54 protein-coding genes (2 of these 54 cut by a window edge) are annotated in these 57,671 nt (G+C 41.9%); 23 read left to right on the forward strand and 31 right to left on the reverse strand.

Annotated features, from left to right (window positions below; all coding sequences use genetic code 11):
- From map to E0D70_RS08930, 5 genes are all read left to right on the forward strand, one after another.
- Positions 1-833 carry the 3' portion of a type I methionyl aminopeptidase gene (gene map / locus E0D70_RS08910; protein ID WP_133011930.1) on the forward strand. Its footprint begins 25 nt before the window's first position, so the window shows 833 of its 858 coding nt (coding positions 26-858); its start codon lies beyond the left edge, outside the window; its stop codon occupies positions 831-833.
- Positions 834-914: 81 nt separating this feature from the next.
- A complete protein-coding gene (gene glnD / locus E0D70_RS08915; protein WP_133011931.1) occupies positions 915-3,608 on the forward strand; it encodes a [protein-PII] uridylyltransferase in 2,694 nt (897 codons plus the stop codon).
- An 8-nt stretch (positions 3,609-3,616) separates the two neighbouring features.
- The gene (dapC, locus tag E0D70_RS08920) at positions 3,617-4,819 is read left to right on the forward strand and encodes a succinyldiaminopimelate transaminase (protein WP_133011932.1); all 1,203 of its coding nucleotides are present in this window, start codon (positions 3,617-3,619) and stop codon (positions 4,817-4,819) included.
- Positions 4,820-4,848: 29 nt separating this feature from the next.
- Positions 4,849-5,886 (forward strand): 2,3,4,5-tetrahydropyridine-2,6-dicarboxylate N-succinyltransferase, encoded by a 1,038-nt coding sequence (gene dapD / locus E0D70_RS08925; RefSeq protein ID WP_133011933.1) that lies wholly within the window; start codon positions 4,849-4,851, stop codon positions 5,884-5,886.
- A 59-nt stretch (positions 5,887-5,945) separates the two neighbouring features.
- Positions 5,946-6,293 carry an ArsC family reductase gene (locus E0D70_RS08930; RefSeq protein ID WP_133011934.1) on the forward strand — a complete coding sequence of 116 codons (348 nt, stop codon included), beginning with the start codon at positions 5,946-5,948 and terminating at the stop codon, positions 6,291-6,293.
- Here the strand turns inward: E0D70_RS08930 and E0D70_RS08935 are convergent.
- The gene (locus E0D70_RS08935) at positions 6,286-6,486 is read right to left on the reverse strand and encodes a hypothetical protein (RefSeq protein WP_133011935.1); all 201 of its coding nucleotides are present in this window, start codon (positions 6,484-6,486) and stop codon (positions 6,286-6,288) included. The genes E0D70_RS08930 and E0D70_RS08935 overlap by 8 nt on opposite strands.
- A gap of 76 nt (positions 6,487-6,562) precedes the next feature.
- Here E0D70_RS08935 and dapE point away from each other — a divergent pair, with 76 nt between their 5' ends.
- From dapE to panD, 4 genes are read left to right on the forward strand one after another with little or no spacing between them, the layout of a single operon-like run.
- Positions 6,563-7,714, forward strand: coding sequence for a succinyl-diaminopimelate desuccinylase (gene dapE, locus E0D70_RS08940; RefSeq protein WP_133011936.1), 1,152 nt, complete (start codon positions 6,563-6,565; stop codon positions 7,712-7,714).
- Positions 7,711-7,983, forward strand: coding sequence for a hypothetical protein (locus tag E0D70_RS08945; protein WP_133011937.1), 273 nt, complete (start codon positions 7,711-7,713; stop codon positions 7,981-7,983). The genes dapE and E0D70_RS08945 overlap by 4 nt, the downstream gene beginning before the upstream one ends.
- Before the next feature lie 3 nt (positions 7,984-7,986).
- Entirely contained in the window at positions 7,987-8,361 is a 375-nt protein-coding gene (locus tag E0D70_RS08950; RefSeq protein ID WP_133011938.1) for a hypothetical protein, read from the forward strand.
- Positions 8,362-8,415: 54 nt separating this feature from the next.
- The gene (gene panD, locus E0D70_RS08955; RefSeq protein WP_133011939.1) at positions 8,416-8,796 is read left to right on the forward strand and encodes an aspartate 1-decarboxylase; all 381 of its coding nucleotides are present in this window, start codon (positions 8,416-8,418) and stop codon (positions 8,794-8,796) included.
- Between the two features lie 107 nt (positions 8,797-8,903).
- Here the strand turns inward: panD and tpx are convergent, their stop codons facing one another.
- Both tpx and E0D70_RS17700 read right to left on the reverse strand, forming a co-directional pair.
- Positions 8,904-9,401 carry a thiol peroxidase gene (gene tpx, locus E0D70_RS08960; RefSeq protein ID WP_133011940.1) on the reverse strand — a complete coding sequence of 166 codons (498 nt, stop codon included), beginning with the start codon at positions 9,399-9,401 and terminating at the stop codon, positions 8,904-8,906.
- Positions 9,402-9,432: 31 nt separating this feature from the next.
- Complete coding sequence (locus E0D70_RS17700; protein ID WP_276312845.1) at positions 9,433-9,903, reverse strand: cold-shock protein; 471 nt, start codon at positions 9,901-9,903, stop codon at positions 9,433-9,435.
- 278 nt (positions 9,904-10,181) lie between these two features.
- Here E0D70_RS17700 and E0D70_RS08970 point away from each other — a divergent pair, with 278 nt between their 5' ends.
- A complete protein-coding gene (locus E0D70_RS08970; RefSeq protein ID WP_240537050.1) occupies positions 10,182-10,403 on the forward strand; it encodes a SlyX family protein in 222 nt (73 codons plus the stop codon).
- 25 nt (positions 10,404-10,428) lie between these two features.
- Here E0D70_RS08970 and E0D70_RS08975 read toward each other — a convergent pair whose 3' ends face one another.
- From E0D70_RS08975 to cysM, 8 genes are all read right to left on the reverse strand, one after another.
- Positions 10,429-11,214 carry a class I SAM-dependent methyltransferase gene (locus E0D70_RS08975; protein WP_133011941.1) on the reverse strand — a complete coding sequence of 262 codons (786 nt, stop codon included), beginning with the start codon at positions 11,212-11,214 and terminating at the stop codon, positions 10,429-10,431.
- Positions 11,215-11,361: 147 nt separating this feature from the next.
- Complete coding sequence (gene tsaB, locus E0D70_RS08980; protein ID WP_133011942.1) at positions 11,362-12,069, reverse strand: tRNA (adenosine(37)-N6)-threonylcarbamoyltransferase complex dimerization subunit type 1 TsaB; 708 nt, start codon at positions 12,067-12,069, stop codon at positions 11,362-11,364.
- Between the two features lie 6 nt (positions 12,070-12,075).
- Positions 12,076-12,732, reverse strand: coding sequence for an adenylate kinase (gene adk, locus E0D70_RS08985; RefSeq protein ID WP_133011943.1), 657 nt, complete (start codon positions 12,730-12,732; stop codon positions 12,076-12,078).
- 225 nt (positions 12,733-12,957) lie between these two features.
- A complete protein-coding gene (ppc, locus tag E0D70_RS08990; RefSeq protein WP_133011944.1) occupies positions 12,958-15,588 on the reverse strand; it encodes a phosphoenolpyruvate carboxylase in 2,631 nt (876 codons plus the stop codon).
- 62 nt (positions 15,589-15,650) lie between these two features.
- A complete protein-coding gene (gene mazG, locus E0D70_RS08995; protein ID WP_133011945.1) occupies positions 15,651-16,457 on the reverse strand; it encodes a nucleoside triphosphate pyrophosphohydrolase in 807 nt (268 codons plus the stop codon).
- Complete coding sequence (gene relA, locus E0D70_RS09000) at positions 16,454-18,703, reverse strand: GTP diphosphokinase (protein ID WP_133011946.1); 2,250 nt, start codon at positions 18,701-18,703, stop codon at positions 16,454-16,456. Before relA ends, mazG begins: the two co-directional genes overlap by 4 nt.
- Positions 18,704-18,719: 16 nt before the next feature.
- A complete protein-coding gene (rlmD, locus tag E0D70_RS09005; RefSeq protein WP_133011947.1) occupies positions 18,720-20,036 on the reverse strand; it encodes a 23S rRNA (uracil(1939)-C(5))-methyltransferase RlmD in 1,317 nt (438 codons plus the stop codon).
- Positions 20,037-20,138: 102 nt separating this feature from the next.
- Positions 20,139-21,035 carry a cysteine synthase CysM gene (gene cysM / locus E0D70_RS09010; protein ID WP_133011948.1) on the reverse strand — a complete coding sequence of 299 codons (897 nt, stop codon included), beginning with the start codon at positions 21,033-21,035 and terminating at the stop codon, positions 20,139-20,141.
- A 134-nt stretch (positions 21,036-21,169) separates the two neighbouring features.
- Between cysM and E0D70_RS09015 the strand changes: the two genes are divergently transcribed.
- Both E0D70_RS09015 and E0D70_RS09020 read left to right on the forward strand, forming a co-directional pair.
- Positions 21,170-21,394, forward strand: a complete 225-nt coding sequence (locus tag E0D70_RS09015) for a hypothetical protein (protein ID WP_133011949.1) — start codon at positions 21,170-21,172, stop codon at positions 21,392-21,394.
- A gap of 24 nt (positions 21,395-21,418) precedes the next feature.
- Positions 21,419-24,217, forward strand: a complete 2,799-nt coding sequence (locus E0D70_RS09020; protein ID WP_133011950.1) for a response regulator — start codon at positions 21,419-21,421, stop codon at positions 24,215-24,217.
- Here E0D70_RS09020 and acpS read toward each other — a convergent pair.
- The 8 genes from acpS to glgC form a co-directional block, all read right to left on the reverse strand.
- Positions 24,195-24,581 carry a holo-ACP synthase gene (acpS, locus tag E0D70_RS09025; RefSeq protein ID WP_133011951.1) on the reverse strand — a complete coding sequence of 129 codons (387 nt, stop codon included), beginning with the start codon at positions 24,579-24,581 and terminating at the stop codon, positions 24,195-24,197. The genes E0D70_RS09020 and acpS overlap by 23 nt on opposite strands.
- Before the next feature lie 62 nt (positions 24,582-24,643).
- The gene (gene recO / locus E0D70_RS09030; protein ID WP_133011952.1) at positions 24,644-25,384 is read right to left on the reverse strand and encodes a DNA repair protein RecO; all 741 of its coding nucleotides are present in this window, start codon (positions 25,382-25,384) and stop codon (positions 24,644-24,646) included.
- Positions 25,385-25,411: 27 nt separating this feature from the next.
- Entirely contained in the window at positions 25,412-26,314 is a 903-nt protein-coding gene (era, locus tag E0D70_RS09035; RefSeq protein WP_133011953.1) for a GTPase Era, read from the reverse strand.
- Positions 26,314-26,991 carry a ribonuclease III gene (gene rnc / locus E0D70_RS09040; protein WP_133011954.1) on the reverse strand — a complete coding sequence of 226 codons (678 nt, stop codon included), beginning with the start codon at positions 26,989-26,991 and terminating at the stop codon, positions 26,314-26,316. The genes era and rnc overlap by 1 nt, the downstream gene beginning before the upstream one ends.
- Before the next feature lie 16 nt (positions 26,992-27,007).
- Entirely contained in the window at positions 27,008-27,832 is an 825-nt protein-coding gene (lepB, locus tag E0D70_RS09045; protein WP_133011955.1) for a signal peptidase I, read from the reverse strand.
- A 53-nt stretch (positions 27,833-27,885) separates the two neighbouring features.
- A complete protein-coding gene (gene lepA, locus E0D70_RS09050; RefSeq protein ID WP_133011956.1) occupies positions 27,886-29,691 on the reverse strand; it encodes a translation elongation factor 4 in 1,806 nt (601 codons plus the stop codon).
- A 289-nt stretch (positions 29,692-29,980) separates the two neighbouring features.
- Positions 29,981-30,613 (reverse strand): riboflavin synthase subunit alpha, encoded by a 633-nt coding sequence (locus tag E0D70_RS09055; protein ID WP_133011957.1) that lies wholly within the window; start codon positions 30,611-30,613, stop codon positions 29,981-29,983.
- Between the two features lie 324 nt (positions 30,614-30,937).
- Positions 30,938-32,194: a glucose-1-phosphate adenylyltransferase gene (glgC, locus tag E0D70_RS09060; RefSeq protein ID WP_133011958.1), complete on the reverse strand. Its 1,257-nt coding sequence runs from the start codon at positions 32,192-32,194 to the stop codon at positions 30,938-30,940.
- Positions 32,195-32,283: 89 nt separating this feature from the next.
- Between glgC and glgA the strand changes: the two genes are divergently transcribed.
- Complete coding sequence (gene glgA, locus E0D70_RS09065; RefSeq protein WP_240537052.1) at positions 32,284-33,717, forward strand: glycogen synthase GlgA; 1,434 nt, start codon at positions 32,284-32,286, stop codon at positions 33,715-33,717.
- Between the two features lie 50 nt (positions 33,718-33,767).
- Here the strand turns inward: glgA and E0D70_RS09070 are convergent, their stop codons facing one another.
- Together E0D70_RS09070 and E0D70_RS09075 are read right to left on the reverse strand one after the other, a co-directional pair.
- Positions 33,768-34,610: a substrate-binding periplasmic protein gene (locus E0D70_RS09070; RefSeq protein ID WP_133011959.1), complete on the reverse strand. Its 843-nt coding sequence runs from the start codon at positions 34,608-34,610 to the stop codon at positions 33,768-33,770.
- A 126-nt stretch (positions 34,611-34,736) separates the two neighbouring features.
- On the reverse strand, positions 34,737-37,010 hold the full coding sequence (locus E0D70_RS09075; RefSeq protein ID WP_240537053.1) for a transglycosylase domain-containing protein: 2,274 nt from the start codon (positions 37,008-37,010) through the stop codon (positions 34,737-34,739).
- 366 nt (positions 37,011-37,376) lie between these two features.
- On the opposite strand from E0D70_RS09075, the gene E0D70_RS09080 reads away from it, so the two are divergent.
- The 5 genes from E0D70_RS09080 (at position 37,377) to E0D70_RS09100 (ending at position 41,424) form a co-directional block, all read left to right on the forward strand.
- The gene (locus E0D70_RS09080; RefSeq protein ID WP_133011961.1) at positions 37,377-37,736 is read left to right on the forward strand and encodes a Rieske (2Fe-2S) protein; all 360 of its coding nucleotides are present in this window, start codon (positions 37,377-37,379) and stop codon (positions 37,734-37,736) included.
- A gap of 445 nt (positions 37,737-38,181) precedes the next feature.
- Positions 38,182-38,970, forward strand: coding sequence for a molybdate ABC transporter substrate-binding protein (gene modA, locus E0D70_RS09085; protein WP_207923237.1), 789 nt, complete (start codon positions 38,182-38,184; stop codon positions 38,968-38,970).
- Positions 38,971-38,982: 12 nt separating this feature from the next.
- Positions 38,983-39,678 (forward strand): molybdate ABC transporter permease subunit, encoded by a 696-nt coding sequence (gene modB / locus E0D70_RS09090; RefSeq protein ID WP_133011962.1) that lies wholly within the window; start codon positions 38,983-38,985, stop codon positions 39,676-39,678.
- A 1-nt stretch (position 39,679) separates the two neighbouring features.
- The gene (gene modC, locus E0D70_RS09095) at positions 39,680-40,759 is read left to right on the forward strand and encodes a molybdenum ABC transporter ATP-binding protein (RefSeq protein WP_133011963.1); all 1,080 of its coding nucleotides are present in this window, start codon (positions 39,680-39,682) and stop codon (positions 40,757-40,759) included.
- A gap of 212 nt (positions 40,760-40,971) precedes the next feature.
- Positions 40,972-41,424: a MarR family winged helix-turn-helix transcriptional regulator gene (locus E0D70_RS09100; RefSeq protein WP_133011964.1), complete on the forward strand. Its 453-nt coding sequence runs from the start codon at positions 40,972-40,974 to the stop codon at positions 41,422-41,424.
- A 14-nt stretch (positions 41,425-41,438) separates the two neighbouring features.
- On the opposite strand, the gene E0D70_RS09105 is transcribed toward E0D70_RS09100, so the two are convergent.
- Positions 41,439-42,077 (reverse strand): HD domain-containing protein, encoded by a 639-nt coding sequence (locus tag E0D70_RS09105; RefSeq protein WP_133011965.1) that lies wholly within the window; start codon positions 42,075-42,077, stop codon positions 41,439-41,441.
- A gap of 152 nt (positions 42,078-42,229) precedes the next feature.
- Here E0D70_RS09105 and E0D70_RS09110 point away from each other — a divergent pair, with 152 nt between their 5' ends.
- Positions 42,230-43,168: a nucleoside recognition domain-containing protein gene (locus E0D70_RS09110; protein WP_133011966.1), complete on the forward strand. Its 939-nt coding sequence runs from the start codon at positions 42,230-42,232 to the stop codon at positions 43,166-43,168.
- On the opposite strand, the gene E0D70_RS09115 is transcribed toward E0D70_RS09110, so the two are convergent.
- Both E0D70_RS09115 and E0D70_RS09120 read right to left on the reverse strand, forming a co-directional pair.
- Entirely contained in the window at positions 43,154-43,411 is a 258-nt protein-coding gene (locus E0D70_RS09115) for an MFS transporter (RefSeq protein ID WP_133011967.1), read from the reverse strand. The two genes, E0D70_RS09110 and E0D70_RS09115, sit on opposite strands and share 15 nt — an antisense overlap.
- A 206-nt stretch (positions 43,412-43,617) precedes the next feature.
- Positions 43,618-44,232 (reverse strand): OmpW family outer membrane protein, encoded by a 615-nt coding sequence (locus tag E0D70_RS09120; protein ID WP_240537054.1) that lies wholly within the window; start codon positions 44,230-44,232, stop codon positions 43,618-43,620.
- Between the two features lie 310 nt (positions 44,233-44,542).
- Between E0D70_RS09120 and E0D70_RS09125 the strand changes: the two genes are divergently transcribed.
- On the forward strand, positions 44,543-45,424 hold the full coding sequence (locus tag E0D70_RS09125) for a carboxylate/amino acid/amine transporter (RefSeq protein WP_133011968.1): 882 nt from the start codon (positions 44,543-44,545) through the stop codon (positions 45,422-45,424).
- Positions 45,425-45,512: 88 nt separating this feature from the next.
- Here E0D70_RS09125 and E0D70_RS09130 read toward each other — a convergent pair whose 3' ends face one another.
- The 4 genes from E0D70_RS09130 to E0D70_RS09145 form a co-directional block, all read right to left on the reverse strand.
- Positions 45,513-46,247, reverse strand: a complete 735-nt coding sequence (locus tag E0D70_RS09130; RefSeq protein ID WP_133011969.1) for a YccT family protein — start codon at positions 46,245-46,247, stop codon at positions 45,513-45,515.
- Positions 46,248-46,460: 213 nt separating this feature from the next.
- A complete protein-coding gene (locus tag E0D70_RS09135) occupies positions 46,461-46,706 on the reverse strand; it encodes a hypothetical protein (RefSeq protein WP_133011970.1) in 246 nt (81 codons plus the stop codon).
- Between the two features lie 175 nt (positions 46,707-46,881).
- Positions 46,882-48,486: an isocitrate lyase gene (locus tag E0D70_RS09140; protein WP_133011971.1), complete on the reverse strand. Its 1,605-nt coding sequence runs from the start codon at positions 48,484-48,486 to the stop codon at positions 46,882-46,884.
- 119 nt (positions 48,487-48,605) lie between these two features.
- Positions 48,606-50,819: a malate synthase G gene (locus tag E0D70_RS09145; RefSeq protein WP_420813332.1), complete on the reverse strand. Its 2,214-nt coding sequence runs from the start codon at positions 50,817-50,819 to the stop codon at positions 48,606-48,608.
- A 131-nt stretch (positions 50,820-50,950) separates the two neighbouring features.
- Here E0D70_RS09145 and E0D70_RS09150 point away from each other — a divergent pair, with 131 nt between their 5' ends.
- Complete coding sequence (locus E0D70_RS09150; protein WP_133011972.1) at positions 50,951-52,474, forward strand: DUF3612 domain-containing protein; 1,524 nt, start codon at positions 50,951-50,953, stop codon at positions 52,472-52,474.
- Between the two features lie 118 nt (positions 52,475-52,592).
- Here the strand turns inward: E0D70_RS09150 and E0D70_RS09155 are convergent, their stop codons facing one another.
- Positions 52,593-53,762, reverse strand: coding sequence for an MFS transporter (locus E0D70_RS09155; protein ID WP_133011973.1), 1,170 nt, complete (start codon positions 53,760-53,762; stop codon positions 52,593-52,595).
- 398 nt (positions 53,763-54,160) lie between these two features.
- On the opposite strand from E0D70_RS09155, the gene E0D70_RS09160 reads away from it, so the two are divergent.
- Positions 54,161-55,375: a phosphoribosyltransferase family protein gene (locus E0D70_RS09160; RefSeq protein ID WP_133011974.1), complete on the forward strand. Its 1,215-nt coding sequence runs from the start codon at positions 54,161-54,163 to the stop codon at positions 55,373-55,375.
- A 60-nt stretch (positions 55,376-55,435) separates the two neighbouring features.
- Positions 55,436-55,891 (forward strand): MarR family winged helix-turn-helix transcriptional regulator, encoded by a 456-nt coding sequence (locus E0D70_RS09165; protein ID WP_133011975.1) that lies wholly within the window; start codon positions 55,436-55,438, stop codon positions 55,889-55,891.
- A gap of 80 nt (positions 55,892-55,971) precedes the next feature.
- Here E0D70_RS09165 and E0D70_RS09170 read toward each other — a convergent pair whose 3' ends face one another.
- Both E0D70_RS09170 and E0D70_RS09175 read right to left on the reverse strand, forming a co-directional pair.
- Complete coding sequence (locus E0D70_RS09170; RefSeq protein ID WP_207923238.1) at positions 55,972-56,754, reverse strand: alpha/beta fold hydrolase; 783 nt, start codon at positions 56,752-56,754, stop codon at positions 55,972-55,974.
- A gap of 475 nt (positions 56,755-57,229) precedes the next feature.
- Positions 57,230-57,671: the 3' portion of a hypothetical protein gene (locus E0D70_RS09175; RefSeq protein WP_133011976.1), read on the reverse strand. Its footprint extends 143 nt past the window's final position; 442 of the gene's 585 nt are visible here — the last part of the coding sequence; its start codon lies beyond the right edge, outside the window — the gene reads right to left on this strand; its stop codon occupies positions 57,230-57,232.

The raw sequence follows: 57,671 nt of genomic DNA on the forward strand, positions 1-57,671 counted from the left end.
TAGAAGAGTTAACTAAAAATGGCCGCAGCGAAGTCCCTAGCTGGACACCTCGACCAGCCGCCACACGTTTCACTGACATCAGCGATATTGAAGGCATGCGAATAGCTGGAAAACTAGCCGCTGACGTACTGATTATGCTGGAGGAATTCGTCGTTCCTGGCGTCACCACAGACCAACTCGATATTATTTCTCACAATTACACAGTTGATGTTCAAGGTGCTATTCCTGCGCCGTTAAATTACCACGGCTTTCCTAAGTCTTGCTGCACCTCTGTTAACGATGTTATTTGTCACGGTATTCCTAATGACAAACCACTAAAAAAAGGTGATGTAGTTAACATCGACATTACCATCATTAAAGACGGTTATTACGGTGATACTAGCCGCATGTTTTTTGCAGGAGAAGTCGCCCCACACGTAGAACGCCTATGCAAGGTTACCCAAGAAAGCTTATACCTTGCTATCGATATGGTAAAACCAGGCGTACGCCTTGGTGATATAGGCGCGGCCATTTCCGCTTATGTACACAAACACCACTACACAGTCGTCGAAGAGTATTGCGGCCATGGTGTCGGAACCACATTCCACGGAGAACCTCAGGTTGCTCACTACGGCACCCCTGGCACTGGCGTTATCTTAGAAGAAGGCATGACACTAACCATTGAGCCCATGGTTAATGCCGGCAAAAAACAGGTGAAACATACTGGCCCTGACAACTGGATAGCGAAAACGAAAGATGGTCGCTTATCCGCTCAGTATGAGCACACCCTTTTAATTACAGCAACAGGCGTTGAAATACTCACTAAACGACCTGAGGAAACACGCTTCTTCTAATAAGAAGCGTTATTTCACAGCATTTGAATGTTTTTGGGTTAATTATTAACTTCTTGATCACGCACGCTTCGAGGCACACGTATGGACTTCCCTGCTTTTCCAGATGCTCCGCCATTACTAACAGCGGATGAAAAACACGAACTAGCGCAACCATCTTGCCCGATCCAGCGATACAAAGCCGTTCTTGAAGAAAAAACTACCGCTTACGATGACCTTTTTCACGCTCTTTACCCAATAGAGAAGCTGGTTAAAGGTCTATCTGTTGTTTACGACGAAGCCCTTCAAGCTGCATGGATAGCTAAAGGACTCGATACCGAAACCTCTGTCAGCCTAGTTGCTGTCGGTGGATACGGACGTGGCGAACTACACCCAAAATCTGATATCGACCTTCTTATTCTTGTCGATGACAATGCCGCTCCAGAAAAAGACAAAATTGAAGCCTTCATCACCCTACTTTGGGATATCAATCTTGATGTTGGGCATAGTGTTCGCACCATTAGCGAATGCGTAGAAATGGCCGAAAAAGACATTACGGTTATCACCAACCTAATTGAGTCAAGAACACTATTCGGCTCTGAAGATTTATTGGCCAACGTTAAACTAAATACTGACACTGCTCACATGTGGGATGGCCACACCTTCTACAAAGCAAAACTAAAAGAGCAAAAACAACGTCACGCAAAATATCAAAATACAGCCTATAACCTAGAGCCCAACTTAAAAGAGTGCCCTGGCGGACTACGCGATATGCAAGTGATTGATTGGGTAGCCAAACGGCATTTACACACCCACAGACTAAGCGCTCTAATAGACAAATCCTTTTTATCTGAAGACGAATACATTCAACTAAAAGGAGCGGTAGGAAACCTTTGGCGTATTCGCTGGGCTCTTCACATGATCGCCGGTAGAAAAGAGGACAGACTTCTTTTTGACCATCAAAGAACGCTTACTAAAGTGTTTGGATTTGAAGATGACGATCTCAAGCGAAACGTAGAACGCTTCATGCAAGGTTATTACCAAAGCGTTGCAGCCATCCAGCAATTGAACGATCTATTACTGCAGCATTTTGAAGAATCGTTTTTATTGAACGATGCCGAAGACGCAATTGAAATCATCAATGATCGTTTCCAAATCTGCAATGGCCAATTGGAAGCCAGATCCACCTCTCTCTTCCAAGACACCCCCTCAGCCATGCTGGAAATATATGTGCTCATTGGCAATAATAAGAACATCAAAGGCATTCGAGCAAACACCATGCGACAGCTTCGAGACAGCCTAGATCTTATTGACGACACCTTTCGTAATGACAGAAAAAATACCGACTTATTTTTAGACATCATTGCCAGCCGTTATAGCCTAACTAGCATTCTACGATCGATGAAACACATTGGTCTGCTGGGACGATATTTACCAGAATTTGGTGCTATCATCGGGCAAATGCAACATGACCTTTTTCATATTTATACGGTAGATGCACACACCTTACATTTAGTCGAAAATTTACGCCGCCTTTGGTCTCCTGAATTTAAACAGCAGTTTCCCATCTCATCACAAGCCATACGACACTTACCTAAAGTCGAACTTCTTTATATAGCGGGACTGTATCACGACATAGCAAAAGGCCGTGGTGGAGACCACTCTGAACTAGGTTGCGTTGATGCTCAAGCTTTTTGCGAGCGTCACGGACTACCCAAAAAAGACACCGAACTGGTTGTTTGGCTGGTTAGAAACCATTTATTTATGTCGGTAACGGCGCAACGCAAAGACATATCAGACCCAGAAATCATCTGGGAATTTGCCAGCTACGTAAAAGACCAAGAACACCTAGATTATTTATTTATATTAACCGTAGCTGACATCAACGCCACCAACCCCACAATGTGGAATAGCTGGCGCGCCTCCTTGATGAGACAACTTTATTTAGAAACAAAACGCGCTTTACGACGCGGCTTGGACTACCCCATCGACGCCGACATGCAAAGCGACGAACACAAACAACGCGCATTAGAAGTTCTCATCGAGAGAAATGTCGATTTCACCGACGCTGAAGAAATTTGGGAAAAAATAGAAGAAGAATATTTCATTCGCTCCAATGGCGACGAAATAGCATGGAATACTGAAGCTATATTGCATCATCGACCAAGCATTAAGCCGCTTGTGGCCATTACACCACTAGGTGGCCGTAACTTCTCTGGTGCCAGCAAGGTATTTATTTACACCCTAAACAGCCGACATTTATTTGCCGTTACCGCGACTATCTTTGAACAGCTTGGTTTAACCATACTAGATGCAAAAATAAGCAACACAACAGACAATTACACGCTTGATACCTTTGTTGTTATGGACATTAACGACAATGACACCAATCTACACCTAGACAAAGAAAGGGTCACCCTGATCCAAGAAACACTAACAGAACAATTAAACAACCCCTCACAATACGAGAGTTTGGTACAACGTTACACACCACGAATACTAAAAATATTTAACTCACCATCAACCGCACACTTCGTTAGCCAACCAGAAGAAGTGTGGTCCGCTCTTGAAGTAACAGCGCCTGATCGCCCTGGTCTTTTAGCACTTATTGGGCAATTTTTTGTAACAAACAAAATAATGCTGCACAAAGCAAAAGTTGCAACGCTGGGTGAACGAATAGAAGATACTTTCTATATTACAGAAGAAGATGGTGATCTTATTACGGATCTAGATCGTATGGATGCCATTTGTATATCATTAAAAGAAAAAATTGATCATTTTTCAAAAGCCACGGATTAAGCAGCCCGATGAACCCTTTTATACATTCTTTGCACCCATATCCCTTCCAGAAGCTTGCAGAGCTACTAGAAGGGCACACTCCTAATCCGGATAAAACACTTATTCGGTTAACGATTGGAGAGCCGCAACACCAATCTCCAAGCTTTGTTCTGGAAAAACTAGCAGACAAGCTTGATGGTGTAAGCAAATACCCAAGTACGAAAGGGGAATTACCACTTCGTAACGCCATCGCAGAGTGGACAAAGCAACGCTTTCATTTAGCAACGCTCGATGCTGACACTCAGGTCCTTCCTGTCACTGGAACCCGTGAAGCACTCTTTGCTATTACACAAACCCTTGTTGGCGAAAAAGAAAAAACTCTGGTTGTTAGCCCTAATCCTTTTTATCAGATTTACGAAGGGGCCGGTATATTGGCTGGCGCGGAACTCCACTTTCTGCCTTGTAGTCCTGAAACATCGTATCGAGTCGATTATCAAAATGTAAGCGATGACATATGGCAACGCTGTGAACTGCTTTTTGTGTGTTCACCAAACAACCCTTGTGGCAGCGTTACCAGCCTAGAGGATTACGCCTACCTTATCGCAAAAGCAAAACAGTATAATTTCACCATCGTGGCAGACGAATGCTACTCAGAAATCTATTTTGACAACAAAGCACCATTAGGCCTACTAGAAGCTTGCCAACAATTAGGCAATACCTCTTACGATCACTGCCTGATATTTCAATCTCTATCAAAGCGCTCTAACCTACCAGGCTTACGTTCCGGCTTTGTCGCCGGCGATGCCAGCTTACTTAAGCCATTCTTGCTATATAGAACCTACCAAGGCTGTGCGATGCCCATACACCACCAAGAGGCTTCCATTGCCGCTTGGAATGATGAAGAGCATGTTGCTAAGAACCGTGAAATCTACACTCGTAAATTTGACCGCGTATTAGACATATTGTCACCTGTAATGAAGGTAACTAAGCCAGAAGCAGGGTTTTACCTATGGCCAGAATTGGATATGGACGACGAAGCTTTTTGTATCGCACTTTACGAACAAGCCTCTGTATTGGTTCTCCCTGGAAGCTATCTAGGCCGTGACGTAAACGGCAAAAACCCAGGTAGCAAACATGTACGTATGGCACTCGTTGCAGAAGAATCACAGTGCGTTGAAGCCGCGAAACGTATTCACGACTTTCTAACAGACAACAAATTAACAAAAAAATAACCCCTTTTAAAAACTCACTGGAGAACATAATGAGTGATCAAATTTTCGCGTTCGGTCTTGGTATCGGCACCCAAAACAAAGAAGGAAACTGGCTAGAAGTTTTTTACTCGCTACCAAGTAAAAACGTAGAAAAAAGCACCTTAGATGCCTTACTTGAAAGCACTAACTATGAAGGTGGTAATAGCACTCTTGTCTTGGATGAAGGCGATCTTAACCGCCTCCACATGAGCCTTCTAAAAGCTGGCAATATTGAGCAAGCTGAATTGGCATCCAAATTAAAAGCGTCGACTCAACCAATCGTGCTATGCGTACTAGCAACCGACGAAGCACCGACGAATCCCGCTGAAGTGTATTTAAAGCTTCAGCTAATCTCACATCGCCTAGCTACACCACACAGCACAGTACTAGATGGCATGTTTGGTTTGCTCATCAATACAGCTTGGACTAGCGAAGGGCCTATTGATGTTCGTGAGCTAGCAGACCGTCAGTTAAACGCTCGAATGCAAGGCCGCACGATTGAGGTATTCAGCGTTGATAAATTCCCTAAAATGCTCAACTTCATCGTTCCTACTGGAATTCGAGTTGGCGATGCTGCTCGCATCCGCCTGGGTGCTCATTTAGGCGAAGGCACCACCGTTATGCATGAAGGCTTTGTAAACTTCAATGCAGGTACATTGGGTGTAAGCATGGTGGAAGGTCGAATTTCTGCAGGCGTTGTAGTTGGCAATGGTTCTGATCTTGGTGGTGGCTGCTCAACCATGGGCACACTGTCAGGTGGTGGCAACATCATCATTGGCGTTGGCGAAAAATGCTTGATTGGCGCCAACTCAGGCATTGGTATTGGCCTTGGCGATCGCTGCACCGTAGAATCTGGTCTTTACATCACAGCAGGATCGAAAGTAGCCGTGCTTGATGAAAGTAATAATGTTGTGTCTGTCGTAAAAGCGCGCGACCTTTCCGGCCAATCAGATTTACTATTCCGCCGCAATTCAGAAACTGGCGCTATTGAATGTAAAACAAATAAAACAGCCATCGAACTAAACGCAGCATTACACGCTCACAATTGATCTAACAAATAGGTCATACTGTCACTATATTGATAATATGGCCTTTTTTTGGAGTAAATATGATTACCCTGTATGGCATTAAAAACTGCGACACAATGAAAAAAGCGTTTCGCTGGCTAGATGAAAATCACATTGAATACCAATTTATCGATTACAAAAAAGTCGGCGTAGATAAGGTATTAGCAGAGCAGTGGCTGGATCAATTAGGCTGGGAAAGCATCATCAATAAACGTGGAACTACGTGGCGTAAGCTTGATGACAATAAAAAAGAAACAATGAATAATGCAACGGCGCTAGAAACAATCATTGAACAACCGTCAATGATTAAGCGCCCACTACTCATTAAAGACAATGACATTCTCTTAGGTTTTAGCGCTGCACAATACCACGACAGTTTGCTTAATTAACGGTTGATGGATAAGACAATGGCAACTCTTTATTCGACTTTCTGACGATCGGTATCACACTAGGGGTATAGCCTGAATTTGATACGTCTGAGCGTATAACGGGAACAAAATAGGTTTCTTGAGAAATAGGCTCTTGCCATAAACTACAAGCACTTAACGACATTCCCAATAAAATAATGACACTTAATTTCATAACCCACCTTTATCAAATCCCCTGAATACAGACAGGATAATTTATAAAGCGGTGAAAACCAACACAAAGGTAAAAAATGACTGATTTATCCCCTACCCTAGAACTGGCTATCGATCTCATTTCCCGCCCTTCAGTAACACCAGAAGACGCAGGCTGCCAAGAGGTAATGATTCAACGCCTAGAACACCTTGGTTTTCAAATAGAAACAATGCCTTTTGGCGAAGTAAAAAACTTCTATGCAAAACATGGCACCTCTGGCCCTAATCTTTGCTTCGCAGGACACACAGATGTCGTACCAACAGGTCCAGAAGAAGAATGGAAAGTAGCACCTTTTTCTCCAGAAATCATCGATGGCGTACTTTATGGACGCGGTGCTGCGGACATGAAAGGCAGCCTTGCTGCTATGATTACAGCCGTAGAAAACTTTATCACTAAAAACCCAAATCACGATGGGCAAATTTCTTTTCTAATCACCAGTGACGAAGAAGGGCCTTTTGTTGACGGCACCACTCGCGTTGTCGACACGCTAATAGAAAGAAAAGAAACCGTAGACTGGTGCATTGTGGGCGAACCTTCTAGTACCAACACGCTAGGCGACATTATCAAAAATGGTCGTCGAGGTTCATTTAGCGGCAACTTAACAATACATGGTAAACAAGGGCACGTAGCCTACCCGCACCTAGTCCAAAACCCGATTCATCTTGCTGCGCCCGTTTTAGCTGAGCTTACGAACACACATTGGGATAGCGGTAACGATTTCTTCCCACCCACTAGCTTTCAAATTTCGAACATAAACTCAGGGACAGGCGCGACCAATGTTGTGCCTGGTAAACTTAATACGCAATTTAACTTCCGTTTTTCATCTGAACTCGACTTCGACACATTAAAGGCTCGTGTTATTGAAATACTGGATAAACATGAATTACGCTACGATGTAGAATGGACGTATAATGGCTTACCTTTTCTGACTCGCCCGGGTGAACTTGTTGAAGCAATCTCTACAGCAATACAAAGCACTGTTGGCATAACACCAGAACTATCAACCTCTGGCGGTACTTCAGATGGGCGTTTTATTGCAAAAATGGGCACACAAGTTGTTGAGCTTGGTCCTATTAACGCAACCATTCACCAGATCAACGAGTGTGTCGAAGCCGAAAGCCTTAACCAACTAAGTCGCATCTATGAAGGCATTTTAATCAACTTATTCACCAAGACTAAGCATCCATGAAAACAAAAAGTCGCCTACATAAACTTGCAATGAAACTGGGCAATAACCCGCGACTTGCATTGATTAAAATGATTCAAGGCGGCCTTCTGTTTGCATTTGGCGTTCTTATGATCATGGTGTCCAACCAGGTTCTGAGCGACTCGATTCCACAAGAACTTATTGCTCTAGTAGGTTTGATTATTGCGGGAATTGGCGTTCTCTGGACCTTGGTCGGATATTTATCGATGAGCGTATTAAGACTGTATAACATGATCAATAAAAAGGATTAAACGATGCAACCAGATATCGAAATATATGTATTATCTTGCCCAACTGATAATATTATCTCTTGGCTTAGTCAGAAGTTTACTCTACTTGAACAGACACATCCGTCATCTTTATGCACTAAAATAAAACTTGAATTTGATGGTCACACCATCCCTGTTACTATTTTAGAGCAAGCCTCAGGCAAACGCTTTACTTCAATCTGGTTTGACTCCAGCAACACCCCATGGCAAGACGACACCCTCTGCGCCAAAGACGCTTACAGCAATCTAAACTGCGAAGTGCGCTGCAACTATCAAAGCTGGGAAGAAGAGGGAGAACAAGACCTAGACCAATGGTGGAAAATTAACAGCTTCGGTGAAGGGCCATTTATTTGGACCTAACACTCTAGCACTTTCATTAACAAAACGACCACATTAGATTAAGAGAATCGATCCATGCAAATTACACTTCTTAAAGGCAAACTTCATATGGCAAGCGTCTCCCAAGCAGAGCTTTGGTATGACGGTTCATGCGCCATTGATAAAGACCTTGTAGAGCTAGCTGGCTTTCGCGAATTTGAAAAAATAGATATTTATAATGTCGACAACGGAGAACGCTTTCACACTTACGTCATTCTAGCGGAAGCAGGATCCGGCACTATTTCCATGAACGGCGCCGCCGCCAGAAAAGTTCAAGTAGGCGATCGCGTCATCATTGCAACTTACGGCCAATTCGAAGAAAGTGAAGCGGATGAGTTCAAACCTAAACTAGTCTATTTAAACAAAGACAACACGGTTGAGCGCACCACCAACACAATTCCTGTTCAAAAAGACTAACCGTTTATTTTTCAAGATAACTCTTTTCTTTAAAACAATAAAAAGCCAGTTAAGCATCGCTTGACTGGCTTTTTTTGTACTTGAGCTAGAGTCTTCTTAGAACAGAATTAACCTAAAACAGCCAAAGCGGCGTCATAGTTTGGCTCATCTGCAATTTCAGCAACTTGCTCTGTATGAAGTACTTTACCATTTTCATCCAACACAACAACCGCACGAGACAACAGACCCACAAGAGGCCCTGTTGAAAACGTCAAACCGTAGTCGTCGCCAAAAGAAGAACGGAAGCTTGAGCCAGTATCAACATGATCGATACCTTCAGCACCACAAAAACGTGCGGCAGCAAATGGTAGGTCCGCAGAAACACACAGAACATTAACACCTTTTAAAGACGCTGCAGACTCATTAAATTTACGTACTGATGTCGCACATGTAGGCGTATCAATAGAAGGAAAAATATTTAAAACTAATTTAGCGCCTTGGTAATCGCTTAATGACACCAAAGACAAATCAGTTTTCACCAATTCGAATGCAGGCGCTTGTGTTCCAACAGCTGGAAGTTCACCAACTGTTTCGATTTGATTACCTTTAAGTGTTACTGATGACATGATTTTTCCCTTAACTATCTATAAAAATATACTAGCCACGAACAATAGAAACGTTCTCAGCCTGTTTACCCTTTTCCCCTTCTGTTACATAGAAGCGAACAAGTTGGCCTTCAACTAGAAAACGGCGACCACGACCGCGAATTGCACGGTAATGAACAAATACGTCATCACCATTTTCCATTGTTAAGAAGCCAAAACCCTTAGATGAGTTAAACCACTTAACCGTACCTTGCTCGCGATCATCGTCTTCATCTTCTTCAGATTGAGAACTAGAACCGAAACCATTTTTCTGACTCACTACAGCGCCAACATAAACAGACACTAAAATAGACGCAAAATAAACCAAGTAATTAGTATCTAGAGCTTCACCTAATACAGTAGCAATTAGTAATGGAACAACTAAAGCAATTACCAAACTTACAACAAGTGCGCGTACTGAAAATAAAGGCGAACCAACAGAAGATTCCTTGTGACTCGTAACATTGTCCTGATGATCATTCATAACTGTGTCTCTTGTTAAATTAATATATTTTATGATTCGAAAAAATGCATTACCTAGGTAAAAACACTTTCGTTAAATTAGTACAAATGTAAAAAATTAAGTTTTTTACTACACTCTTACGAAATTGCCATGTGAAGCGGAAGAAGATCATAGTAAAATACTCTTTTATTCAAGAGCAAGTTCCGCGCCATTTCCTATTCTAATGTGCAAAGAATCTGCATGCAACATATAGAAAGGCTCCGAAATTAAGAGCTTAGCACATTAAGGTTACCATACTGATGCCATCGATGAATACCTTAGATACAGAGCTTCGTATAGATGAACTCGAATACAAACTTCAATTTCAAGAAGACATGATAGATAGCTTAAATCAGTCCTTAATTTTGCAGCAAAGAGACTTATTGTTAATGCAAGAAAGAATAAAAATTCTCGCTAAGCAACTAGAATCAAACCGTCAACAACAAAACATTGTTGAAGGTGAAGCACCACCTCATTACTAATATCTAAATCCAGATATAATCACGATCAATTTACGTCTAATGATTTTAGAACATAAATATCAAAACGCCCCGATTTACCTTCTAATTTATAGGTTGGCTCCGTACTATTTAAGTAGGGAGCCCCTTTAGGTCGCTTAACAACAACACGATACTCTGCGATATCCAGTGCTTTTGGCAATAAAAGATCTGCATCATCATCCTTTCCCACCAAATCACGAAAGAATGCCATTTCTTTCTTTGCAGCAGCAGAAGACTTATCTGTATGAGGGTACATAGGGTCCAAGAAAACCACATCAAAGCGTTGATCGCTCAGCGTGGTAATATCCCCTTTCATTAATGACATACGAGCAGCAATATCATTCACTTCAAAATGCAAAGAAGCCCTATACAAGCCATCTTCTAACATTGCTCTAACAAAACCCACTCGCTCACACAACCCTACATGACAACCCAGACTTGCCAAAACAAACGAATCTCGGCCAAGCCCAGCTGTTGCATCTAAGACCGATAAATTACTGCGCTTATTTAAGCCAACTGCTTTGGCAATATCTTGCCCCTTGCCGCCGCCAAAACGTCTTCGATGATCAACCGCACCTGAGGTAAAGTCCACAGAAACGGGCTTGGGAGCCCCCTTACCTGTTTTTGCTAACATCAAGTGCTCATGATATTTAATCAGTAAATAATCAAATTGATTAACAAACTTAAGCTCTGTCTTCAATGATAAATAAGGTAAGCCTAAAGACTGAGCCAAGGCTTTTGAGCTCATGTCATTAAAAGGATTATCTGAGGCAACAGCAAGAGAACTTAACAAAAGGATTTATTCCAATAAGAGTATAAATAAGACGAGCAACAAAGAGAGTACAGAAAAACACAATAAGAAGAGACAATCAAAGACGAGTGATAAAGGTTAAAAGAGACATTTTTCAATGATCAAAGTGACTCTTTTTACCCACAACAACTATCTTTTTCCGACTTTAGGCGCCTGTTTCTCCCAGGTAATTTCATCTCTCAAATATGTTGGCATTGCCTCATATGAGGAGACTGTTTTCCCTTGAGAGAATAACTCTAGCGACAATTCCGCGATACAAGCCGCTCGCGGGGCCATATCGACAAACACATGTTCAGGCTTTTTCGGCAGCAAATTAGACAAGATATCTTCATACAGCCAACCAGAGCCAACGCCTTGATACTCTTCTTCAAACTCGACAAGTGCATCCGGTTTAACCACACGCTCATCAAAAAGACTCTTTACAAGATAATGGCCTTCTACCTTATTGACATAATATCCCGCAACGTAAATTTCGCCCATTCGCGCATCAAGTGCTGACAACCAATAGTTATGCCCTGTTTTTTGGAAACCTTCTAGTGCCTGAGCAGCTAAGGTAGAAACAGGAACCACAGGGAGGTCTGCGCCATACGCTAACCCCTGAACCACTCCCGCACTAATACGAAGACCCGTAAACGAGCCTGGGCCTCGACCAAAGGCAATCGCATCAAGATCGGACAATGCTAATCCCGCCTGCTGAAGCACTTGCTCCACCATAGGCAAGATCAAATCATTATGTTGTCGCGGTGCCATGCGAAAATCCTCAAGCACCACTCCATCAATATTTAACGCGACAGAACAGGCAGGAGTTGAAGTATCTAAAGCTAATATTGCGGTCATTAATAATTAAGCCTTCAAGGAAGCCAGTAAACTTTGTTTGATCTCGTTCAAATCACCTACACCGTTTACCTTAATAAATTTAGGTGCAGTAGCGCTGTCGGCTTTTAGCCATTCTTGGTAGTAGCCAATTAGTGGCGCAGTCTGTTCGTGATAAACACCAAGACGCTTACGTACGGTTTCTTCCACATCATCGACGCGTTGCACTAATTCTTCACCAGTCACATCATCTTTTCCTTCCACTTTAGGCGGATTATAAACAAGATGATAAGTACGCCCAGAAGCTTCATGAACACGACGACCACTCATACGCTTAACAATTTCTTCATCCGCAACATCGATTTCAACAACATAATCAATGCTCACACCAGCATCTTTAAGTGCGTCAGCCTGAGGAAGTGTACGAGGAAAGCCATCAAACAAAGCACCTTTAACACAGTCTTCCTGCGTCAGACGCTCTTTGACTAAACCGATAATAATATCATCAGAAACTAATTGTCCCGCATCCATTACCGCTTTCGCTTTCAAGCCCATTTCGCTACCCGCTTTCACAGCAGCTCGAAGCATATCACCGGTAGAAATTTGTGGAATACCAAATTCTTCTGTAATAAATTGCGCTTGAGTACCCTTGCCTGCGCCGGGCGCACCTAATAATATTACTCGCATAAAAAGTCTCCAAAAGTCAGTCTATAAACTGAAAAACAAGTCCATCTGCCGTACTTAAAACACACGCAAAAAAGGCGCGGAAACACAGCGTAGAAACAGATAGCCTGCAAAGTAAAAAATAAATGGTCGCCAAGCATACCCAAGCAACCCTTTAAGATGCAAATTTACTGTCTTATTTTCGCTATTTCCGCACCTATATTGAGCATATTTTAACCGTTATTCGATTTAGCCCGTATTTTGCATACCACTTGCAATACCTGCCATGGTAATCATAAGGGCCTTATTGACCTCGTGATTCTCTGTGTTTTTTCTACTACGATACAATAATTCAGCCTGTAAATAATGCAGCGGATCTATGTATGGATTACGTACATCAATCGATTGGCGAATTGTTTTATTATCTTCAATTAGGCGATTTTGCTGCTTGAGCTCTTTGACTAAACGACTCACTTGAGCCAGTTTATTACGCAACAATCGACCTAAGCCCCGTAACTCTTCACCCACCAGACGCTTTTCATAATACTCTGAAATTTCCGGCTCAGCCTTAGCCAGAACCATATCAAGCATATCGAGATAAGCACCAAAAAATGGCCATTTTTTATGCATTTCCCTAAGCTTTTCTAGATTACCAGATTCGATGGCTTGCTCTAGTGCCGTTTCCGCACCCAACCAAGCTGGTAGCATCAATCGAATCTGCATCCAAGCAAAGATCCAAGGAATCGCTCTTAAGCTTTCTACGCCACCGTCAGAACGTCTACGCGCTGGTCTGGACCCCAATGGTAACTTGGCCAGCTCCTGTTCTGGTGTCGTCGCTCTAAAGTAAGGAACAAAGTCTTCATGACCAAGGACAATAGAACGATATTGATTCATGCCGACTTCCGACATTTCATCCATGATAGCTCGCCATTCTTCTTTTGGCTCTGCCGCAGGCATTAACGTCGCTTCCATTACTGCTGAACAATACAGCTCGAGAGAGCGTACTGCGATGTCAGGAATACCAAATTTAAAGCGAATCATTTCGCCCTGCTCAGTCACACGAATAGAGCCGTTAACGGAACCCGGTGGCTGAGACAGAATAGCAACATGAGCCGGGCCGCCGCCACGACCTACAGTACCGCCACGACCATGAAATAATGTCAGGTGGACGCCATGTTTCTGACACAAACGAGTTAATGCTTCTTGCGCTCTGTATTGACCCCACGTCGCCGCAATTTGGCCTGCGTCTTTTGCTGAATCCGAATAGCCAATCATGACTTCTTGGCGTCCATCAATATAAGACTTATACCAAGGAAGAGAGAATAACTGTTCAATAATGGGCTCTGCATTATCAAGATCCGCTAACGTTTCAAAAAGCGGAACAATACGCATAGGAAAAGCAACACCAGACTCTTTAAGCAGCAAGGCTACCGCAAGAACATCAGATGGCGCACTTGCCATAGAAATAACATAAGAACCAAAAGAACTCTTATCGCCTTTAGCAATCATTAAAAAGGTATCTAGTACTTCTTTCACTTCCTCTGAAGGCGACCAACTTGATGGTAAAAGCGGACGTTTAGAGTTTAACTCTGTCAGTAAGAAAGCTTGACGTGATGCTTCATCCCATTCGGAATAATCCCCTACGCCATAAAAACGTGTAATCGCAGATAAGGCATCTATATGACGAGAGGCATCTTGTCGAACATCTAAGCGCACCAATGTCATGCCAAACGTTGCAGTACGTCGAATTAAATCCAACAAAGAACCATTCGCGATCACTTTCATACCGCAGTCAATCAAAGACTGATAGCACAGCACAAGATCATCATATAGCTCTTTACTGTTTAACATGACCCCCTCATCAGAAGGAGTTTTACCATCTAACTGCGCTTTCGCCCAATTTTTGGTGGCCATGATTTTATTTTCTAAATTGCGCAATATGTCACGGTAAGGTTGAGCACTTTCTCCCACTCGTTCACGTAACTCTGGGCTGCACTGTGTCATAGAAAATTCTGAACGTAACACGTTCAAATCTTTAATATAAAGATCTGCAGCCATCCATCGAGCCAATAAAGTCACTTCTTTTGTGACTTTATGAGTAACATTTGGATTACCATCTCTGTCTCCACCCATCCAAGTCGCGAAGCGAATAGGAGATAGATCTAGAGGTAAATGTACCCCTTTTGAATATTGTCCAAATTGATCGTCCAATTGTCTAAAAAAGCGAGGTACCGCTTCCCACAAAGACTGTTCAATAACAGCAAAGCCCCATTTTGCCTCATCTACAGGCGTTGGGCGCTCTTCACGAATTTCGTCTGTATGCCACGCTTGGGTAATGATTTCTTGAAGGCGGCGAACATGTTTTGTTTCTTCAAGAGGAAGTATATTGTCTTTATCAAGAGACTCTAATTCGGTTGAAATATTGTCGTACTTACGAATCAATGAACGACGCACGACTTCGGTTGGATGCGCTGTTAAAACCAACTCGATAGATTGATCTTTCAGCGCGGCTAACATTTTATCTGCGGTAACGTTTTTTGCAGATAGGCGAGAAAGCAGATCACCAACCGGGTTTTGATAAACCCCCAAACTCTCATTAGTACGACGTCGGTGTACTCTATGATATTGCTCGGCAATATTGGATAGATTAAGAAACTGATTAAAAGCACGAGCAACCGGAACGATATCTTTATCATCCAGCGCTTCAAGTGCTGCTATCAAGGCTGTCGAATCCCCAGTTTGACGACCCTCTTTTGACAACAACCTAATATTTTCAACTGTCGCTAAGAAATCATCACCTAAATGATTACTCATGGCCTCCCCAAGACAGTCGCCTAATAGCCGGACATTTTCACGCAATGATGCCTGATTATCGCTCACTTAAACCTCTCCTTAACCCCTAAAAAACGTCTATAATTATTATGTTTTAGTAACCGAGATTGCTATAACCCTTCGCGCTTTGCTTGTACCCAATATTGATCCAGTTCCTCTAAGGAACAGTGTGATATTTCTTTGTTTTGCTCTGACAGCAACGCTTCAATACGAGCAAACCGACGGCGGAATTTAACATTTGTTCGATTAAGCGCAATATCTGGCGATACCTTGACATGACGAGCCAAATTACTCATAGCAAACAAGATGTCACCCATCTCCGCCTCTATATGATCTTGATCCATCTCTTTCATTGCGGATTCTAATTCGTCTAATTCTTCACGAATCTTATCGAAAACCGGCGCTGTATTATCCCAATCAAAACCCACTTTCGCCGCTTTTTTCTGCAATTTATCCGCTTGCATCATAGCAGGCATAGAAACAGGCACATCATCCAGTAAGCTTTGTTGCTTTTGATGTGCTTTTTCCTGTGCTTTGATTTTTTGCCACTGACCCGCTAACTCCTGCTCAGTAAAAGGAGAAGATTGCCCAAAGCTTGTTAAACAACCATCTGGAAAGACGTGCGGGTGTCTGCGCAACATTTTTTCAACAATCCCGCTAACAATATCATCAAAGTCAAAACGCCCTTCTTCTCGCTCTATTTGCGCATAAAAAACAATTTGAAAAAGTAGATCTCCAAGCTCTTCTTTTAAGTGCTCGTGATCGCCTCGTTCAATAGCATCGAGCACCTCATAAGTTTCTTCTAAGGTATAGGGCGCTATGGTGTTCACCGTTTGCCGTTGATCCCAAGGGCAACCTTTCTGACTATCCCTAAGGCAAGCCATCAAGGTCAGCAGTTGATCGATTGGCGGCTTCAAAAGTCTTTTTCTCTAAATACGTTTAACACATTTGGCAATTGATCTATACGATGCAATAACTTACTCAACACGCCCAACTCACCTACCTCAATCGTAAATCGAATGACCGCAGTATGGCTGTCTTGTGTAGATAAAGTATTCATCGACAATAAATTAACCTTCTCATTGGCTAATAAGCTGGTAATGTCATTAAGCAAGCCTGTCCGGTCATAAGCTTCCACCTGAATATTAACAGGATAAAGATTATCCAGCTCTTCTCCCCAGCTCACTTCCACCATACGTTCAGGCTCATCTAAGCTCATTTGGACAACATTGATACAGTCTTCCTTATGAATCGAGACTCCACGCCCTTGAGTGATGTAACCAACAATACTGTCGCCGGGAATAGGTGAGCAACATTTCGCCATTTGCGTCAGAAGTTTGCCTACTCCGAGTATATGAATATCATTATCTGATGATTTATGACGACTCTTTTTAAGACGAATAGGGCGAAGCGTTGGCGCTTTTCCATCTAGCCCATATAAATCATCAATTGCGTGAAGCACACGAGATAACTGAATATCTCCTGCGCCCAAAGCAACATAAACCTCATCCGTGGTAGAGAAATTAAACTTCGCCGAGAGCTTTAATAAATCAACTTTATTTTCTTCAATGCCTAATTTTTTAAATTGCTTATCTAGAAGGCTCTTACCGGCATCTAAATTTTTCTCACGATCTTCTTTTCGAAACCAATTTTGAATTTTTGCACGGGCTCGGTTTGTTTGCACATAACCAAAAGTAGGATGTAGCCAATCACGGCTGGGTCTTCCTTCGTTCGAAGTAAGAATCTCGACCTTATCTCCCGTTTTTAAATGGGTTACAAGAGAGATGATTTTTCCGTTCACTTTAGCGCCGCGACAACGGTGGCCTATTTCGGTATGAACACGGTAAGCAAAATCGATCGGTGTCGCATTGACAGGCAGATCGACCACATGACCATCTGGTGTAAACACATAAATACGATCTTGTTCAATGTCGCTACGGACTTGCTCTGATAGCGACTCCAGATCACCTTGAACCTCATGGAAGTCCAAAATAGTTCTCAGCCACTGTAGTTTTTCTTCATAACTAGTACTGTTTGAACTCAGATCTGTGCCTTTATATTTCCAGTGAGCACATACCCCCAACTCAGCATCCTCATGCATTTTGTGAGTACGAATCTGTATTTCAAGCGCCCTACCTTGAGGTCCAATCACGGCCGTATGTAAAGACTGATAACCATTGGTTTTAGGGTTACTAATATAGTCGTCAAATTCTTGAGGAATCGGTCGCCATAGGTTATGAACGACCCCAAGAACACCATAACATTCCATGGTTTCATCAACCAAAATACGCACAGCACGAACGTCGTAAACCTCATCAAAACCAATATTTTTGCGCTTCATTTTGCGCCAAATACTGTAGATGTGCTTGGCTCGGCCCATTAGATCTGCGTGAATATTAATATTCTCAAGACGCGCCCTGAGAATATTAATCACGTCTTCAATATACTGCTGACGATCTAAACGTTTTTCATCCAACCAAGTGGCAATGCGCTTGTAATCAGAAGGGTAAAGGTAACGGAAAGAAAGGTCCTCTAGCTCCCATTTAATGTGACCAATGCCTAGGCGATGAGCAAGCGGGGCATAAACACTTTGCACTTCTAGGGCAACAGCAACGCGCCTCGCTTCATCTTGGTGCTTAGCTTCCTTAATGGCACAGGCGCGCTCAGCAAGCTTAATCAAGACAACTCGCACATCATCTATGATAGAAACTAACATTTTTCGCAGCGATTCTAATTGATTTTCACTGCTGCCTAAGACTTCTGTGGCGGTGTCAGCGGTGAGGTTTTTTGACACCTCACCCATGCGAATAACCCCTTCGATCAACGAAGCGACTTTGCGACCAAACATATCGACAACACGAGAAAGTGGCAACTGATCTTCGCGCACGACACGATATAATGCTGCAGCTAAAAGAGAGTCTTGATCTGCTCGAAAACCTGATAATATCTCAACCATCTCAAGGCCGGCGCGGAAAGTACTCGCTTGCGGCCCCCAATAAGAATGTCGAGGGGATTGGAGTTCTGCCTGTCGAGCAAGTTCACAAGCCATGCGCAAAGGAATTTTGGCGCTTTCATCTACTTTATCAGCAAACTGCTCCATCCAACGGTTAATATCAACTGTACCATCTTCTAAAATAGGATGGTCTTTTCTGACTGTTACCATTTACTTGCCCTTCAATTTACTTCTTTTTTTGCAGCAACATCATTGTCTCTACATGAGACGTTTGAGGAAACATCTCCATCAAACTAACTCGCAATACTTTATATCCTTTCGCAACCAAATACTCAGCATCCCGCGCTAAAGTAGAAGCACTGCAAGAAACATACAATATTTGCATTGGTTTGATCTTAACTATGCTATCTAGGAACTCTAGAGCCCCCGCACGAGGTGGATCAAGTAGTACTTTTGTGACATCTATTTTTGACAAATTCACCGAATCTGACTGGGTTAAATCTGCGGCTAAGAATGTAATATTGTCTAATTGATTTAGCTGAGCATTTTTCCGGCCAGCTTCAACCATATTTTCTTGTACTTCAATCCCTACAACCTGCTTAGCTCGCTTTGCTAACGGCAAAGAGAAATTACCAACACCACAGAACAAATCTAAGACAACATCATTGTCATTAGGCTCTAGCCATGCCATCGCTTGAGCAACCATTTTCTGATTCATCATCTCGTTGACTTGAATAAAATCTTGAGGATGATAATTAAAGGTTAATCCATCCAATTCATAGTGTCGTAATGCGCCACCTTCAACCGCGGCTTTAGATTCACCTGGTTGCTGCCAATAAAGCGCAATATCTTGTTCGCCAGCCCATACTTGCCAATGCGCCTTCAGGTCATCTGAAATCACGTCAGTTAAACGAAACACCACAGATGCGCCTTTGGCGTCTTCTAACAACTCGATATGCCCTAGCTGATGGACTAATGAGCTGCCTGCCAGAGAAACTTTTAACTCTGCGTAAACCATCTGGAGCTTTTCAGTGAGAACAATACATTGATCAATTTGAATAATATTCTTAGAAGCCTTCCCTCTGAATCCCATCTGAAAGCTCTCTTTATGAGACTGAATGGAAATTCTTGCACGACGACGATATTTCGTAGGAGCATCGGCTAAATATTCAATATTCACCTTTGACGCTACATTACGTAATTGCCCTTCTAGCCAATTTTTTTTAGCTTCAAATTGTTGTGGCTCAGCAAGATGCTGAAAGCTACATCCGCCACATTTAGAAAAGTGGACACATTCGGGAGTTACTCGATAAGGGCTAGGCTGAGTAATTTGAACTAAATTAGCCTCATCGAATCGGCGTCCCTCTTTAAAAACCTGCGCTTCTACTATTTCACCAGGCAAAGCACCGTCGATGAATGTTACTTTTCCAGCAAGGCGAGCAACGCCTTTTGCTTCATTGGTTAAAGCATCCACCTGATATGATTGAACAGGTCCTAGGGAATGCGTCTTAGGCGAGCGGCGTGACGGTGTTCTTCTTCTCAATGGAGACTCTCTACTTAGAATGGGATTCAATAAATATTGCTATTCTAGCGCATCTATTTATCGATCCCTACTATTTATCACCCCATATCAAAGACAACAAATTTACGCGGGATTAAACACACCAGTTGAAAGGTAGCGATCACCTCGATCACAAACAATCGCCACAATTACCGCATTATTGACTGTTTTTGACAACTCTAGCGCGGCAAAAACCGAGCCACCCGAAGACACACCACAAAAAATACCTTCTTGTGTCGCCAAACGGCGCATTGTTGTTTCTGCATCGTCTTGACCCACATCCATCACAGTATCGACACGCGTTTCATCGAAAATAGCAGGGAGATATTCTTTCGGCCAACGGCGTATACCAGGAATACTTGAGCCTTCTTGTGGCTGTAAACCAACAATCTCAATCTCTGGATTTTGCTCTTTTAAATAATGCGACACGCCCATGATAGTACCTGTGGTCCCCATTGAGCTCACAAAGTGCGTCACTGTGCCTTGAGTTTGTTGCCAAATTTCAGGTCCAGTGCTCACATAATGCGCATTAGGATTGTCTTGGTTGCCAAATTGATTAAGTACCTTCCCAAGACCTTGAGCCTGCATTTCCATAGCCAGATCACGAGCACGCTCTATGCCCTCTTCTTTGGTTACTAAATGCAGTTCTGCACCATAAGCCGTCATTGCTGACTTACGCTCTTGGCTCATGTTATCTGCCATAATAAGGTGCATTTTGTAGCCTTTAATGGCTGCAGTCATCGCCAATGCAATCCCCGTATTGCCACTGGTAGCCTCAATCAGACTATCTCCTGGCTGGATTTCACCGCGCAACTCTGCTTGCACTATCATGTTTAACGCAGGACGATCTTTTACCGAGCCTGCGGGATTCTGCCCTTCTAGCTTCAGCAAAATCGTGTTGCTGGCATTAGGATTGATACGCTGTAAGCGCACTAATGGGGTTTGTCCTATAATGGACTCTATCGTTGGATATTGGCTCATAAAAACTTCATTGACATTAATAACGTAGGAAATCAAACTTAACATTTAGGTATATTTAAAAACACTATAACTAAAGAATAAAATAAGAATTCGTTATAAACTTAGTTGAGAATTCACGTTTTGGAGAAAATGCTATGCGCAGCACCTTATATATAGGCACCTTAGTCTCCCTAATATTCATCGGTGGATGCGATATGTTCGCAAGCCCTGCGGCCGACATACCAGACAATGAGCTAAGAAGTAAATGGCGCGAATGCAAGTACATTAAAAATCCATCCAAAACCAAAGTGTTGGCTTGCGAGAACTACCAACGCGAGTGTGATCGACGTAAAAACAAGGGTAATTTGGCTTGTTACTAAAACAAACCTTAGGTGCGATATAAAGTGAAGCACCTCAGATTTCCAACCAACATCCCACCTAGCCATCGGCTTTTTTGGATGTTGTTTGCCCCTATATTTATCATTTCATTATTATCCTGTGTATTTATATTTGCTTATAGAGTGAATGACTTAAACACACAAATGGATAAAAAAGCCCTTAGCATTACCAACCAGCTCGCCGTTACCAGTGAATACGCCATCATAATTTCAAACAAAAAACTGATGACGCAACTTCTAGAAAATGCGTTAAGTTACGACAACATCCACAATATCACTATTTTCAACAGCGATAAAAAAATCATTTCAGAAATTGGTCCTTCCGCATATATACCAATACCACAGCTTCCCTCCGTTGCTTACATAAAAAAATCAAATGACTTTCTTGCTAATGTACGACCGATTTACCATACCCCACCCCCTATAGACAGTACATTCACGACGCAACCCGATACCTTTAACTCACAAACTCAGCGTCATATTATTGGTTGGATCAAAGTAGAGACAAGTACCTATCAATTAGATATTGCAAAATACCAGCTGTTCTTTTTACTTGTTTTTCTGTTGGCTATTTTTAACGCATTAATCGCATTAATTGCTTGGCGTGTTGCAATATCTTTCACTCAACCAATAGAAAAACTTTCATTGGCACTCAAAAAACTCACAAAAAGCCAGTATCCTTCAGCCAAATCCATCAAGCTACCAACCCACTATTCAGAGATACAAAAAAACGTATTAGAGCTGGCTGAACGACTCGAAAACCACCAAGAAGAACTCACCGCTGGTATCGAACAATCCACTGAAGACATGCGCAGAAATATGGATAGCATGGAAGAAAAAAGCGCTCAGCTATACATTGCAAACAAAGAAGTAATGGAATCCAGTCGACTTAAATCTCAATTTCTCGCGAACATTAGTCATGAAGTCAGAACGCCACTTAATGCCATCTTGGGCTATACAAAAATCCTCCAAAAGAACATCAAAGACAGCCAGAACAAAATCTATGTGGATACCATAGAACAATCCACTAACAATCTATTGGCCATTATTGGTGATATTTTAGATTTCTCAAAAATTGAAGCGGGAAAACTTAGCCTTGATCACAGCCAAGTCAACATTAGGGAGCTAGTCGATGATGTTTATCAAACCCTAAGCGCAAACCTATTAACCTCCGACAAACAGATAGACCTAGTAACAGACTTCTCTCCTGACGTGCCACAAATTATGGTGGGTGATAGCATCCGTATTCGCCAAGTACTCACCAACCTAATTAGCAATGCGCTGAAGTTTACCAATAAAGGATCGATCAATACCAAAGTCATATTATCCAATCAAATCGAGGATCAGATCACCCTATCTTTTCAAGTAATTGATACTGGCATCGGTATTCCTGAGGATAAAATAAGCAAATTATTTAAACCCTTCTCACAAGTTGATACCAGCACAACTCGTAGAGTTGCTGGCACAGGACTAGGGCTTGTAATTACTAAAAAACTAGTAGAGCAAATGGGCGGTAATATCGGCATTAGCAGCACAGCAGATATAGGCTCAACCTTTTACTTTACCTTAAAATTAAAACGCTCAACCAAGCCCCAGCCCATACAAGAAAATCTTGGAAAACACATTCTATTTTTAGAGCCTAGCAGCACTTATCGAAACTATCTAAGTCACTACTTTCATGAAATTGGCGTAGAAAACGCCCCCTGTTCAGGGGTAGAACAAGTCATTTCAAAACTTAATAAACACCATCTCAATGTGGATGCTATTCTCATTAATGTCATTCCAAACGACCAGAGTACCAATGAAGCTCAAGAGTTAGCGTCATATGCCATTAAGCAATTCAACATCCCGTGTATTTTGATGATTCAACCACCTGGACAAATAAACCATTACCCAGCACTTAAAGCATTTGCCAACGAAGTACTGCTCAAACCGATCTGCCATAAGCACTTATTCAATGCTCTTAAAAATATCCAACCACCCAATACGTTAGTTCCGATTGAGCAGATAAGCGATACCTTAGCCATTGAGAAACAAGCGGTAGCGCTCACTAAATTAACGGGATTAAAAATACTTGCGGTAGACGACACGCCCGTTAATTTACAGCTATTAACTCATTGGTTAACGCCTAACGGACTGGATGTTTTCTTAGCTTATAGCGGTAAAAAAGCCATTGAGATGGCACAAGAAGAACAGTTTGACCTCATCCTAATGGACATTCAAATGCCCGAAATGGATGGCTTGGAAACCACACAACATTTACGCGAACTTGAAGCCTATAAAGACATACCGATAGTGGCATTAACCGCTCACGCGCTTGGCTCAGAACAAGATAAAATACTAGCATCTGGCATGAATGCTTACTTAACAAAGCCAGTTGATGAAAATATTCTTCTCAACACCATCGAAACCTGGTGCCTAAAGAAAGAAGGTATTAAAGAGCACCTAGATGCCCAGATTCTCAGCGCATTTGACTTAAAAAAAGCACTTTATATCGTAGATCAAAAAAGCGACATTGCTAAAGAAATGTTTGACATGCTAGCCGACTCGTTAGAAAACGAAAAGAAACTCCTTCGACACCATTTTGAGAACCAAGATATCGAAAAAATGATTCATATCGTACATCGAATCAACGGCGCATCGAAATACACAGGCACTACGGAATTAACGCGCCATGCAGGCTTTTTAGAAACACACCTGAAGGAATTAGGAATGGAAGATACTGACGGCGTTTTAGAAGACTTCTTAGAAAGTATTGATGCGCTACTCAATATTCGCAACCTTATTGCTTGGCCTCAAGAATAACAAACGCTTGAGCATAGGCCTTTTCATCTGTCAGACTTAAATGCCATGAGATTGGCATATTAAAACGAGATTCAATTTTTTCATCAACACTAAGTATTGGTTGACCTGACGGTAGGTTACTAATTTGAAAATGTTGAAAGCTAATGCCATTCCCTATACCTGTCCCTAGAGCTTTCACCGCCGCTTCTTTGGCCGCAAACCGCTTAGCAACAAAAGAATTGCGCTTCTGCTCATTCGTTATTTTCGCCCATTGTTCTTTTTCATTTGATGTAAGAATACGATCAATAAAACGCTCACCCAGCTTGGCAATAGAATCAGAAATTCGGGCCACATCAACTAAATCCGTACCAATACCAATAATCAAAATAGCTCCTCAGAATAAATAATCTTTATCATTTTCAAACAATAACCACTAAAGACGACAAACTAAAATACGCTTCGAAAAATAGGCACTCCGTTCAACCGTTCACCTTGAAATTCTTGCTTAGGAAGTAATCGTCTGGCACTGACAGGCTTACCATTTAACAAGCCATCTAACCAAGAGCGATGCAACGTTTTAGCCAAACTCAACACATGCTTATTGGTCCACGCCCCTGCGTAGTAATCAAGTGCCACTTTCCCTTCGACATACAGCAGAGGTGCCTGTTTAGGCAACTCACCAAAATAAGGCCTTAGACCAAATTTCTGATGAAATTGATACACTTGCTTTGCATCTAGCGGCTCTCCACGACTCGTTGACGCCATGTTTATAGAAACACCTAGCTCTGCAAACAACCCTACTTCGAAGCGCCTTAAGATAGGGGCAATAGCGACACCTGCATGCAAACTACTAATTAGCCATTGATAAAGTTCATAGACCTCAGGAAGCGGTAAATTAAGCGGCAATAAGCGCTCTAAAATCTCATGAATATACAAAGCGGCATAAAGAGGTACTCCATCTAGATAAAAGCCAGCTTGAACAGACTCCATACTTTTAATGGTTTTCAGCTCACCACGGCCCACACACTCAATTTCAAAACACAAAAAAGGCCCAGGTATTACCCGAGCCTCTTTTTTAGGTAAGCGCCACACTCCTCGCAATAATCCTTGCTCAAGTGTTAGCAAATCCACAAGGATTTTGCCATCTTGAAAAGGACGAGTATGAATGACATAGGCACTAACACGCATGCTGTTTAGCCTTTTTTGATAACCAAATTACTCTTCTTGATAGCCTAAACTAGCCAATGCACGTTCATCGTCAGACCAGCCAGAACGCACTTTGATCCAAAGATTCAACATAACTTTATGCTGAAATAAATTCTCCATATCAATACGCGCTTCTTTACCTATCAATTTTATTTTATCACCACGCTCACCAATAATGATGCGCTTTTGGCCATTTCGCTCAACCAAAATCAGCGCGCTTATATGAATAGCCGTCTCTTCATACACAAATTCTTCAATCTGCACAGCCACTTCATAAGGAACTTCTTGGCCCAATTGACGGGTGATTTTTTCACGCACAATTTCAGCGGCTAAAAATCGAGAACTACGGTTAGTAATTTGGTCTTCAGGATAGAACGCGGTGCCTTCAGGAAGATAACTTTCTACTAAACGCTCAAGACGATCTAAATTTTTATTACGTAATGCAGAAATTGGCACTATTTGCGCAAAATTCATTCGCTCTGACAAATTCGCTAAACGCGGCAAGATGTCATCTTTATTTTCAATTTGGTCAACCTTGTTGGCCACTAAAACAACAGGACAACGAGCGTGTTTTACTTTTTGTAAAACCGACTCATCTTCTTCTGTCCAGCGATCAGCGTCCACAACAAATAAAATCACATCCACATCTTTCAAAGCGGCTGATGCGGTTTTATTCATAAAGCGGTTAATCGCTTTTGTTTCACCTATATGTAACCCAGGCGTATCAACATAAATAGCTTGAAGATGCCCTTCTGTTTTTACGCCTAAAATTTGATCACGCGTTGTCTGAGGCTTACGAGAAGTAATCGAAAGCTTTTGTCCTAAAATATGGTTCAACAATGTTGATTTACCAACATTTGGGCGTCCTACTATAGCAACATAGCCACAGTGAGTTATTTCAACATCAGACATTATTTCTTTTCCAATTGTTTAAGGGCTTTAGCCGCCGCATTTTGTTCTGCAATTCGACGACTATTACCTTTGCCTTCGATTGGCTTATCAGATAATTCTATCTGACAATGCACAAAGAAGGTTTGATCATGTGGCTCGCCAACAATTTGCACAACATCATAGATAGGAAGTGCGTGTTTTCTAGCCTGAAGAAACTCTTGTAAACGTGTTTTTGCATCTTTAGTCACAATTTTTAATGACGTAGCATCTAAACGTTCTTTATACCAAGCTAATATGTGTTCACGACAAACATCCATGCCGGCATCCAAATACATACCACCAATGATGCCTTCAACCGCGTCTTCTAAAATAGAGTCTCGACGAAATCCACCGCTTTTCAACTCACCGGCACCCAGTTTAAGGTAATCACCTAACTGAAACTCACGTGCCAATTCAGCTAAGGTATCGCCCTTTACTAAAGACGCCCTAAGTCGGCTTAACTCTCCCTCTTTTGCTTTAGGGAACCGATGGAACAAGTCTTCCGCGATCACATAATTAAGAATAGAATCGCCTAGAAATTCTAGACGTTCATTATTTTTACCCGCAAAACTGCGGTGTGTTAGCGCTAATTCAAGCAGTCCAAGGTCAGCGAAAAAGTAACCTATACGCCGACACAACTTCTGATACAGTGCACTCAAAATTTCTCCAAAATACTTATTCAATCAAACCATTATATTTAAAACTTGGAATACTCAAAAACTTATTCCAATGAAGCCATACATAAAAAGCACGACCTTTTAGATTTGCTTCTGGTACAAAGCCCCATACTCGGCTGTCTGCACTATTATCTCGATTATCACCCATAACAAAATAATGACCTTTCGGCACAATCCAATCACCCTCAAGAGGGTTCGGATAATAATTGTTATAAATTTCGTGCTTTTTACCACCTAAATCTTCATTAAAAACACGAACAGGCTCTTGATTTGGATTTAAAGATGTTGGTAGTTCTGCCAGTAAATCCTTACTAACCTGTTTGCCGTTAATGGTTAAGATTTTATTATGATAGCTCACCACATCACCTGGTAGGCCAACCAAACGCTTAATATAGTTTAGACTAGGATCACGAGGGTATTTAAATACCACTACATCACCACGTTTCGGCTCTGTCGTTTCGATGATTTTTGTATTAAGCACGGGCAAACGAATGCCGTAGTCAAACTTATTCACCAAAATGAAATCGCCAATTTTTAACGTTGGCAGCATAGAGCCAGATGGAATCTGAAACGGCTCAACAACAAAAGAACGCAAAAAGAAGATAACCGCAATAATGACAAAATAGGATTTAACCTCAGCCACATACTTTGGTGTATTCGCCAATAATTGCGCATCATTTTTGTTCAAAGCAGTACGTACTTCTGGTGGCATTTCGGCCAATATTGCCTTACGTTTTGGCAAAAACACAATACGGTCAAACAGCCAAAAGGCGCCAGTTACTAAAAAAGCAATGGTTAATATTAACTCGAAATCAAAACCCATACATCTGTCTCCATAAAAGCGTGCATAACACGCCAAGTCTAATGTCGTGACAATTAGCTATCGATTTGTAATACAGCAAGAAACGCAGACTGTGGCACTTCGACATTACCAACCTGTTTCATGCGTTTTTTACCGTCTTTCTGTTTCTGTAACAATTTTTTCTTACGACTTACATCACCGCCATAACACTTAGCAATTACGTTTTTACGCAATGCTTTGACCGTAGTACGAGAAATAACTTTCGCACCAACAGCCCCTTGTATTGCCACATCAAACATTTGACGAGGAATCAGTTCTTTCATTTTTTCACACAGAGCGCGGCCTTTATATTGGACGTTATCTTTATGCATAATGAGAGCTAATGCATCAACGCGCTCACCATTAATAAGGACATCCAAACGAACCAATGGCGCCGGGCTAAAATGGGAAAAACTATAATCTAGAGAAGCAAAACCACGACTGCAAGATTTCAATTTATCAAAGAAATCCATTACCACTTCATTCATTGGCAATTCATAGCGCAATTGAACTTGCTTACCTACATATAACATGTCTTTTTGAATGCCACGTTTTTCAATACATAAGGTAATCACGTTGCCCAAAAACTCTTGAGGAACAAGAATATTCGCTTCGACAATCGGCTCGCGCATTTCCTTAATAGTACCTGGATCAGGCATTTTGGAAGGACTATCCACATGGAGTACTTCACCATTATTCAATTCAACTTCAAACACCACTGTCGGTGCCGTTGTAATCAAATCTAGATCGTACTCACGCTCTAAACGCTCTTGGATAATTTCCATGTGCAGCATACCGAGGAAGCCACAACGAAACCCAAAACCCAACGCATCGGAGCTTTCAGGTTCAAAAAATAATGATGCATCGTTTAGCGTTAATTTATCCAACGCGACTCGAAAATCCTCATAATCATCAGAACTAACGGGGAACAATCCTGCATAAACTTGCGGTTTTACTTTTTTGAAACCTGCAAGTTGAGGAACATTGGGGGTTGTTGAATGCGTTATCGTGTCACCCACTGGTGCACCATGAATATCTTTAATGCCTGCTACGACATAACCTACTTCACCGGCTTTTAGCACCCCTGTTTCTTTACGCTTAGGAGTAAAAATACCTGCCATATCAACAAGGTGAGCTTGTTTGGTAGATTTAATGAAAATTTTGTCTTTTTTACGCAGAGTCCCTTCTTTAATACGAACAAGGGAAACAACACCGAGGTAATTATCGAACCAAGAGTCAATAATCAACGCTTGAAGAGGCGCGTCAACATCTCCCTCTGGTGGTGGAATAGTGGCGACAAGACGCTCAAGAACGTCATCGATACCAACACCTGTTTTAGCGGAACACGTCACCGCATCAACCGCATCAATGCCAATAATCTCTTCTATTTCTTCACAAACCCGTTCTGGCTCGGCTTGAGGCAAATCAATTTTATTAAGCACAGGCATAACTTCAAGGCCTTGCTCTATCGCGGTATAACAGTTAGCAACCGACTGAGCTTCTACACCTTGTGCCGCATCAACCACCAATAAAGCCCCTTCACACGCGGCTAAAGAGCGTGACACTTCATACGAAAAGTCAACGTGTCCCGGTGTATCGATAAAGTTAAGCTGGTAGGTTTTGCCATCTTTCGCATGATAGTCCAAGGTAACACTCTGAGCCTTGATCGTGATGCCACGTTCACGCTCTATATCCATAGAATCAAGAACTTGAGCTGACATTTCACGTTCACTCAAGCCTTCACAGGTTTGAATAAAGCGATCTGCCAAGGTCGATTTACCATGGTCGATATGGGCGATAATACTAAAATTTCGTATGTGCTTGAGATTATTTGAAGACACTATTTACTCACACTTTAAAAGCGACATTTGGTTGGATAACGGTTCATAATCGACGGTTCCAGCAGTTTTTTTTACTGGTCATAACCAGCTATGCTCGCAACAGGCTCGCTAAAAGCCCATACCGAATGATTTATCAACAGATTCTCAGAATAGAAATTGGCGAGCATTCTACCGAAAATCAACCAACTACTCCATTTATTTAAAAGTATGACTACTTTCTGTTACCGCGATAAAACAACCCATATTAGATAGTCTAACGCGTATATTAAATTCCCCATGAGTTACATGACTAAGGCAACACCACACCACGTTCCTTTAAAATTCGCTCAACCGTATCAACGGTTGCTTGAGTATGTGTATCAACTTCCAAATTCACTTTATCACCCACGGACAGTTGACCAAACGTCGTCAAGCGCAATGTTTCTGGAATCAACGACACTTCGATCCAATCGTCTCCTACATTGCTAATGGTTAAACTAGAGCCATTTAAACCAACATAACCCTTATCAAACAAATAACGTCTTGCATCGACTTCTTGCTGACGATCCGTTGTAAAACGAATGTGAACACTTTCAGCAACCTGCTCTATACGGGATACTGTCACTGACGTCATTATATGGCCTGACATAAGATGACCACCTATTTCATCACCCACTTTTGCAGCACGCTCAAAATTAACAGAATCGCCTGCACCCAATAAGCCAATATTGGTTAATGCCAATGTAGTATCAATAACATCAAACGTCAGTACATCATGAGCCAATGCAGATACCGTGAGACAGACCCCATTGATTGCAACACTGGCACCTAGCTGTTGATTCTGCATAGAGCCAACAGGAAAGAGAATGTTGAGACGTTTATTACGACCTACCGTTTCAGATGACTTAACCGATGCCACACCTTGGACAATGCCAGTAAACATGAAAATTCCTTTATCAAATCTAAAAGTTTTTATACTCAAAATAGCAATAAGTGGATAACTTGTGAGCATATGAAGAAGAAATGAACACCTTAGCTCAAAGTGGCGCCATTACTAGGTTAACGAAAGTTATCACACAGTCACTAATAGGGTTATCCACAGCATGCGGGGATAACCTAGAACTCTTTAGAAAATGCGACCAAAAAACGAATTTTCAAGGTCTAAAGCGCAGGTGATCACTTAATTGTTCTTATTTAACCATTCATTTGACAAAAAAAAGCCGCTTCAAAGGCGGCTTAAATTAAGCTCATCAAGTAAAATGAAACGCTATCCTTTAGATAATGCTTCAATCATATCCTGAGTGACTAAAGTGATTCCGTCAGAATTACGATAAAAACGTGAAGCATCTGCTACCGCATCTTCACCGATAACCGTTCCTTCAGGAATTTGACAGTCGGAATCAACCACGACACGATTGAGGCGACAATGACGGCCGATATCACAACGTGGCAAAATAACCGATTTATTCACATGTGAATAAGAATTTACTCGCACATTATTAAATAGAATAGATTGTTCGACAGTAGAACCTGACACAATACAACCAGCTGATACAACTGAGTTTAACGCCGTACCAATACGCTCTTCATAATTGTAATTAAACTTCGCCGCAGGGCGCTGATATTGGGCTGTACGAATAGGCCAATCTTCATCATAAAGATCCAGCTCAGGGACCAATTTAGTCAAATCCATATTGGATTCCCAATAAGCAGTCAAGGTTCCTACATCACGCCAATAAGGCTTGTTTGGATAGCTTACATTCTGCACAACACTATTTGAAAAATGATGCGCTTTAATCTTGCTATGCCCAACAAAGAGAGGAATAAGATCCTTCCCAAAATCATGGCTTGATGCGGAATCAATTGCATCAGACCTTAAATGCTTGCAAAGAAACTTGGTGCTGAAAATGTAGATCCCCATACTAGCAAGAGAAACGTTTGGATTACCTGGCATGGTGGGCGGTGCCGAAGGCTTCTCTTCAAAAGCAATAATATTGTCCTGTTCATCAATATGCATAATGCCAAATTGATCCGCTTCATGAATAGGCACTTCGATGCAGGCAACAGTGACGTCCGCACCGCTCTCAATATGCTCTTTAAGCATGATGCTATAATCTTGTTTGTAAACATGATCCCCAGCTAACACAAGAACATATTCACTTTCTAAACCGTCGATCATCGTTAAATTTTGATACACCGCATCCGCAGTACCTTGATACCAATTACCGCCTGTTTGTTGCTGAGCCGGCCAAAGTTCAATAAATTCATTAAAATCAGAACGTAAGAAGTTCCAGCCTCGTTGGATATGCTGGTTTAAAGTATGAGAACGATACTGAGTCAAGACAGCAATACGACGCATGCCTGAGTTGATACAATTAGAGAGAGGAAAGTCGACAATTTTATACTTCCCAGCAATGGGGACAGCAGGTTTGGAACGGTTGTCCGTTAACTGCTTCAATCTTGAGCCCCTTCCGCCAGCCAAGATGATTGACAGGGTTTTCATACAAGCGGTATTTAAATCCATAATTTACCCTTATTAGTTATCTGCTAACGCTACACCGAATTATTTTTAGGTATACTATCCTTACCATGCTGAATCAATAAGATAACAAGATGATGAGAATCCTTTTTGCCGCATCCGAAATATACCCGCTAATCAAAACAGGTGGACTTGCTGACGTGGCTGGTGCTTTGCCCGCCGCTCTGAGAGCAAAAGGACATGATGTAAAACTTATCATGCCTGCCTACAAAGGAATATTAGAAAAAGTCGAACCTATTCATAACAGCACCAACTTGGGAGATCCATTTGGTGTTGGCGACTTAATCCTGCTCGAAACACGTACCACAGAAGACGACATTCCTATTTTCTTAGTGCAATGTCAAACACTGTTTGAACGTGATGGTGGACCTTATGTAGACCAAAATGGTGTCGACTACCCCGATAACCATATACGATTTGGGGCTTTTTCTTGGGCTATTGCAATGCTCGCTCAACACGGGAACTTACTAGGCTGGCAAGCCGATGTACTCCACCTTAATGATTGGCAAACTGGCTTTGCAGCAGCCTATCTTGAGAGCTGGAAAATGAATCACATCCCTATTGTCACTACCGTACATAATTTACGTTATAACGGCAGTTTTGATATGAATCAATTTCCTGACATGAGATTGTCAGGAGAATTGCTTGATATTCATGGCATTGAGTTCTATGGCCGCTTTTCTGGATTAAAGGCGGGGTTGGTATATGCAGACTCAATTACGACAGTAAGCCCAACTTACGCCAAAGAAATTCTTACCAGTGAGTATGGTGACGGGCTAGATGGCACACTAAGAGCCATGAGATATAAACTCCACGGCATCTTAAATGGTGTAGATTATGAGTTATGGTCGCCTGAAAAAGATCCATTAATCAAACAAAACTATTCCATCGATTCTATCGAGAAAAAACTTGATAATAAACTCGCACTGCTAAAAGAAAACGGTTTGTCAGAAGATCCGACCAAACTTGTTTTTGGCGTTGTTAGTCGCTTAACCGAACAAAAAGGTTTGGACCTGATTCTAAGTGCCATTCCAAGCATGTTAGAAAAAGGCGTTAGGCTAATTGTATTAGGCTCCGGAGATAAAGCGTTAGAAGAGGCTTATAACGAACTCCAACGTCAATACCCACATCAAGTGGCCATCAGAATCGGGTACGATGAAGCTTACTCCCATCGCTTACAAGCAGGCATTGACTCCCTACTCATTCCATCTCGATTTGAGCCCTGTGGTTTAACTCAACTTTACGCTCTTAAATATGGCACTTTGCCGCTAGTAAGAAGAACAGGTGGCTTAGCAGATACCGTATTTGAGCAAGGCGATTTGCATAATGGTTTTGTTTTTGATCACGCTGACGCGAACTCTCTTTACGAGGCAATGGAGCGCTGCTTAGCTTGCTTTGATGATATTAATGCATGGCAACAGAAACAGAAAAATGCAATGAGTTATGATTTTAGTTGGGAGAAAACCACGGAAGAATGGGCTCAACTGTACCGAAATTTAATACAATAAACAGTGAAGAAATAAAAAATATCGAGCGAAAAAGAACATTAGCTCGATATTTATTTCTTGAGTAAAGCTATGTCTGTCGTCTGAAATGCACGCCATTCTTTAATGCCATCAAACAATGCTTTTTCGGCGATACCTTGTTTGTGCATCTGACTCAATGCCATAGCGATTTTTTGTTTAACAGCTACCGTATTACAAGATGATGCTTTTGACAAAGTCAGATACAAGCCTTCACTGCTTATTGAAGGGGATTCGTAAGTGATTTGCTTTTGTAAACCAAGCATAGTGACATAGGCAATGCCTGGATTTTTTTCATAGAGAACATAATCCACACTGTCTGCCATCAGCATTTGAAAAGCATTAGACAAACTAGCAACAGACAAGATATTCAAATCTTGCCGTGCATAACTGTCAAAAGCCTGCCCAAAGCTATTACTTATAACAGTCACTCCCCATTTCCCTTGTAAATCTTTCTTAGAGTGAAAAGGAAAGGTTTCTCCCTTACGCTGCCAAACGACACTCGTTGTATGCAGCATAACAGGATAAAAATAGTCCATATAGCTCGCCCGACTATTGGTGTAAAAGGCGCCAGCTATCATATCAACTCGCCCGTTTTTCACTGCTGATAAGGCCTTAGACCAAGGCCCTACGCTTTTCAAAGTGATTGGGATATTAATGCGACGACTCAACTCATCAATAATGATTTTATTAGCACCAAGGAGCTGGTCATCTTTGTTATTGCCGCGCCAAAGAAAAGGGGGATATTCAGGATTGCCTGTGGCGGTCAGTGAAGAACATTCACCACCCGGTTCTTCATTTATTTCAGATGCGAAGGAAAAACCACTGAAAAAAACACTATTCATTAAACAAAAAAGTACCGTTTTCTGTAGCCACATAAAGCGAGAGCTCCTTAAAACATACAACAACATAAGACACGCTTTAGGAAACAATCGCCTACGAAGTTTAACCTGTAAAAGTAACGCTTTTTTCTATAAAGACAAAACATCATTAATTTATCAACATTAAAATGGCCATAGACAAGACGATGAAGACGTTGGTTGCGTTCCTAGAACGAACGCCAATGACTCTTTGTCGTCACAACGATCTGCGGCGATTTCAAATTCGTCTTTTAAGACATTATAACGCGCTGCACCTGTTGGCAAAGCTTCTGGTAACGAACGAGGATTAGTGTGCGCGGTAAAATCTATCCACACCTTCTGAGCCCCCGTCGCACCAGTTATATTCATTGGCTTATTGTCATCTAAACCGAGCCAAACTGTACTCGCATAATCCCCTGTAATACCCTCAAACCAGCTATCGCGTAGGTCATTAGTCGTTCCTGTTTTCGCAGCGAACTTAAGATCTGGAAAACGACGCTGAGCCGCTCTTGCGGTGCCCATTTCCGGCACTTTAGTCATACCATCTAAGGTGACGGCTAATAGTGCATCAGTAAAAGGAACACGAGTTGATAGATCAAAACGTTTCAGAAGCCTATTTTTTTGATCCATAACCGCCAGAACCACTCCCAACTCACTGCTTTTCCCTTGAGAAGCAATAGGTTGATACATTCTAGCGACTTCAAAAGGAGACAATTCTAACGCCCCTAATGCCATCGCAGGATGCATAGTAAAAGGTCGTTTAACACCTAATTGACGTAAAGTATCTCCCACTCGGTCAAACCCTACCTGTTGCGCTAGGTTTAAGGTCGCTAAGTTATAAGACCTCGCCATCGCTTCATACAGATGGACCATACCATGGGTTTTACGATCATAGTTTTCTGGTGCCCAAATCTTTCCAGCAATATCAAATCTTAGGGCTTTATCATCAATCTTCGACCACCACGTATATTTTCCAGTAGCCAAAGCAGACATATAAAGAGGAGGTTTAACCAAAGAACCAATTGGACGAACAGCACCAAGCGCTCGGTTAAACCCCGAATAATACTTATCACTCGAGCCAACAATTGCTCGTACTTGCCCGTTAATTCGATCGGTGACTACCATAGCACCTTGAAGCCCTTTTAGGTGGCGACTACGACTAATGGCTAATACTTGACGGCGCATCGCTTCGCTGGCGGCCTGTTGCGCTCTGATATCAACACCGGTGTAAATACGTAAATTTTTAGTGGCCAGTGTCTTTTGATCAAAATCACGAGAAAGCTGCATGGAAACTAGGTCAAGATAATCACCATAAACAGAACGTTCTTTATGTTTATCAGCAAGGCGAATGGGCTGTTTTTTCAAGACATTATAATCGCCTTGAGTAAGACGCCCTTGATCCTTCAAAATAGCTAACACCGTATTACGGCGTGACAATGCGCGCTTAGGATGGCGCTCTGGATTATAAATGGACGGTCCTTTAACCATACCTACTAACAGCGCTAACTCATCAATATTCAGCTCTTTCAAAGGGCGACCAAAGAAATGCTGACTCGCTGCCGCAAAACCATGAAGCCCTTCATTACCAACTTGAGCCAGATACACCTCATTCATATAAGCGGTAATAATGGCCGATTTTGAATAATGGTATTCCAACAGTAAACTCATCACGACTTCGGTTAACTTGCGAGTATAGGTCCGTTCCGAGCTCAAAAACATATTCTTAACAAGCTGCTGCGTTAACGTCGAACCTCCTTGGCGACGAGATCCGTGGGTGAAATTGACCCACGCCGCGCGCGCAATACCGGTAGGCGAAATTCCCCAGTGAGAATAGAAATCTCTGTCTTCGACTGTGGTTAAAATCTCAATAAGAGGTTTAGGAATATCGTCATAGGAAAGGATTTCACGACGCTCAGTATTACCGCCATAAAGAAAACCAATACGTTGCGGCTCAATGCTGGCCTCTTCAACCGAGTCACCATTCAAAGAGTGAATCGCAAGCTTGCCATCTTCAAAGGAAAAAATACGTCGTTCACTAGGGTGATAACCTGAATAATCAACATAAGAGCGTAAGTTAGCGCTTACCTTAGTTTGGCTACGAGCGGCCCAACCTACTTTCTGGCTATTACGACCGAATCGATAGCCGGTTTCTTTAAGCAGGGTTTCAAGGTCTTCTTTTTTCCAAGGTGCGCCATTTTTAAGATAAATAGGCGCACTGTATACTTCTGAGGGCACTTGCCATTTCTGCCCTTCAAAGCGAGAAGTTACTTTTTGATCAAGCCACCAAACCCAGCCTACAAAAGGTAAGCTTGCTAGCAAAGCGAGGATCAATCCCCACTTGAAAATAAAGCGCCAAAATTTACCAAAAAAGGAACGTTTAGGTTTGCTTTTTGATGTTTTTTTCGTTTTTGAAGTCATAGACTTACGCGGAGATTTAGAAGGTGTTTTATTAGCCATTAAGCAAGTATAAGGAGCTTATCAGTACCTAGCAACGATCATTCAAAAACTAATATTTTTTCTCTCTTAGATCGACAAAAAACAAGCGATTAGGCGGCTTTATATTGACAAGTCCTATGGTAATCTGACATTTTCAGTCTTCCCTATTACTAGGGTGAAAGAAACACTGAGTACATGAAAATAAAAAATGGTGATAAAAGACTATTAAATGGCTCTACCTGTGAAGAAGTGTTCATTTGAAAGATCTACAAAATTCAAACTGGCTCACTGGAAAAGTTAGCGTCATTAAATCCAGTTAATTCTTTGTCTAAAAAGTGTGGTGATCCTGTGTTTTATAAACATCTTATTCCAAACGCGAAATATTTGACCGAAGGCAACTCGTTACATTTCCAAGCTAAACACGCTGATTTTGTCATCGTGAAACAGCAAGGTACTTTGCTTGCTTATGAAAATCGCTGCCCTCACCAAAAACGCTCTTTAAGCAGTGATTCAGAACGCTTTTTTGATGACGATGGCGATTATTTAAAATGCCGCCATCATGGTGCTCTTTTCACCCCATCAGATGGTCAGTGCATCGCTGGACCTTGTCAGGGAAAAACATTAAAACGTGCCACAATTGGTCTTGAAGAAGGCGATTTTTATTTGCTTATAGCGGAAAATATCGAATCCAATAGCGCGGTTGCTTAGGGTGACGTAAAGCCACAACACAAATGATCATATTGAGAAAATGAGTAAACACTTATCCTTGTGGCTTCTGAATATCAGCACGCGATAATTGTACTTAGAAAACACAATGAAACGGTATTCATAGCATCATTGTCCATTTTGCATTCGTGTCGACGGGCTCGCCTATGACAAACACATTGCTCACAAATACGCTTACTTATTGAGCGATGATAACGAAACGTGCCGCAGTTTGGTTTATGCGTAAAAACGCCTTATTCTCAAGTCATATCCCAGTAAAGTAACACGACAACTGCACTACCAATAGGGATAATGCTCTTCTTTAGCCAAGAATAAGACATCTCATTATCATCTTCGGTTTACTCTTTCCAGAACAGATTAAGATATGTTTGAAAGAAATATCCAATTTAACATCAACCTATATTTATTTTAATTCTGAGAGTGAATTATGATGTTTTTTGATTTAAGAAAACGAGAAAGAATACCCCTTTATTCATTCATAAAAATAGCCACTATCAGTTTTTTCATGTTTTGCTCTGGGATCATTTTTGCAGAGCCTCTACGTATTGCTGTCGCCTCCAACTTCACGTCGCCAATGCAAAAGCTCGCCCCTTTGTTTGAAAAAGAAACAGGGCAAAAAATTCAGCTGTCTTTTGGCTCATCCGGCAAGTTTTATGCTCAGATTCAACACGGAGCTCCATTTGATGTCTTTCTTTCTGCGGATCAAGCAAAGCCCAACAAACTCATTCAAATGGGCCTAGCATTAAAAGAAAGCCAAACTGTTTACGCAAAAGGTACGCTTGCGCTCTGGTCTGCCAAACTAAAGTCCGTAGAGCCTATAACGAACGTGTTAAAAAATGCGCGTAAAATAGCCATCGCCAATCCAAAATTAGCGCCTTACGGCAAGGCGGCAGAAGAAACACTTAAAAAATTAAACCTTTGGTCACCACTAAAAAATAAATTAGTACAAGGTGAAAACATTGGGCAGACCTATCAATTCGTTTACACTAAAAATGCCGATGTAGGCTTTGTGGCATTATCTCAAGTACTGTCTGGTGACATAAAAGGCAGCTTTTGGACAGTACCCAGCTCTTTTCATGCTGATATTAAGCAGTCCGCTGTAGTCATAAAAAAATCAAAGCAAAAGAAAATGGCTACTGCTTTTCTAGCGTTTTTAATGCGCCCTGATATTCAGAAAAAAATTGCCAGCTTTGGCTACCAAACATCCATTAAATAAGGCTTTTCCTATATGTCACTGAGCCCTGGAGACATAACGGCAATTTGGTTAACACTCAAGCTGTCTGCTTTAGTAACCTGCTTGTTACTCATTATCAGCACACCCATTGCTTGGTGGTTAGCAAGAACCCAGTCTTGGTTAAAAGCGCCTATTAATGCCATTGTTGCCATGCCTTTAGTATTACCACCAACAGTGCTAGGGTTTTACTTACTCATTTTTTTAGGCCCTGACGGAACGTTAGGCTCACTGCTTAATGAATTAGGCATGTCCCCTTTACCTTTTAGCTTTAAAGGACTTGTTGTCGCCTCAATGATTTACTCTTTGCCTTTTGTCGTGCAGCCCATTCAAAATTCGTTTGCCGCCATGGGCAATCGCCCTCTAGAAGTGGCGGCCACACTACGTGCTTCGCCATGGAATAGGTTTGTTTATGTGGCTTTACCACTGGCTAAACCCGGCTATCTAAGCGCGGCAATACTAGGGTTTGCTCACACTGTAGGAGAGTTCGGTGTGGTATTAATGATAGGGGGGAATATTCAAGGTGAAACGCGCGTGTTATCGGTACAAATATACGATCATGTTGAAGCGCTGGAATATGGCCAGGCTCATTTTCTTTCTTTAATTATGGTCGCCTTTGCTTTCTGTGTCTTAGCGCTGCTTTATGCTTTGCAAAAACGCGGAAAAAATACCGTCATCGAAAGTGCTTTCTAAAATGACTGATTTAAAAATACGCTTAACCAAAAACAACACAGCTCATTTTTCTTTAAATATCGACTTACGTCTACCAAACCACGGCGTAACCGCCATTTTTGGCCGTTCAGGATCGGGGAAAACAACACTATTACGCTGCATTGCTGGACTAGAAAAAAGTGAGTTTGGTGAAGTCAGCCTCAATGGGGACGTTTGGCAAAATACAATGACTTGGCTGCCTCCTCATAAAAGACCGATTGGTTATGTTTTTCAAGAAGCCAGTTTATTCCCTCACTTAAGCGCAAAAGAAAACCTAGAATTTGCGATAAAAAGAGCCAATACAAAACAAACCATTATTGACTATGAAGAAATAGTCACTTTAATGGGGATAAAACCATTACTAGCAAAATACCCTAATCAATTATCCGGTGGCGAACGACAACGCATTGCCATTGCGCGCGCATTATTAATTCAACCCAAAGTATTACTCATGGATGAACCGCTTTCAGCGCTTGATGAAAGTCTAAAACAAGACATACTTCCTTATTTAGAAGCGCTCTGTCGGCGCGTTCAAATCCCTATTTTATACATCAGCCACTCTATTGACGAAATTATTCGCCTCGCTGATTACCTTGTCATCCTAGATAACGGAAAAGTGATAGATCAAGGCAGAACGCAAAAAATTCTTGGAAAATTACCCACACCTCTTCTACAAAGCCAAGACGCTAGTGTGCTCATTTCAGGAACCATTACTGAGAAACACAAAGAATGGGGACTCTCTAAAGTGAGTTTTTCCCATCACCATATGATGATAAAAAGTAGTGAAGAGAAAATAGGCGATACGATGCGATTAAGAGTCAAATCTAGAGATGTCAGTATTTCACTTTCAAACGAAGATAATTCGAGTATTTTAAACCGCTTAGCGGTAGTGATCGATGATCTAGTAAAAGACGACCAAGATCCCAGCATGATGATGGTGAGAATGTTAGCAGGAGATACACCAATTCTGGCAAATATCACGGCGTTATCCGCGGATAAACTTAACCTTAAAAAGGGAAAAAATGTCATCGCTCAAATAAAGTCGGCTGCCGTTTTAAGATAATCTCTATCTTTTTTTTTGCCTCCCCCCTTCAAAATTTCAGTTCTTTTTCAATCTCGTTCTAACTAAATCAATAAAGCGATTTCAAAACCTTATGAACTTTCTTTGGTACAAACAGTCTTTGTAATATTGCGATTAAATTGAAAACCAAACAAATTGATTAAGTCTACTTTCATTAATAAAGCTCACTTAATCGATATGAAAAGAATGAGATTATGCCTAACAACGAATCAGACTTACAACTCACCCTTATCAATATCATTTATGGTTTAAAAACCACGATGAAAGAAACCATGAGCCTAAAAGAGATTCCTTTGTCTCCTCTGTGCTTCATGATTCTTAAAGGCATTCATGAAAATGAAAAATGCACGGCTCATGCGCTTTCTGAAATGACACATAAAGACAAGGGACAAATGGCGCGTTTGATTAAAGAACTAATGCTGCACAAGGTTATTTATAAAGAAGCCAATCCATTAGACAAGCGCAGTCAATATTTGCGCTTAACTGAGGAAGGTCTTCAGTATTATCTCGAATTGAAAGCCGCAGACAATATCGCTATTAACCAAATACTATCTGACATTAGCGATAAGGAACTAGAGCGATTTTTGAAACTAGGCGAAAAAATGGTAAACAATATTGCCACTTTGAACACTAAGCCAAAAGCCTGAATGCGATGGTTACATCATATTTCCTTTGCTAGCTGATGTAAAAAATCTCGCATCTTACTTTCACGAAGCTCCCCTTCTTTGCGAGCCGCTGCAGTATTCAGTGTCGCACTAATATGAAATAACTTTTTAAAGAAATGATCTATTGTAAACTCAACGTCATTTGGCTGGCGTTGAGTACAAAAAGGGTCCTCTAAAGCATATAAACTACGCCCTAACGCCCCGCTAACTTGCATACAACGCGCAATACCTATCGCACCTAATGCGTCAAGACGATCCGCATCCTGCACTATTTTCGCTTCAAGCGTTTCAGGATCTATATTTGCACTAAAACTATGGGCACAAATAGCATGATGGATCGGCGCATAATATTGCTCAGGATAGCCAATTTCAGTTAAGAATTTGACCGCCTTATCGCCTGCCATAGACGATGCTTTGGCTCTATCTGGGTGGCTTTTTGGCAATGAAAAACAGTCATGTAGCCATGCGGCTGGTACCACTATTGCCAACTCAGCAGACTCATCTCTCGCCAATTGCTTCGCTACTTTTACAACTCGTTCAATATGATGAATATCGTGAGCCACATCCGCAATGCTTTCTTGCTCAATAAACAAGCGACATTGGGTTTCATATTTTATTAGCCAAGAATCCGTCATGAAACGCCCTCTTTACAGTTTCTATCGCGTATCATACAAGTATTCAAAAGCGGTTTTAATAACAAATTAACCAAAGCAAACCTTCTAATTACAATAATTTTTCTATACATTGCCGCTTACCTACCGTTTTGTACCAATCACTGGAGTATTTGGTGGATCAGTTTATTTCCCTCATTTTAGTATCGGGTAAAGCTGGGCTTAATATGGCTCTGTATATTTTAATGCCTATGATGGTCATCATGTTAGCAATCATGAAGCTGCTTGATGCTAAAGGCATTTTAAGCTGGGTATGCGATAAACTGGCGCCAATGTCACGTTTATTTGGCATTCCAGGACTCGGTGTTTTTGCAGCCCTTAAAATTACCTTTGTCAGTTTTGCCGCTCCCATTGCAACCCTCTCCTTAATGGATAAAAACGGTACTAACGAACGACATTTAGCTGCCACACTAGCCATGGTACTCGCCATGTCTCAAGCTAATGCTGCCTTTCCATTAGCGGCTGTAGGGTTAAATATCGGTGTATTAATCGGTACTTCTTTTATTGGTGGATTAGCCGCTTCATCTGTTACTTATTATCTGTTCACAAAAAATTGGTCCACTTCCGAAATAACAAATGAAGATGATGCTCCAACAGCAAGTTATGAGGGAAAAAAGAGTATTTTACAAATTCTGTCCGATGGCGGGCAAGAAGGCATGCGTCTCGCTCTCGGCATGGTTCCTATGTTAATTATTGCGATCTTTTTTGTTAACGTACTCAAAGCGTTGCATGTCATCGATTATTTAGCACCAATATTAGCTCCTGCCTTAAGTTTGATTCATTTACCCGAAGCCAGTGTTCTGCCACTAATAACCAAATTCATTGCTGGCGGCACCGCTTATGTTGGCATCACAATTGATCTTGTAAAACAGGGCGCTATTAGCGTAACTGAGCTAAACCGGATGGCTGGATTTGCCACAAACCCATTAGATGTTGCAGGTATTGCTATTTTCGCTGCGGCAGGAAAACGCATCAACAAGGTGATGCGCGTTGCAATATATGGCGGCTTAATTGGTATGTTTGTCCGTGGGGTTTTGCACTTAATTATCTTTTAAGGTATTAAACAACCGACGGCGACCATAATTATCACCTAATCGCCCTCCCATCGCTAAACAGACAGCAAAGCTGACACCATAAACTGCAACCATCAGCTCTAATTCTATATGGCTAGCATTCAATGCTGAGGCAATTGAGCCCAATGCAACATTTACTATTGAAAAGTCGATCAATGGCAGAAGCTGTCCAGCCATTAAAATAGCCAGCCCTGCTGCGCTCAACGAAGCTCTTGTCTTATTCATAATTACCCTAGAATTAATGATTCTTTGATATCGTCATGGAAGGTTTTTTTAGACTGTCATCAAAAAGTAGCTGTTTAACTATAAAAAACACTAATAATATCATCAAAGTTTAAGAGCTTATGAGTTCTACATAAGATTCTAGAAATAAAAAAGCCTTGATGCTGCGGCAACATCAAGGCTTCAAAAAAAGAACCTATGCTGGGGTGTTAAAAAGTATAACCAACACCTACCATAACTGACACTGGATCAATTTCTGTATGAAATGTTCCCTTTGCAGTTCGCACATCAGTATCAATGTCCATATACCAAACAGACGCATTCGCAAACCAGTTCTTAGCAATTTTAGCATCTACACCCGCTTGTGCAGCCCAGCCTAAAGAATCATCAACGCTAACATCTGTATCTGCTAAGGCACCTTTGCCTTTCTCGTCAAAGAAGAAAGTGTAGTTAACACCCGCTCCAACATAAGGGCGAATTTTACTGTCAGCTTTACCAAAATAATATTGCGCCATCAAAGAAGGAGGTAACTGAGAAACTTCTGCGACCTTGCCTAAGCCTTTTGTAGAGACATCATGAGTAAATGGCGTCGCTAACAGCAATTCAACCCCCATATTGTCAGTCGCCATGTAAGTCAAGGTAGCTGCTAATTGGGTATCATTGCTTATATTAAGTTCACCAGTTCCTAACACGTTATCACTGCTTTCATTCGGCATAACAATAGCGGCACCGCCCCGCACGAAAAAATCGCCTGCATTATGAGCAAGAGCAACGGAAGAACAAAGCGCAGAAACAAGAGCAACAGGGATAAGTGCTTTCATCATCAGATTCCTTTTTTTAGTCAAATGAAATATCAATGACGAGCAAGGTACCAAGTCTGATACAGTAAAATGTTAATCTAGATCAAGGTTTGCCTAGCGCAAGCCAGCAAGCACGACACAACCCCAATCTATGTCAATAAAAGCACACTATTTTGAATGCACTCTGCATTTGATTTTCGGTCAATTTACTTTACGAACATTCAGTTAGTGAATTACTTGATTAGTAAACCATATATTTTATTTTGGTAAACAGATTTACCCAAATGATCGAACTGGTTAGACTTAGCGCAACTTTTGTGTGGAATTAAATCTTATGCCAATACTTATTGCCGTCACCCTTCTATGGGCATTCTCATTCAGCTTAATTGGCGTTTATCTCGCTGGACAAGTTGACCCCTGGTTTTCGGTGCTAATGCGCGTAGCGCTCGCCACCATGGTTTTTTTACCGTTCTTGAAAATCCGTCAGATTGAACCAAGAATTGCCTTTAAACTAATGATTTGTGGAGCCTTGCAACTCGGCATAATGTACGGATTTTACTACCAATCCTTCCTCTATTTATCGGTACCGGAAGTGCTTTTATTCACGGTTATGACACCAATATACGTTACATTACTGAATGGATTGTTAGACAAACGCTTCAATATTGGTTTTCTTTTTAGTGCTTTATTAGCCGTACTAGGTGCTATTGCCATTCGCTATCAAGGTATTAACGAAGGCTTTATTAAGGGCTTACTCATTGTACAAGGTGCGAACCTTTGTTTTGCTGCCGGTCAAGTGGGCTATAAACGTATCATGGCAAAAGAGCGCCCTGATATACCACAGCGAACAATATTTGGCTGGTTTTTCATCGGTGCTCTTATTGTTGTTATTCCTTGCTTCCTAGCCTTAGGCAACGTAGATAAATTACCGACAACGCCATTGCAATGGGGTATTTTGACCTACCTTGGTATTATTGCTTCAGGTTTAGGGTACTTTGCTTGGAATAGAGGAGCGACGTTAGTCAACATAGGAACACTTGCTATTGCGAATAATTTATTGATTCCTGCTGGCATACTAGTGAACGTTCTCTTTTGGAATCGTGATGCCGACATACTTCGACTTGCGATCGGTGGTGGTATTATCCTATTAGCGCTTTGGGTAAATGATAAGTTCAATCAAAAACTGGCCAATAAATCAGAAGTTCAAACCGCTTAAGTAAAAAATAATAGACAAAAAAAACCTGCAAATTTGCAGGTTTTTTTGTTTCTAAATTTGTCTTTCTGTTTTTAATCAATAAACAATATTATTGAACTAACCAAACTTGGAAGGCTTTACGCTCTACTGGTGTCGCTTTATTGAACCAGAAGGTCAGCATCTCAAATTGTGTATTTTTAGCTTTCGGCTGATGCATGTTATCTACCATCCAAATACGGAAGTCTTTGCGAGTTGCTTCATCTGATTTATTAAACCAGAATTGTAACATTTGAAATTCATTGGCTTCAGTAACGGATTTTGGCGCAGGAGCAGGCGCATACGTTGCCGCAGAATTAGCCGCAGCGGCAACACCGACACCAGTGAAAGTTTTAATCTCTTCTAGATAATCACGAGTAGGTTGAAAGCCAGATTTAAAAGGCAAGATTCTCTCTTTGTAATCTACCTTACTGCCGTCTTTCGTATTAACAATGGTAAACGTCGGTTTATCAGCGTAATTAGAAGCTTTTACATCAGTGCGAATATATGGTGCTTTAAGCTCAAGATTCACATCTTTTTTCATATCTAAATCAATAATAATTGGTTCAGATTTGAACAAATTAAAACTGTCACTATTACGAAGCCCCTGGTGGTAACGTACGACAATTTGATGATGCCCTGGCTTTAGATCAACTTTAAAATCTGAACCAAAATCTCCCCCATCTTTCAGGTCAACATACATGATTTCGTATGAAACAGGGACTTTAAATTCCGCAGCAACAGCATGGGTGGTGATAGCTCCAAGTAGAATTGAGCTAGCTAGAATAGTGGTGTTCTTAAAGCGCATAGTTGGCTCCCTAAAGGCACGGCTTATGTTTTATCACGAGCCTATTTTTAATAATATTGTTATTCGAATACTGTCGAACCCGTTTATATTTCATCAATCTACCATAAAGCCAAAAAGAGTTTAGTATTATCTTCATTTTGCTTAATAACTTGCTGAATTTTGTCTTTTTTCTCATCCTAAACAAGAACATCACTATAGAGATTGATTATTACTCTATGGCCTAATTGGCCCACCGCCGCGATGATCTCCACCACTGTATTTACTATCATTCTTACCTGAGCTGTCTATCGGTCCATTACTTTTTTTAGCACTTAGAGATCCAGTTAATGGCCCCGTTGGCCCACCACCACGGTGATCTCCACCTTCATAATCATTATTTGAAAATAATGAGCACCCTGACAGACTCAAGATGGTAACCATAATGGCAATCTGTTTTAGTTTGTTCGTTAGTCGTGTCACTGGCTTACTCCTATTGACCTTATTAGGTTAATGCTAAGTAGCTTAAAAAGAAAAGGCAAACAAAGCCTGCCTTACTTAACACTTTATTTTGCGCATAAAAAAAGGCCAGCAATCACAATATTGCTGGCCTTACAAAGACACACTTAAGGAAAATAGCTAAGGGAATAAACTAACCTTAAGAAGATACGGCGAACTGATTCATCGTATTGTCTTTACCTGACGCTTTCAGTGCTTGCGCCCCAGAGAAGTACTCTTTATGGTCATCACCCATATTAGAGCCAGACATGTCCTGATGTTTTACGCAGGCCAAGCCTTGGCGGATCTCTTTACGCTGCACTTCTTTCACATACCCCAGCATGCCTTGATCGCCAAAGTAGTCTTTCGCTAAATTGTCGGTAGACAATGCCGCAGTATGGTAAGTCGGCAAGGTAATTAAATGGTGGAAAATACCCGCTTTCTGCGCCGCGTCTTTCTGGAAACAACGAATACGTTCATCCGCTTCTATCGCGAGCTCTGTCGTATCGTATTGAGAAGACATCAACTGATCACGCTGGTAATCCGCGGTGTTTTTACCTTCTTCCAACCAGGCATCAAATACTTGCTGACGGAAGTTTAACGTCCAGTTAAACGAAGGACTGTTGTTGTAAACCAGTTTCGCATTAGGCACCACATCACGAATACGATTGACCAGTTCTGCGATTTGGCCAATGTGCGGCTTCTCTGTTTCAATCCACAACAAATCTGCGCCATTTTGCAATGAAGTAATACAATCCAACACCACACGATCTGCGCCAGTGTCCGCTTTAAAGCGCACTAAGCCATTTGCTAAACGGGTTGGTTTGATTAAACGATCACCTTGTTTAATGGCCATATCACCAGACTGCATGTCTGCAAGCGAGGTCACTTCATCGCCATCTAGGTAGGCGTTGTATTGATCTGCTAAATCGCCTGGCTCACGAGATACTGGGATTTTTTGCGTCAAACCAGCGCCTAAAGAATCAGTACGCGCCACGATGACACCATCGTCCACTCCCAGCTCCATAAACGCATAACGTACCGCGTTAATTTTCGCTAAGAAATCTTCATGTGGCACCGTCACCTTACCGTCTTGGTGGCCACATTGTTTGGCGTCAGATACTTGGTTCTCGATCTGAATACAACAAGCGCCCGCTTCGATCATTTTTTTCGCCAACAGGTAAGTCGCTTCTTCATTACCAAACCCTGCATCAATGTCTGCAATGATCGGGACAACATGAGTTTCAAAGTTATCAATTTGCGTTTGCGCCGCTTGCTCTCGCACTTGATCGCCAGCTTCTCGGGCTTCGTCCAAGTCTTTAAATAGATGCTGAAGCTCACGTGCATCCGCTTGTTTTAAGAAGGTATAAAGTTCTTCGATCAAGGCTGGTACAGAGGTTTTCTCATGCATAGACTGATCTGGTAAAGGACCAAATTCAGAACGCATTGCCGCCACCATCCAACCTGATAGGTACAGGTAACGGCTGCGTGTGGTACCAAAATGCTTTTTAATAGAAATCATTTTCTGTTGGCCGATAAAACCGTGCCAGCAACCTAAAGACTGGGTGTAATTCCCTGCATCGTTATCGTAGCTTGCCATGTCTTCACGCATAATTTTAGCCGTGTATTTGGCGATGTCTAAACCACTGGTAAAACGATTCTGCAATTGCATTCTGGCCACGTTCTCAGGGTTAATCGCCCCCCATGTGCCTTGTTGCTGAATTGTCTGTGCTGCCTGCTGAGTTTTATTTTTGTAAGTTTGCATGGTTAAGCCCTCTTATTTTAGGTTAGGTTTTTAGTTTCTTTGGCAACAGCCAATATTTGTTAAATCATCAAATTCAGATACGTTGTCTTTTGCTCTCTATGGTCTTGCTTGCCTTACCTTTACTCTTGAGCAGCGGCTTTCGCTCGTACTCGGTAGGTATGCAAGAGAGGCTCGGTGTAGCCATTTGGCTGCTCGGTCCCTTTAAAGATCAAATCCTTCGCCGCATTAAAGGCGAAACTTGAATGCTCGTTGGCCGTCATTCCGGCTGGCGCCATTGGCTGATAATCTGGCGTATTTTTATTTTGCTCATCGACCACTTTTGCCATTCGCTCCATCACCGCCATCAGATGGTTTTTGTTGCAAATGCCGTGCAGTAACCAATTCGCCAAATGCTGGCTAGAGATACGCAAGGTGGCACGGTCTTCCATTAGGGCCGTGTTGTTAATATCAGGCACTTTTGAGCAGCCAATACCCGCTTCTACCCAGCGCACCACATACCCCAATAGACCTTGAACATTGTTCTCAATTTCACGCTCGATGATGTCGGCCGATAAAGCTTGACCAGGTTGAATAACCGGAATCCGCAGTAAATCAGTAAACGTAACGGGCGCGCGCTGCTTGATCTTCTCTTGCTCTGCAAACACATCCACTTGGTGATAATGCAAAGCATGTAAAGTCGCCGCCGTTGGTGAAGGTACCCAAGCGGTATTGGCTCCGGCTTTCGGGTGCGCGATTTTGGTTTTCATCATCGCGGACATCTCATCTGGCATTGCCCACATGCCTTTGCCTATCTGCGCTCGACCTTGCAAACCACATTGCAACCCCATGTCGACATTACGATCTTCATAAGCACCAATCCACGCTTGGGCTTTAATCTGATCTTTGGGTAAAAATGCTCCCGCCTGCATGCTGGTATGGATCTCATCGCCGGTACGGTCCAAGAACCCGGTATTAATGAACACCACCCGTTCTTGCGCCATGCGTATGCATTCTTTTAAATTCAGTGTGGTGCGACGCTCTTCATCCATAATGCCGATCTTTAGCGTGTTCTTCGCCAAGCCCAATAGCTGCTCAACACGAGAGAATAGCTCACAGCTAAACGCCACTTCTTCTGGTCCATGCATCTTCGGTTTTACGATATAAATACTGCCTGTACGGCTATTACTAAGGCCCTTTTCTCGCTCTAAATCCAATGCACCGATCAAGGCGGTAACCACCGCATCTATGATGCCTTCAGGTACAAAATCGCCGTTTGAGTCTTGGATCAAATCCGATTCCATCAAGTGACCAACATTGCGGATCAGCATTAAGGAGCGAGCAGATACACAATATGTTTCACCTTCTAAATCGGTAAAAATACGATCTGGATTCATCCGACGAGTATGAGTTTCACCGTCTTTCTCAAAGCGAGTCTCCAATGTGCCTTGCATCAAACCTAACCAGTTTTGATAAATTTCTAATTTATCTTCGGCGTCTACTGCGGCCACAGAATCTTCACAATCCATAATGGTGGTCAGTGCAGACTCGATGATGATGTCATCGATATTAGCTTTATCGTGTATGCCATTTTTGCCATTACGATCGAATTTGATCTCTACATGCAGGCCGTTGTTTTTTAGCAAAATCGACTCTGGCTCGGCTTTTTGACCATTCAGCGCAACAAACTGACATGGCGTTTTTAAGCCGGTTTGATGACCATCAGCAAAGAACGCCAAGATATGGTGGTAGTACACAACATAGCTTGTTACATCATGATGAGAACCTTCATCAAGAGGGAAAGTGTTATCTAGAAAATCTTTCGCCTTGGCGATAACCTGTTGACCTCGTTGGGTATTATGACCACCAGCCAAATCTTGCTCACTATGGGCAATCACATCAGTACCGTAAAAGGCGTCGTACACACTGCCCCAACGAGCATTGACTGCGTTCAACGCGAAACGAGCATTTTTCAGCGGCACAACCAATTGAGGACCTGCCAAGCGCGCGATCTCATCATCCACATTGTCTGTGCTGACGGTGACGTCCCCACCCGCTTTCACCAAGTAACCAATATCTCTAAGAAAAGATTCATACTCAGCCACATCCATTGGCTGACCTTGTTGCTCTTTATGCCATTGGTCAATTTGTTGCTGCAGGCGAGCTCGCGTTGCTAACAATTGGCGATTTACGGGCGCTAGATCGTCGATCAACAAAGTCAATTCATGCCAAAATGTCTCAGCATCTAAGCCACGAAGCGGCAGGACATCGTTATCAAGAAAGCGACGAAAATCATCATTTACCAACAGGCTTAGCCCATGTTGCATCTCATTGTTTTTATTTTGTGATTGCTTCATCTTACTTTCCTTTTCTCATCTACCTGTCTTATCGGGATATTGCTAACGAGTTCCAATTGCTTGATTTTTAGTCTACGACAAACTAAATTAGAATTTCACAATAAGAATTACACAGTGTAAATTTTACAAAAATGAAAAATAAAAATAGCCTTATCCGTAAAGCCCATTTTTTGGGTACCAAGATCCGCAACCTCAGAAAACGCAACCGTTTGACGATGGAAGACCTGTCTGCCAGATGCGTAAAAGTGAACGCGGAATACGCGCCGTCTGTCTCTTATTTGTCTATGATAGAGAGGGGGAAACGCGTTCCCAGTGAAGACGTGCTGGAGATTATTGCCAGTGTTTTCCAGAAAAACATTGAATGGTTTCTAGACGACATTCCAGAAGAAGACGCGATTGTGCCGCAAAAAGGCTCCGGTGGCGGCCTTAATGGTATGGCCCTTGAACCGAATTTCTTATTTTCAAAAGAAATTCTACAAATTGCCATTCCTGAAATGCTTTCCCAAACCGGTACCAGTGGTCGTCAATTCGCTCACCTTTTGATCCGCGCTCACCAAGAACACCATCAAAATCATTTTCCTGATTTAGAACGCGCTGCAGAAGAAGTTGGCCAAAAACGCCTACCTCTTAGTCTTGATGAAATAGTCGCTATTACCAAGCAGATGGGCTTACAAATCAAATGGTTCCGTAAGACACCATTGTCAGTACTAGAAAGCATGGGGATCAACGAACAACATGTGGTGACCTCGTTCTTTGAGCCACCCAATCAGATCTACATTAATCAGATCATGAAATCACAACCCCAGCGGCTAAAGTACAATCTTGCTGTGCACATTGGTCATGCGGTACTGCACGACAAAGATGGCATGAGAAACGTACTGGTCACTGGGCGTAATGAGATTTCCCCATTGCAAGCACCGCATTCACGAGCGCAAACTTCGGGTATGGACGCGCAAGATATTCTCTACGCTTGGCGGGATTTTGAATGCAGTTTTTTTGCGGGTGCACTACTGTGCCCAAAAGTGCCTTTCCGGCAACTGCTTGATCGAAATGGTTACGAAATTAACACAGCAAAACTGGCTGGTGTCTCAGAGTCTGTTGCCATGCGTCGTATGACTGCGGTATCACCTTACCCACACTGGCATTATTTTGACGCCTTCGCTCCGGGAAAACTCAAAGCCGTATACCGTGGTAATGGCATTCCCTTGCCCTGGGGGAACATGAGCTTGGTAGAAGACCCTTGCCAGAATTGGGCGGTATTTCGCATGATTACTGCGCCAACTACGGGCACATCGGCGCAGATTTCTATCCTAAATGTCGGCGACGAACCTCGCATCTATGCCTGCGAATCCATTAAGGTAGAAGACCTGACGGGCAGTAGCCATGTGTTGTGTTCTGGTATTGATTTAAACCCTGCAATTGAAGCCCAAGGCAAAGACGCCATTGCGATTGCTCAAGAACTAAAACACGCTTGTTTCAGTGGTGGCGGTACATCGGCTATCCCTAACGCGATGAAAAAAGACCTCATGAGCGTGGCAAAAATACTCAACATCAACTGGGTAGAACGCGGCATAGACAATGACGCTAGGCTTATTTGCCCTCGCGGTTCAGTTTGCCCAAGAACCCCAAGCTGCTACCAACCCTGTGGTGGCTAGGCTGTTTCATACCCTGTTTGGCGATAAACCTTGGCTTAGCTTCAACTTTACGTAACTGGCAAATAGACAGGCTATTTGCCAGTTACGTGTCTTCATCCACTCTATTTATCACACTGCTTTACGTTACCCTAGGCACGATTCGATACGCTCTCAAACGTTCTGTGGTAAACAAGATAACTGCACCTAGAAGCAGTAAAATAATGGGGAAAGAGGCAAAACTAACCAAATTGGCGACCACGCCTAACAAAGGAGGAACCGCCATAATCCCCATGTACGCCACCGCCATTGATAAGCTAATAATGGCTTGCGATGCCGCTGAACCAAAGCGCTTAGGCGTCATATGTATAGTATTTGGATAAATAGGGGCACAGCCCAAACCAATGAAAATCAAGCCGAGCTTCGCCCACATTGCTGATAAGGGCAACACCAGCATGATGCAGCCCAATAAGATCCCAATCCCCCCCAAGCGAACCAAGGTTTCTTCTGGCATTTTTTCCGTTATCGCACCACACACAAACCGCCCTAAAGTAATGCCCATGTAATACATGGCCACCCAAAATGCCGCGTCGCCCGCAGAGATACTTCGTTGCGTGGTTAAAAAGCTAGCAGCCCACAATCCAGTACCGGATTCTATTGCGCAATAACAAAAAAACATCATCAATTGGAGCGGCACGCCGTTCATTTTTAGCACCGCTATATTACCCACAAAAGGCGCGCTCTCGTCGGCTTCACTCGCAGCGTTGAAAAGCATTTTTTTCCACAAGGGTAAGGCGCTAAACAGCACAATAACCAAAGCAAATTGCGTTATTGCAATGACTTCATAGCCATCTCGCCAGCCATTTTGAAAGGTTAAATAGTGCGCCATAATTAGTGGCCCAGTCATCGCCCCCACGCCCCAAAACGAATGCAAGTAGTTCATATGTTTTGCTTTAAAATGCATCGCGACAAAATTATTTAACGCCGCATCCACCGCCCCAGCACCGATCCCCAACGGCATAGCCAGCAGCACTAGAACCCAAGAGCGCTCAGCAAAGCTAAAGCCCAATAATGCAACAGCCGTCAGTAACACGCTGATCGCGACGAGTTTTCCAACGCCAACGAAATGAATCATTCGCGTCACCAGCAAGCTCGATATTACCGTGCCAGTGCTGATAACCAATGCAACAACACCCGCAAATTCGGGGGACGAATTGAGCGCTTTGCCCATCACAGGCCACGAAGCACCCAATACAGCGTCTGGTAATCCCAGACTAATAAACGCCAAATAAATCACACACAGCAACAACATAAAGGCTCAACTCAATTCTATTTTTTAGAACGATACCGTCTAACCTCTGTTATTTATAGGTATCTACGCTCTAAAAACAGAATAATTCTACCAACATCCATTTTGTTTTTTTGTGAACGCCAATACCTTGCACAAATTAACCAATCCTAAAGAGGAAGACTGACCCGTACTCAATGCGTTTTTTTGACAGCAAAGTAATTTAGACAAACTATCAAAAAGTAAAATAATGAGTATTCAACTTAAAAATTGAGATGGTTAAAGACTTTTTTACAGATAAGTATCTATTTTATTCTCACCTCGATACTAAAATGTCATTTATCCTTCATAAGCTCTATCGAAATAAACCTACAAGTATTAAAATTGCCGTGAATCCCCTCTTCCCTAGTTAAGGATCTTTCATGACGTTGTCTACCGGTCAGCCCGCTAACGTTGTTGTTGTTAGTAACTCTTCCGATAATCCTTTCGCTATTGATATTGCTTACGCAATGGGTCAATACGATGACATTGCTGATTTAATTAGCATGAAACAATTCATGAACTCTGAGTTTTGCCCGCGATTTATTTCCGACGAAGCAGATTTCGAAAATATTGGCCGTAAACTGAAAGACAAGTCTGTCATTATAGTTAGTACTGGCAGCCATGTGAAAACTCGCCAAGAACTGGCTATGTCTAATTTCATTATCGCCAGAGCCGCTAAAGAAAATGGCGCAGCCCGTGTCATCTTAGTGGAACCTGATCTTTTCTACAGTGCACAAGATCGTGGTCCTCACAAAAGCTTAGGCGAAACCAGTTTTGATCGTGATGTAAAAGACATTAAGAAGTTTGATGGCCAACCTTTTACCGCCAAACTTTACGCACAAATGCTCAAATTGTCTGGCGTCGATACCGTCATGACGATCCATAATCACTCTGATTCAGTTCAAAAAATCTTCAACGAAGTATTTGAAGGCGATTTTCATAATCTAATTCCTTATGAAATTTACGCACATTACTTATTGAACTCAGACATTTTGCACTATGGCAAAGACGGCGAAGGTTTAGTGCTATGTGCGCCAGACAAAGGTGCTCGCGATTTTGTTAAAGAAATGTACAACACGCTTGGTTTGAGTAAAGCAAAATTCATCATGCTCGACAAAGAGCGCACTGATGAACGCAAAGTAGAAATAACACTGCACAAAGAAAGTGAGCACACCTTTGATGGACTAGATGGCGCCAGCATTATCTTGTTTGATGACATGGTTCGCACTGGCTCTACTGTCGTTAAATCTTGTCAGTTTTTACAACAAATTAATCCACAACGTATGGTATTCGCTGTTTCGCATTTTTATGCCAGCGATGAAGGCCGTGAGCGCATGGCGCATCCTGCGTTAGGTGAAATTCTAACGCTAAATACGCTACCCACTATTTTGAACCGTGACGAGCAAGGTCGTTTGCGCAAAAAAATGGTCGTGCTAAAAGTGGAAAAATGGCTCGCACAAGAGTTGTGCAGTATTCTTGACTTACCTCAAGCGCCAGAAGCAAACCCCTATAAAATAGATATGTCGTCTAAAAACCCTCGTTTCAAACGCAAAATTTGGTTCAGTGAAGAACTGACTGAACTAAAACCAAAATAGATCAGTTTTACCACTCTGCTACCTTCCCTTCGCAGAGTGGTTATTACTTAAGGTTTTTTTATGGATTCGTACGTCACAGATAAAGAAGGTCTCCTCAAGCTTGAAGATCAGCTTTGTTTTGCTCTGTACTCAGCCTCAAGGGCCATTACGAAGCAATACAAAGTCTTATTGAAAGAAATAGGCGTCACCTACCCTCAATATCTAGCGCTTATGGTGTTATGGCAAAAGGATGGCATTTTGATTCAAGAACTTGCCAGTGCTCTTGAGCTAGAATCTGCGACGACAACCCCATTGGTACAAAGGCTAGAAAAACTTGAGTTAGTTAAGAGACAAAGAAGCGCGGAAGATGAAAGGCGTGTTCATATTTTTTTAACCGACAAAGGACGTCAACAGCATCAAAAAGCATTAGAGATTCCTCATGCACTAGGCTGCGCAACAGGCTTAAATGAAGAGAGAGCCACTCTGTTGATTAATGAAATGAAAAGCATTAAAAGCTTTATCGATGGATCAAGATAACCTGTCTGTTGAAAGCAAAAAAAGGTAAAAACGAACCTGTCGTTTTTACCTTTTTTTATGCGTTTATTATTGCTTGTACGCTATTTAATGTGAGCAGCGCTTAAGATAACATCTGCCACTTCTCGCGGTTTTACGAGCATAGAAACATGGCTTGTTGGTAGTTCAACCGTAGTCGCCTGTATCTTTTTAGCCTGTCCTCGTAGCACATCAGGTGCAATCATCTGATCGTTACTTGATACGATAAACCAACTTGGTTTGGTTTCCCACGCAGCTTTTGTAATACGCTGATCTAGCGTTCTTTTATGTAACTTACCTTGACCAATGGCAATCAGGCGAGCTTCTTCCACTGGTAAATCAGATGCAAAGTAATTGATTACAGTCTCTTCTGATAACTCTAAAAATCCTTCTTTATCTACTTGAGGATGAGAAAAGCCAGGTACCGTAGGTATTTTTTGAACTGCATGTGCTTCATGTAAAATATCGTGCAAGTTTTGCGCGGTAGAAGGCGCAAATGCAGAAACATAAACCAGCGATTGTACTTTCTCATCTACGCCCGCTTCTGTAATAACAACGCCTCCCCAAGAGTGCCCGACTAAAACAACAGGCCCTTCTGCTTGTGCAATAGCGCGTTTAGTAAAAGCAACATCATCATCCAATGAAGTCAAAGGATTCTGTACAGAAATAACCTGCAAACCTTCTGCTCGTAATAATGGAATCACTTTATTCCATGAAGATCCATCAGCAAACGCACCATGTACCAACACAACGGTTTTCGCTTTTTGCATTTCTGCTAATGCTTGAGGAGAAGAAAATGCTAGGACAATAGCAAATAGACTAGTTAATAACATGAAGGGGGTTTTCATCTTGGGTGCTCTGGTTAGTTGATTGAAACCAGATATTAGTTTGCACACTAATTATTAGCAAGCTATTTAATTTTGTTAATTTATTTAACTCTTGTTTAATCTCCTTAAAAAGGTTTGTTTTTTGTTCAAAAAACACTATGCGGAAGCTAAAAAAAGATCTTCAATAGGAAAAGGAGAAAGCAAAGGTTTAAAGAAAATAATCCTTTATAAACAAAAAGTTGAATATTTATAGAAGTCGCTTTGAATGTTTTTTAAGATTGGGGGATAACAACGTAGAATGCAGGATAAAGATCAGAAAATTCTTGACGTAACATCAGAGCTTTATATCGGTTCAACATACTCTAAAATGTAACCAAACAGTTTAAAATAAAAAATAGCAGACAAAAAACGTGCAATAAAATAATACTCAATGCTAGCTTCCAACAGCATAAGATCAATTTATTACACGTTTTAAGAAAAATCAGCGTAGGTAGCGTTAAGAGCGAAAAGTCAGCAGCAGAATATCCTTTACCTTGCGATTAATATCGATATTTGCCGTATCAAAATCTTCTTTTGTCACCTTATACAAAAGTGGCTGAATGGCTCGCAATTTCTTAATCGCCTGTGGGTCTTCTGTTAACAACACTGCCACATAGGAAAAAGCATCATAATAAGTAGGCGCATTTTTACGCAACGCATTTAGGTATGAATCAACAGACTCTTCACCAAACACTTGCTTGATCGCCATGATAGCGCCATAAACCACAGTACCTTCGCACAATGATGTACTTTTATGACCTTTTTCGCTCGCTGGAAATAAGCCTCGTACCATTTCTTGGATCACATCCGCCAACAACATTACGTCATTGGTAAAGCTGCGCACAGGCATCTGGATCTTGTATTGGTATGGTGCTTTATCATTCTCAAACAAGGCCATA

Origin of the sequence: Marinomonas flavescens (genome assembly GCF_004352835.1) — a bacterium.
GTDB lineage: Bacteria > Pseudomonadota > Gammaproteobacteria > Pseudomonadales > Marinomonadaceae > Marinomonas > Marinomonas flavescens.

Bases quoted from the DNA above. Each gene is read 5' to 3' on its own strand.
- E0D70_RS08950 (WP_133011938.1), top strand. From the start codon at position 7,987: ATGCAACCAGATATCGAAATATATGTATTATCTTGCCCAACTGATAAT.
- cysM (WP_133011948.1), bottom strand. From the start codon at position 21,035: ATGAGCCAATATCCAACGATAGAGTCCATTATAGGACAAACCCCATTA.
- E0D70_RS09165 (WP_133011975.1), top strand. From the start codon at position 55,436: ATGGATTCGTACGTCACAGATAAAGAAGGTCTCCTCAAGCTTGAAGAT.
- tpx (WP_133011940.1), bottom strand. From the start codon at position 9,401: ATGTCATCAGTAACACTTAAAGGTAATCAAATCGAAACAGTTGGTGAA.
- modC (WP_133011963.1), top strand. From the start codon at position 39,680: ATGACTGATTTAAAAATACGCTTAACCAAAAACAACACAGCTCATTTT.
- E0D70_RS09115 (WP_133011967.1), bottom strand. From the start codon at position 43,411: ATGAATAAGACAAGAGCTTCGTTGAGCGCAGCAGGGCTGGCTATTTTA.
- adk (WP_133011943.1), bottom strand. From the start codon at position 12,732: ATGCGAGTAATATTATTAGGTGCGCCCGGCGCAGGCAAGGGTACTCAA.
- E0D70_RS08970 (WP_240537050.1), top strand. From the start codon at position 10,182: ATGCCATCGATGAATACCTTAGATACAGAGCTTCGTATAGATGAACTC.
- dapD (WP_133011933.1), top strand. From the start codon at position 4,849: ATGAGTGATCAAATTTTCGCGTTCGGTCTTGGTATCGGCACCCAAAAC.
- era (WP_133011953.1), bottom strand. From the start codon at position 26,314: ATGTCTGATGTTGAAATAACTCACTGTGGCTATGTTGCTATAGTAGGA.
- E0D70_RS09015 (WP_133011949.1), top strand. From the start codon at position 21,170: ATGCGCAGCACCTTATATATAGGCACCTTAGTCTCCCTAATATTCATC.
- tsaB (WP_133011942.1), bottom strand. From the start codon at position 12,069: ATGACCGCAATATTAGCTTTAGATACTTCAACTCCTGCCTGTTCTGTC.
- glnD (WP_133011931.1), top strand. From the start codon at position 915: ATGGACTTCCCTGCTTTTCCAGATGCTCCGCCATTACTAACAGCGGAT.
- E0D70_RS09140 (WP_133011971.1), bottom strand. From the start codon at position 48,486: ATGCAAACTTACAAAAATAAAACTCAGCAGGCAGCACAGACAATTCAG.
- E0D70_RS09070 (WP_133011959.1), bottom strand. From the start codon at position 34,610: ATGTGGCTACAGAAAACGGTACTTTTTTGTTTAATGAATAGTGTTTTT.
- E0D70_RS09150 (WP_133011972.1), top strand. From the start codon at position 50,951: ATGAAAAATAAAAATAGCCTTATCCGTAAAGCCCATTTTTTGGGTACC.
- E0D70_RS09145 (WP_420813332.1), bottom strand. From the start codon at position 50,819: ATGAAGCAATCACAAAATAAAAACAATGAGATGCAACATGGGCTAAGC.
- E0D70_RS17700 (WP_276312845.1), bottom strand. From the start codon at position 9,903: ATGAATGATCATCAGGACAATGTTACGAGTCACAAGGAATCTTCTGTT.
- E0D70_RS09120 (WP_240537054.1), bottom strand. From the start codon at position 44,232: ATGATGAAAGCACTTATCCCTGTTGCTCTTGTTTCTGCGCTTTGTTCT.
- E0D70_RS09100 (WP_133011964.1), top strand. From the start codon at position 40,972: ATGCCTAACAACGAATCAGACTTACAACTCACCCTTATCAATATCATT.
- E0D70_RS09075 (WP_240537053.1), bottom strand. From the start codon at position 37,010: ATGACTTCAAAAACGAAAAAAACATCAAAAAGCAAACCTAAACGTTCC.
- E0D70_RS09170 (WP_207923238.1), bottom strand. From the start codon at position 56,754: ATGAAAACCCCCTTCATGTTATTAACTAGTCTATTTGCTATTGTCCTA.
- glgA (WP_240537052.1), top strand. From the start codon at position 32,284: ATGATGAGAATCCTTTTTGCCGCATCCGAAATATACCCGCTAATCAAA.
- E0D70_RS08945 (WP_133011937.1), top strand. From the start codon at position 7,711: ATGAAAACAAAAAGTCGCCTACATAAACTTGCAATGAAACTGGGCAAT.
- E0D70_RS09105 (WP_133011965.1), bottom strand. From the start codon at position 42,077: ATGACGGATTCTTGGCTAATAAAATATGAAACCCAATGTCGCTTGTTT.
- recO (WP_133011952.1), bottom strand. From the start codon at position 25,384: ATGCGTGTTAGTGCCTATGTCATTCATACTCGTCCTTTTCAAGATGGC.
- glgC (WP_133011958.1), bottom strand. From the start codon at position 32,194: ATGGATTTAAATACCGCTTGTATGAAAACCCTGTCAATCATCTTGGCT.
- panD (WP_133011939.1), top strand. From the start codon at position 8,416: ATGCAAATTACACTTCTTAAAGGCAAACTTCATATGGCAAGCGTCTCC.
- E0D70_RS08935 (WP_133011935.1), bottom strand. From the start codon at position 6,486: ATGAAATTAAGTGTCATTATTTTATTGGGAATGTCGTTAAGTGCTTGT.
- modA (WP_207923237.1), top strand. From the start codon at position 38,182: ATGATGTTTTTTGATTTAAGAAAACGAGAAAGAATACCCCTTTATTCA.
- E0D70_RS09125 (WP_133011968.1), top strand. From the start codon at position 44,543: ATGCCAATACTTATTGCCGTCACCCTTCTATGGGCATTCTCATTCAGC.
- E0D70_RS09055 (WP_133011957.1), bottom strand. From the start codon at position 30,613: ATGTTTACTGGCATTGTCCAAGGTGTGGCATCGGTTAAGTCATCTGAA.
- E0D70_RS08930 (WP_133011934.1), top strand. From the start codon at position 5,946: ATGATTACCCTGTATGGCATTAAAAACTGCGACACAATGAAAAAAGCG.
- modB (WP_133011962.1), top strand. From the start codon at position 38,983: ATGTCACTGAGCCCTGGAGACATAACGGCAATTTGGTTAACACTCAAG.
- relA (WP_133011946.1), bottom strand. From the start codon at position 18,703: ATGGTAACAGTCAGAAAAGACCATCCTATTTTAGAAGATGGTACAGTT.
- dapC (WP_133011932.1), top strand. From the start codon at position 3,617: ATGAACCCTTTTATACATTCTTTGCACCCATATCCCTTCCAGAAGCTT.
- lepB (WP_133011955.1), bottom strand. From the start codon at position 27,832: ATGGGTTTTGATTTCGAGTTAATATTAACCATTGCTTTTTTAGTAACT.
- E0D70_RS09155 (WP_133011973.1), bottom strand. From the start codon at position 53,762: ATGTTGTTGCTGTGTGTGATTTATTTGGCGTTTATTAGTCTGGGATTA.
- E0D70_RS09130 (WP_133011969.1), bottom strand. From the start codon at position 46,247: ATGCGCTTTAAGAACACCACTATTCTAGCTAGCTCAATTCTACTTGGA.
- dapE (WP_133011936.1), top strand. From the start codon at position 6,563: ATGACTGATTTATCCCCTACCCTAGAACTGGCTATCGATCTCATTTCC.
- E0D70_RS09160 (WP_133011974.1), top strand. From the start codon at position 54,161: ATGACGTTGTCTACCGGTCAGCCCGCTAACGTTGTTGTTGTTAGTAAC.